Origin of the sequence: Prochlorococcus sp. MIT 1223 (assembly GCF_034092465.1) — a bacterium.
Classification (GTDB): domain Bacteria; phylum Cyanobacteriota; class Cyanobacteriia; order PCC-6307; family Cyanobiaceae; genus AG-402-N21.
On sequence record NZ_CP139303.1, the window covers coordinates 402,883 to 454,971 of the forward strand.

Genomic DNA, 52,089 nt, shown 5'->3' on the forward strand with positions numbered 1-52,089 from the left:
TATAACAGCATTATGTTCACGAGTTTTATGCATTCATAAAGGTGAATTGTTCTATGACGGCGAATTAGAAGATCTTGCAAATAAACTTTCACCTAATAGACAAATTATAGTTGAATTGAAAGAAAATATAAATCGAGCTAATTTGGAATATCTTGGCAATATTGAATACCATTCAGGGAGATATATTCATTTATCAGTTGAACGGAAAGATCTAAAATCTGTTGTAAATAAATTGCTTGAGAACTTCGAGGTAATAGATATTAAAATAAATGAGCCACCTATTGACGAGTTAATTGGTGGTTTATTTAGGAGTGGCAAAGTTTAATACATCATGAGATTAGGAGGCTTAAATTTACAAGTGAGTAAGGCGTTATTGTCAACGCAATACGCAAACATGCTGGAGTACAGAGTAGAGATAGCACTATGGGCACTATCAGGAGTACTGCCTTTCATTATGTTGACTTTATGGAATCAAACTGGAGCAAGCACTGATTTCGGATTTAGTTCTATAGATTTATCACGCTATTTCCTAAGCGCCTTTTTAGTAAGACAATTCTCTGTCGTTTGGGTAGTATTTTCATTTGAAGAAGATGCTCTATTAGGAAGACTATCTCCATATTTACTTCAACCTCTACATCCTCTTTGGAGATATGCCTCAGCACATTTAGCGGAACAATTTACCAGATTACCTTTTGCAGCTCTAATTACCTTGATTTTCTTCATTATTAACCCAAAGAGTTTTTGGGTTCCTTCCCTTAGTAGTTTTTTATTAGCCTGGCTATCAACATTGTTAGCATTTACTATTGCGTTTTTACTACAAAGTCTCATTGCTTCCTTTTGTTTTTGGAGTGAAAAAGCCAGTGCTTTTGAAAGGTTACTTTTTGTCCCGTATTTATTTCTATCAGGACTACTGGCGCCTTTGGCCTCTTTCCCTATAGAGATCTCAAAATTAGCTTTATGGACTCCTTTTCCTTACTTAATTAATTTTCCTGCAAAGATCTTATCAGGTATAAATGTAAATATCATAGAAGGATTTCTGGCCCAAATTTGCTGGATAATAATATTACTTCCACTAGTTATAATATTTTGGAGGCTAGGTGTAAGGCATTACACAGCAATGGGGGCTTAAATGAAACGTTATTTTAAAACATTATTTATATTCTGGAGCAACTCTATAGCAGTGCAATTGGAATATAAGATAAACTTTTTCATAGAGTTTGTATCAATGTTTGGAACATTATTAGGAAGTATATTTATATTATCTTTGTTTTTTATGAATAATAATCAACTAGGAGAGTGGACTTGGGAGTCAGCACTTGTTATTCAAGGAGTATACACATTCTTAGATGGTATAACTAATACATGGCTAAGACCTAATCTTACTGAGATAGTTAATCATGTTAGAGAAGGCACTTTAGATTTTGTACTTGTAAAGCCAATAGATAGTCAATTTTGGATATCTAATCGTACAATATCCCCTTCTGGTATACCAGAAATGTTACTTGGTATTATCATAATAGTTTGGTCAGTAACAAGAACTAGTAATAGTTTTAACCCTGGATTATTGCTACCTAGTATAATAATGGTATTAGCCGGTGTGGTTATACTTTATTCTCTATGGTTTCTTGTTGCTGCAACAAGTATTTGGTTCGTAAAAACATGGAATGCCACCGAAGTACTTAGAGCCGTATTATCAGCTGGTCGTTTTCCAGTAAGCGCATATCCCAATACTTTAAGGATAATATTTACATTAATAATTCCAATTAGTTTCTTAACTACTGTCCCAGCAAATACAATACTTGGATCTATACAACCGCTAACAATATTACTTGGTATATCTATTTCTATTATATTCTTTTTAATTAGCAGATATTTCTGGTTATTTGCTCTTAGATATTACACTTCAGCATCTAGCTAACTAATATAAAAATAAAAATATTGTGAATTCAAACTAGTTTTTTTATACATATTCAAGAAATTCTATTCCCTACTCACGATAACTTAATTTAATAGCTAAAGTAGTAATGAACACTTAAAGGCTTTTTTTTTCAAAGACTAAATAGAAATCTATAGATAGATGAAAGACTTCAATGCTACAAACAAAAAACCAATAATTGCAGTAACCATGGCCACAGGCCGTCAGGGAATGGGGGTTGTAAAGGAACTTTCACTAAGAAATGAATTCCAAGTCAGGGCAATTACGCGAGATGCTTCCAGTAAAAGAGCTATAGCATTATCTAAACTAGCAAATGTCGAAATAGTTGAGGGAGATCTGCTTGATAGCGCAAGTCTTTATAAATGCTTCGATAAAGTATATGGAATATTTGGAAATACAACTCCAACAAAAGGTTTAAAACCTCTCGTAAGAGAATATGAGATAGAGCAAGGAAAAGTACTCATTGACGTAGTAACTGATTTAAAGAAAAAGAATAATTTAAAACACTTTGTATTTAGTTCTATCTGCAAGGCAAAAGACCCTCTAAACAATGAACCCGCTCCTGGTCATTTCACTAGCAAATGGGATATAGAAGAATATCTTTCGCAGAATAAACTTAATGAAATTACAACAATAGTTAGGCCGGCAAGTTATTTTGAAAATTTTGACGGTGATCTACCCGGTCTAAAAATCACTGATACTAATTTCCCTGGGGTTGTAAGACCAGATAAGGTATGGCAAACCATTGCTGTGAATGATGTTGGTATTTGGAGTGGAGCAATATTTGCAAATCCAAAAAGATTTATAGGAAAATCATTTAACCTAGCTGGCGAAGAGTTAACAGGACGACAAATGGCAGAACTTGTTCAAAAAGTTAGAGGAAAAGGGAGCAAGAAAGTAAGATATCTTATGGCTCCTAGAATATTACTAAAACTATTTGTTAATGATATTGGAGTAATGGCAGACTGGATAGAGAGAGCTGGTTATGGAGCAGACATTAGCAACCTAAAAAGAATTGCTAATGAAGAAGGTATAGAGATGACATCACTTGCTAGCTGGCTTAAAGACAAGTAAAAACTTGTACTTATTAGTAATTCTTATTACTAATAAATCGCCTAAACAATAAGAACAACATAAGTACAAATACAAGTGTAGGTAAAATATAAATCGCCGCTGCGATACCTATAATAAATATAAAGCAAATAAAACTGATTAAGAAGAATATAGTTATCAAAGAGAGTAATTTTCTAAATCTCTTAGGCCAAGTCTGACCAGTCATTCGATCAAGTTTACTCTGTAAAAATTTTCTTTCTGCAGATAAATTAACTAATCTTTCTTGATGCCAGAGCAATGAATTGGTCGCTGACGTCTCAACAAATCTTTGCTGCAATCCTTGAAAAAAATTATTAGAACCAGAGAATAATGTCCTAACCCTAACTAGCTGAGCTTGGAAAATATTTTTACTAGTTTCAGCAATCTCATAGTCTAGAGTTTTAATCCTTGTAGAGAGAGAGTCAATGGAATTAGGTAAGCTTGTATATTTTTCAATCTTCTGAAGTGATCTAATGTTTTTTTTAAAGAACAACAAATAAAAATTCAACTCATATTTATATTACATACTAAAATAAAGAAATATCTAATAAAAAGAAGTCATAAATAACGAATAAAGGCTAATCTTAATAAAGATTTAACTAGAATCTAATATTAATCTCTATACCTTATGAAAAAGATTTTAATAGACAAAAGAAGATGGGCTTTAATTATGCACAAATAATTATGGCCTCAGCCTAGATAGGCTTACCCGTAATGAAAGCATGAACAGATGGAACTGTTCTATCAAGAATTACAGCCAAAACAACCATTAAATTTAGAGCAACCACCGCCCCACCAATAAATATGTTGCCCCCACGGGTCGTGTAATCCCATTTAGGTTCACTTTCAGACATTTCCTAAAAAACGAAGATCAATTTCACTGATTGGATTTAGAAGCATTCGTTCAAGACTAGGCTTCTAATAAAAGTGATTTATTAACTATATAAATTATTTCCTCTAAAAACACAAAATTCATTTTGAGAAATGAATTTTTTAATACGTTTATTCACGAAACCCCAAAAGGCGGGGACGACGTGCGAATATCTTTCGAATTTCTTAAGGTTTAATGGATAAGGGGTACTGGCTAAAACAAGCAAAAATTGCAGATACTGATGTATTCATTGAATATGTAAAGACTGTCGTTCCCTGGCTAAGATCTGTTGGAGGGACAATTATCGCAAAGGATGTTAACCAAAACTCAGATTTAAACGAATGGGATGGGGGGCAACTGGGCCTGATAATAGAATTTAATTCAAAAGAGGCTGCTCAAAAGGCTTTTGACTCTCCAGCATTTCAGAGTTACATAAAGGGTAAGGGACTACAAACAGACCTTAGTCTCTCAATTATTGGATGATTGACATTTATGGTTACAAACTCCCAAGTGAATATAAAAAGGTCAATTAAGACAAGATCTTAATTAAATTTTGGTTAAGAAAGGAAAACGGATTATGGTTTTGTTAATTAAAAGAGTTCATTATGAACACTGACAATCTGGTTGTCATCAACCTTGCAGCTATTCTCGTAGGTTCAACCTACAATTCAGAACAGAAAGTAATTAAGTGGGGTGGGGTAATTATTGCCGTAGCTTCAGTTGCCAGCACACTTCTAGGAAGCTAGAGATCCCAAAAAAGCCCTTTTCATAGGGCTTTTTTTAATACTTATTATTTGAGAAGGCAGTAGTAAAAAAACTTTAAATGATTTGAAGTTTCTCTAAAACCTTCTCACATTTTAAAAGCATCTAAAACTACTATTTTAAAATTGTTTGCTTTATCCAATTCAGAATTAGGAATAAGCAATTTAACCAAAATTTAATCCCTTATAGTTCAGCTTTTATAGCATTCATTTTACCAATGTTTTTCCTTTTTAAGAGTTCAAGAGGAACAGCTCTTTCAAAATTCTAAGAAGGTTTAATAATAACTTTTTAGTCTTGTATAAAAGCACATGAAAGGAGATAAATTTAAATACTCTTTAAATTAATAGACAATTCATAATTAATTAGATATTAATTAAAAGATATATAATTTTTTTCAGACCTAGATATGATTAAAGACTCTTCCAAGCTAATAAAAGGGCAAAAGCTTAAAGTTGACCTAGATTCGGTAGAAGATAGACTTTCAATTAAACTTATAAATGCTCTTCAAAAAGATTCGGTTGGTAGATTAGTGGGCTATAAAATGGTAGATGGCAACCAATTTGGCTTAGTAGTTGAACTAAATATAGGCATTACTCAATGGTTCTTCGAAAAAGAACTATCAGAAATAGATGAGCCCTGAAGTAGACCTGGAATTATCCTTAAAAATACATTTCTAAAGATACCTAATTTTCTAATTAAGATATCTAAGCAAAATCATCAAAGTCAGAACTGAAAAGAAGTGATTCAGGTATATAATGTTTTTGTCCGTCTGGACATTTATAAACTCTTTCAAAAATCCCATTATTCTCTACTACTTCCTCTACATAACATCCCATTGGAAGAAGATTGTTCTCATATTTTGTTGCTCTACTCATTAATTTATTACAGTTACTCTATTAGAACAAAAAGCTAATGGATTGCAATAAGTATTTAAACTCCTATTAAAAAAATTATTCAAATAAAGTTTTGGATTTTATTAGAATAGATATTTATATATATTAAACTTCTAAAGTGATTTAGTTTAACTATGTCCAATCTGTATCTTCTAAAAGGTCAGAGTATAAAGGTGAAACAACTTTATTGAGATTTTTAATTCCCCAATCTGTATCTTCTAATAGATCTGAATACTCATTAATCTTAATTAATTGAAAAAACTCCCTGGTGAATGGATGCATTGCATTCTTAATTAATAAATCAATACTAACCATAATTCAATATATGTCATGGTAAGTATTGATTTTCTAAACTTTGCTCATATTCAGAACTATTAACCTAGTAATTTAGTTCTTTCCTATCTATAGGGACTTCACTGTCAGTAGGACCGGTCCAAATAGCCCATATAAATAGAATAGTTACCGGAGATAAAAGTATTCCGACAAGAGGAGAAAAGTATTTCAACCATCTTAAATTTTTTAGCAAGATATAAAAGTAGTTTATATTACCAAATATTTTTAACAAGGATTATAATTTAAAGCAAGCATAATTGCTTATTAACTCACCTGAAGCAAGCATCTCCCACAAGTCGAATTTTTTTTAATTTTCCAGTTTCATTCTTTTCTAAAATATATTTTGGGTTTACAGCCATTACAGCTCTCATATCAACCTTATCTTCTTTTGCACTAATAATAATATCAAGTGCACAAGCCCAATTATCTCTTCTAGCAATACCTGGCCATGCAATCCATAATCCACCAAAAAGGCCAATACTCAGAAGGAAAAAGGTTCTAAACATAATGTGCCCGTTTCAAACAGTAACGATTGAATAATCTAGATTCTATAATGTATAAGTATATAAAATTTCATTTAAATACTAATTTTAGATTTAATTTTTTATAGAATTAATTTATAAGGCATAAACACATATCAATCAAAGTATTTTGTAAATAATTATTTGTATTAACGCTTTTTACTGAATAGTATTTTAATATTTGAATATATTCAAAGTGTAAAAGTAAATTGAAGATGCTTGCAGATGCAACAATAAATAATCCTATTTTCTTAACTTTAATGATTTTGATTGTTTGGTTTGCACCTGGAATAATTGCAAGACGTATAGCCGAAAAAAGGTTTATAGACTCAAAACTAGAAGAACAAGCCAAAAAAATATCAAAATTGTATCCTAAAAAAAATCTTAAGTTAGATAATCAGTAGCTACCGGATAACACAGGTTGCAGTACTGGAGAGCCAGTTCCACCACCATCTTGGTCATCGTCATCGTCAAACCCAGACGAGAGGGCAAGTATTCCTCCTAGTGACAAAACCAGCGAAAACCCTATAGCTAGAAGATCTGACTCCAAATTAAATTTAAAAATTCCAACGACAATACACTATTTCAGCTCAAGAAGCTAGTTCTAAGAGAATTTTCTTGAATATTTAATATTTTCCATAGATTAATAAAAGTCCTAGGGTCAATTGATCATTTGTTCAGGAAAATGTCCAATGACTCAAGACTCAAGACTCAAGTTTGATCATTTTTTTCTCACCCTTTATACATAAGCAAACAAGCCAAATTCTGTACAGCTATATCAAACAACTAAGAGATCATAAGTTAGTGAAGAAGTAAATTAGTTAATCTTATCGTGAAATATGTTCTTTATTGTTTTATAAAAAGAGGTAATAAAGCTAGCTATAGAAGCCTCTATTGAACTTTGAGCATAAGGAATTGAGCGTGTTAAGGAGATAGTTAAACCTCCTATAAGACCTAAATTCATAAAGAATTTCACAGGCTCAAATGGCGATAAATGCATTATCAAAGTTGTAGGTATAAGAAAAACCAAAAGAAAGGTAGATCCAATATTCTGCTTATCACTAAAAAGAATAAATCCCACCCCAAAAACCAAACAAAATATTGCAGAAATCAAAAGAAAAAGAGAAATAGACTGGTGTATACCCTTTTGGCTGATTAATCGAACAAAGAATGAAAAGTTAGATAATTTCGGAGGTATTGATATAGCAAATGCAGCTGCCAGGCAAAAACGTCCGACAAAATCAAAAACTCTTCGATATTCGAGGATCATTAGCAAAATTACGATATCTCGAATTAAGCAGAACTCACATACTCGCGCCAGACCCAACGTCATAATTAAAATCTTTTAACTAGCAGCGACAACGTGCTAGGCTTTTGTTAAGTTAGGCAAAGAAAGATGAAGAAAATTTTACCATGTGCTTTGGCCTTGCTCTCAGCAATTTTTGTTGCTGCGAACAGCTCGAGTATTGGAATGGCTTAGAAACTGATCAACTTGAAATTACATAAATTCACCTAATTAAAGAATATCTTTTTTCTAAGCCGCTTCGGAACTGATGCCCAGTTCGTAACCACAGTCAAAAAGCCTTTGGTAAGTAAAACCAGCCTCATAGCTACTAACAGGTTTTATTTTTCCCTCGTTTTTTTGGATATAGATGAAATTCCCATCAATCCTACTTTTAGTAAAAGTAAAAACATCACCAGATTTACTTAGAGTCCAAGATTTATTTGAATTTCTCTCTAAATCCCAAGGACAATTCCTTGGAGACCTCTCCCTTAATGCCATTTTCAAAATTGTATTTACACTTTTCATATAAACGGACGAGCTGTTTTCTGACAAGAGGTCCTACAAAAATTAATTCGATTTATATTTAAAGTCTATGGTCACTCAGCTTGAGTGGATAAATCAGAATTCGTTTCCTATTTCTGCTCAAAAATCTTGAGAACAGAATATAAGGTGACATATATCATCATGTTTAAAGAATTAAATATATCCATGATCTTCTGATCAGTTTCTATTGCGATACTTAACAATTAGCCTGCAAGAAATAAAAGTTTCTACCTTTATATCTATTGTGCCAAAAGTGTATTAAGATTTAAACTATTGAACATTTAGATATATTTGCTAAGAATAATATGGTTAATATATAAAGATGGTAATCGAAAACAACAGCAAAAAAGAAGAATTACTAAATATTGCACGAGATGTGATTTCAAAAGAATTAGCACTACTAAGAGATTATGGGATATCAGATGAAGAGATTTATAAATTTGTCAACTCAGTAACTTCTCATTATCATCCTGACGAAACAAAAAGACTACAAGACCTATCCGATAAACAAGATGCTCTGTGGAGAGAAGCTAATGATTTCTAAAATTTTTTTCATTAAACATGGCTAGAATTGCTATATCTATGAATAAACTGAGTCAATATGACTAATAAATTGATTTTTATTTATGACGGAGAATGCCCTTTTTGCAACAAATTCGCTGAATTGCTAGAGCTAAAAAGTAATTTGCCCGAAATCCAAATTAAGGATGCCAGAGATAAGCCATCAGAATTACCTAAAGACTATGATATAGATATAAAAGGTGCTTTACTTATTAAAGAGAATAAAATACTAACTGGTTATGAAGCTATAAATTTCATATGTTCTCAAATCAAAGCACCTTCAGATGCTTTATTAGAAGTTATAAAAATAATATTTAGATCTAAAAAAAGATCGAAGTTATTATTTCCTATTCTCTTATTGGCTAGGCGATTTACGTTGATGGTTAAAGGTGTATCTATTAAGTTATAAAGTAAGACTTGCTAATGTGAAATATCTATTATCTAAAATAATTTTGGTTAGTAGTAAATCCTGGTTAAAGACATTTATAATAAAATATTTCTAAAATTGTTCATTGTAAAAAGATATGGAAATTTATCTTAAGAACTAATTATTGCCGATTGATCATATTGACTTACTAATGGAATGATAAGATTTTTCGTAATTTAAAAGAAGAGTTCCTTTTTTATTAAATTCTTTTATGATTACATAGTTTTTCTTTTTTCATTTTGACCGTCACTATGATTTTATAATAGTTTTAGATATTAATACAAACCTTCTTTCCATATAGCATAATTGCTATGTTACTAGAGATATTCAGCCATAGCACTCCATTTCTAGCTGTTTTTCTTCTTTTCCTAGCAATAATGCTGGGTCTCAAAGCTAACAATCAAAAGGATTCTGAAAAATGAGATGGCCTCCAAACAAAGCCTGGACATCCAGCGAGCCCAGAGAAGGTTTTAGGCACTTTGAAGTAGATAGTTACGGCGGGAAAGGAGATGAGCGATGGGTAGAACTTATTGCGATTTTAGATGAGAGCATTCGATTTAAAGTTTCATGGACAGAGTTAAAAACATTCGCTAAATGGACCAGTGGATGGCTTCAATTACCAAAACAAGATGAAAACACATAAATATTCTTGGTATTTTATAATTTAATAAATTTTTATACTGATTAAATTCAAATGACATTTAATTTAAATAGTAATAATTAAAGTTATATTTCATTAAAATGTGCCTTTTTCAAGGTTGATAGAAAAAATAATTACTTTGTAAAATATTGATTAATACGTAAAAGTTTTTATAGGTAAACCTTATTTAGGAATTACAAGTTGATTACATTTAATGATGAAGTTTGAGTTATACCCATTAACTATCAACAAGAAAGAATTAATGTCCAACGATATAAGCTAAAAAATAAATATAGTCACTTCCTAAAATGAAGATATAGTCAACTATCTAGTTGCTACATTGACGAGTAAAAAGGACTCGAGATAAATACTATGAAATCGAATTAAGTGATTTGATCTAAAAGCAAATCACAGATAATTCAACGTTAATCTTTTACAGATTTAAATATAGTATTCTACATACATATAATATATTCCGCCACTAAAATATATTTAATAATTCTTTAGCTCTTCTGCCACAAAGCAAGTCCTCCTCCTCTACCTCTACCTGAAAGCCACGAATTAGTTATTGACATAGAGACAATTAAAAAGAATGGCTTATTCTTATCCTCAGGTATTGGAATAGAACGCTTAAATACATTTTTAGAAGATAAGTATAGCTCTATAGAATCAAAATAAAATATCAATCTAGGTTGATTACCAACTAATTTACCTTCTCCGCTGAACTTAAGCTGCAACAAACCAAATTTAATAGAGTTATTAATTAAGAATGAAGTTTGATCTTCAATATTTTTAGCCTTAGAAAGCTGAAGACAAGCAGAAAATTTCCTTAATAGCAAACTTGTGAAGAAATCTTCCTTGTCAGAGAGAGGTTTCCATACAGAAACAAATTTCCATACACCAATTAATGGCTCAAGAGTTACATTGCTTCCTTCTTTTCTTGCAACTTTTTCTAGCTCTAGAAGATCATTTAAATTTGGAAGGTTAGTTAATTCTAAGTAATTAGCACTATTTTTAGCCGAATAATTCGAGTTTTTACTGAGATTAATATAGACTAATACAGAAAATAAAGAAATTATTATTATTGTTAGTTCAATTAAACTATAGGTTGACTGTACCATTTGAAGAATTTTGTTTTCTAATACTTATTAATGATAAGTGCATAGTAAAAAAAAATCAGTAAACGGATAAATATTACTAAGTTAAGTCTTATATAAATTGAAATTGAAAATAAATAGAATAATAATAACTAATCAATAGTTTTAGAAACAATTAATATTAGAGTTAAACTTTTGCGTGTTCCACAAATAAAATAGTTTTATAAATAAATTTTCTCGTAATTGAGACCTAGTCATGAATTCAATATTAAAGCAAGAGCTCCTAGAACTCAAAGGGACCACAAATTACTGGCTGTCAATTGGATGGATACTTGCCATTATTATGGCCCTAGTTTCTATCGCTATTGTAATTGTAAGAAAATCAGTCATGGAAAACTCTACCCAGGAGGTAAAAGTCAAGCCATTAGAGACCAAAGGTAAAGGTTTTACTGAATTGTAAAAATTGGATAGCTAAAACGATAAATCAGTTACTGAAAAGAAAATTATATTTAATCAGCTAACCCAGTCACTATCTTCTAAAAGATCTGAATAGCCTTCAGCAATAAAAGGGTAGTGATGCTTATAGATATCTGTAATTTCATTAAAAACTTCGGTGTCATCCTGAATTCGAGAAAACCACTCTTTAAATAAAGGTGTCATAGAAAGTAAGAGGTTATTTAAAAAATAGTTACTAAACTGGATAAGGTTGTTAAATTAATAGCTATTTCTTTATATTCTGTACAAAAATACATACATATTTTAGGAGTTACGCTAAGCACCGATCAATAAAGAAATAAAAATAAAGCAACCAAGTAAGCAGTAGCAGCATAAACAGCCCTATCAGAGGAACAAGCGATAGGTAGAATAACTTAGTTGCTGATTTTCAACGAAGAACGAGAGGAACAATGTACTTACTTATCTTATGACTTTACTAGCTATATCAATGAGTGCTCTAACAGAAAACCTTTGCCTTGCTGATAAAGAATGATATTATTTTACTGATTGAAGAAACTAAATACTTGAATCAAACATTCCTACTTACTACATATAATCAAATGTAAAAAATAATTCTTGCTTAAATATGTTTAACTTATTAATATATAAATAAATATAGATCTAACTTTGGATAAAGATTCAACACAGGAAGAAATAGCTAGTGGCCTTGCTCAAAAAATGGCTGAGAACGCATCGGAACATGAGCTAAGAAGGTTATACGAAGAGACTATGTTTCAGCAGTTTATGACAATGAATAAAAAAGAATTGCAGTCTATGCTCTGGCATGGGTAACTTAATATTAGATAAGTCAATATTTATCAAACATATTTTCTATTTAAAAACCTAAATAACATTATACTTAGTAATATAATCATGTATTTGTAAGTGTAATTTCTATTTTTACCTCTACAAACAAACTGAGGCTTCAAATCTTTCCCATATCTGTCTTCTTATCTGCGCACAATCAGAACATTTACAAACCCAGGAATCACCTACGCCCCAAGCCTCTCCTACACCATTAGCTCTGCCACTACGAGTATGAAAGGTTTCTGGGAAAATCTTACTCAGCATTTCATTACTAATAGAATCAGCTAATTCCAAATTCTGATCATTTACTGTTTTATCAAGCAAAACGTAAGGTTCCCTCTATAATTGCAACTTAACAAGTTAACCATAAAATAGCCATATATATAGGAAAATAGATGTTTATTAATATAGTAATAGATCAGAGTAATTCGAGAAGATATGTCTTTCAGAGTCAATCATATAATGTGGATGAAGCATTAATTGGGGCTTTGCGAAAGCCCTATTATTTTGGGAATTTGCTACTATTGATTTTAGATAGTAGTCCTATAGTCAGGTATACATTGAATATTTTCCTCTCCAACCTAAATCTATAATAAAGATATTTAATATGCAAAAAATCAATTTTTTTACTGTAAGCATTAATTGTAGTATCTCTAATAGGAAAACTACTTATGGGTTAATTATTCTAATTTGATATAAAAGTTTAATTCTCATTTGAAATAACCTAGCAAAACCAATCTTTTAGATATATTATTAATTGATTAAATAATCTCTAATTTGCCTTTACTATTTTCAATAAAATGCTTTTAAGAAACTTTTAACATAAAAATCAATACTCTAGAAAAATCAATTTTTATATTATAAATAAAAATTATTTTACTTCATCGCTACAATTTATTAATAAAATACTGGCAAAGAAGCTATAAATGTTGCATCATATACGTAAGCATTGAAATTCAAATGAATGATCTCAAAGAAGACCTGCTAGACACTGTTGCAATTTTGAAAGGAAGGTTAAATAAATATCAGTACCTAAATTGGGTTTACAACTTAATAATACTAATACTTTTCCCCATATTCTATATTTTACTTGCCTTTGGTTTCGTAAAAATAATAATCTCTTTTATAGGCTCTTTTTACATTATCAATAAACTTAGGAAAGATTAGCTAATTTTACTTCTCTTTTAATTTGCTCCTACTAATTTTGTTTATTAATTTTGAGATCTTTAAACTTTGTTGCCATTGTAGGGTTGTTTTTTGTTAATTTTTTTACACTGACCTCTTGAAGCTTATTATTGGCAAGGCGAAGATTTCTATCTGCTCCAAGGAGTGCATCCTTTGTTTTCTGCAAATTATTAATTGATTTATCAATTTGATCAATTGCAGACTCAAATCGCCTTGTGGCAAGCTCATAATTTTTACCAAAACCCTTTTTAAATATATCTAAATCATTTTCAAAATTTGTTATATCTATATTCTGACTCTTAATAATTTCAAGTTCAGATTTGTACTCCAGTGACCTAAGTCCTGCATTTCTCAAAAGTGTAATTATTGGAAGAAAAAACTGCGGTCTCACAACATACATTTTCTTATAACGATAGGACATATCAACAATTCCAGAATTATATAGATCATTACTTGGCTCAAGAAGTGATACTAATATTCCGTATTCACAATCTTTTTCAACTCTATCCTTATGGAGCTCTTTCAAAAAATCCTCATTTTTCTTTTTTGTAGCCGTTAAATCAATCTCGTTTTTCATTTCAAACATTATTGATACTATTTCAACACCTGAATCATCAAAATCACGAAAGATGTAGTCCCCCTTACTTCCTGTACTTATGTCACTGTCTTTCTCAAAATATGCTTGTGGGAAAGCTGTTGCCCTAAAGCGATTAAACTCAGTTTCACAATGCTGTTCTAGTGTTTCTCCTACCATTTTGGTAGATAGTCGTATTTTCATATCCCTTAGTCTCTCAATTGCCATATCACGATCCTTTATCTGGCATTCATATTTCTCTGATATAGATTTCTCAGATAATTCTTTCTCAAGTTCTGCCTTTTGAAGATCATTTTTAAGTAAATCGCATTCCTTCTGAACCTCATTTACTGCTTCAGAAATTGCTATTTTATGAGCATAGTTATTTACTTGGGTTTCTCTTTCCTTATTTGCCATAAATTGTGTGAGTTGATTATTAATTTCATCCTTTTCCTTCTCCAAAAGACTCCTCACATTGTTAACTGCCAACGTCTTCTCGAGTTCAGCTGCCTGTAATTTTGATTTAAGTTGGTGAATTGCGGAATCCTTTTCACGAGAAGATTCTTGTATCTCAATTTTTATCTTTTGTTGCAGAAGCTCAATTTCGTTCTTTTTATCCTTCTCCGCTAAAAGAAGACGTTCTTTTAGTTGGTTCTGAAATTCATCATCTCTAACTTGCTTCAAAATATCTGAGTAACTAGTTTCATCAATCTTGAAAAGCTTCCCGCAGTTTGGACAATTAATCTCACTCATTATTATTGGATTATTAAATTAATCAAATGATAGCAGAAAGTTTGAATCCTTGTTTATAACCTTTAAAGAGGCAAATATAAGCAAGTAAATAATTTAAATAATTACATATATTTATAAATTCAGTCTAAAATTATCTCAATAGTTTTTTAGATCCTAGTTGAATCTCAAGTTCCATTTTCCTTACTTCTAACCGTGGTGCGCTTTTTATAAAAGCAATTCCCAGCCAAGCAGCACCTATTCCTAATAAAGCTGGAATCCCAATATTCATAAGTTGCGTGTTTCTATTCATTTATAGACCACATAATTTACTATTTATAGCAAATAACAACCATGAAATTACTTGAATATTAAAAAAAAATTGCTATTGTATTGATATTACATAAAATTCATGGAAATAATAGAGTCTCATAAGAAATTAATCCTATGGTACAAAAAAAAGCTAGGTTTGTCAGATTATGGAATGCTATGGTTAGTATTTTTTAAAGGTATTTTCGTTACTCTTTTAATTCAATATATATTCTACTAAATCACAAGATTATGAATTTTACTCTTGCTATATTCAATATATTTATCCAATCTATATTTTATTAACGATGGATAGGATTTGCTATAGGTATTATACAGTCAAAAAAATTAGTAACTATAAAATGATAATTGATAGTTACTAATTCATTATAAAACATTTAAATTATTATAAGTAGGCTATATGTGATGAAAGAATTAATACAGAATGATGGTGAATAAGAATAACTTTATAAAATCTTATCCCTAGAATATATTAATATATAGGCAGATTAAGTGGTTTTGATAAATTTAATTAGATATACATTTATAGTCTCAAATTATCAAGCGACAATTTAATTACAAAGTATTCCAACCTTGGCCATCGAAATCAAAATTAAATTGTGAAAACTTGGTACTGCTTTATCTAATGCCACTAAGAATATCAAAAATGACATTGAGGTCATTGATAAATATTGAAGCCAGTGAATGCCAGCACCATCAAGTCCGTTCTTATCAAACCCAGTACTAGTCATTTAGGAAACGCAAGGTCTGACACATTAGCGCATTAAAACTTTTTGTGTGTTTTCTAGATAAAAGAAAAATATAAACTCAGTTGATTAAGGAATATATCTTATTAGTGCTATAGGAAATGTTTGGAATTATGTAGAGATGGACTCAGTAACAACCTTAAGTAAGTCAATGATGCTGATGGATTGGGACCCTTACGTTATTTTCGTATATTTCCTTGCCTAGGTGCCTTATTCATATGGCCTCTTATCACAGCCTAAAAAAAAGTGATAAAGGGAGATGGGTGGTTTAAGTTAAATAAAGATATTGAGGAATTATGCGAAACCTTTTACTTGCTCTATGCCTAATCACATCAATTCTTCTGACTGGTTGGAGCAGCATAAGTGCAAACTCTGACCAGCTAGAAAGTCTCATCCAAGAGCCAACCTTATCCTCAGAGGAAGAGGAAAGTACACTTGAAATGATAGTTGGACCAACTCAAGCAGATAAACCTATAGAGAAGCTATTTGGGGAACAAAAAGAAATGAGCATGGAAGAAATATTTGGGAGCGAGCAGGTATTTCCTTTTGAGCCAGGATTTAGCTAACTAATTTCGAGATATTACCAAAGTATTAGTAGACGATCCTTTAACTAGAGTAAAAAATCAATTTTACATCTAAATTAGTAGTTAAACTTATATTAGTATATAAATAGTCAATATTAATTATTCACTTCTTCAATTTGCTCTCCAAGCCTTGAGCTTTCATATTGGTTGAGACCCCAGCAAAGCCAATGACAAAAAAGGCTATGTAGAATAAGGCCGCAGAGAGTATTATTAAAGAAATCAGAAGCAATGGATTCATTTGTGTTTTAATAATTAATGATAGAGTCTAGATTATTATAAGCTTAGGAAAAAGTACTAAGTTAATTTATTATAATAGACAAAAAAATAATAAAAAAGGGTTTCTAGAAAACTTATAAGTATAGATTTGTATGATAGGTTAGCAAGCTTTTCTAATAACAATCCTTAAAAAAATTTTTTGAGAGTTCTATCGATTAAATGGATCAGGACGTTTAAGATCAAACCATGAATAGAAATATAGTGATTGCTTTTAACTCTAAGGAAAGACAATTTAAAATTACTAAGAAATTTATTTGTTTTTTAAAGTTCCATATTCAGCTGTTAATATTTTAATTCTGGTTATAAAGAAAAGAATAGAAGATAAAGTTAAGAATTAATTATAGAGAAAGTAATAAATAATTTTAAAATAATAATAGAGCGTGGCAAATTTTAAATATAATTATATTTACTAATCATTTCCATAGTCCATTTTTAGATAAAAGATCTTGTATATTAGGCCATGCTGAAATCAATTCCTTAATTGTCTTACGATTGGGAGTATAGAAAACACATGAGAATGTACTTAAGATATAAACACAAAACCAAAGATTACTAACACGGAAAATAATTATAAAAGAAAAAATAAAGCTAACTAAAAAGAACAACAATAACGAACGGTTAATTATTTCAAGAGGTGACTTCCTAAGCCTTAAAAAATGTCTATTTAAGTATTTTCTCTCATATACTAACCTCTTCTCCTCGTCTCTCTCCTCCTGAATAAATCTTGCAGCTTCATCATCTAACTCATTATTTGAGTTTACAATGTCAGCTATTTGATCATTGGATATGTTTCCAAAAGGATCGTAAGCCTTTTTTCTGTCTAACATAAATATTCAGTACTAAAAAAGGTCTTTAATTAATTTAGACAGAAACTATCATAATTATATTGAATTATGATTATACCATAATGTTTTAAAATTTATTTATTTATAGAACATCATTGATTTATCAGCAGATTGTGCAGATTTAATGATTATCGAAACTTTTAAAAATATCATCTTAAAAAAGCAGAAGATAAGATAATCATTACATTAAATTGAAGATTTGCACCATCTCGTCAAGGTATTTATAATCAGCATACGTATATGCTAATAGACTTTCATGACAAAGAGAAATTCTTTTCTTAAGAAGATTTATAAAATTAACAAACATGGATATATTACAGGATCTTCTCTTATATTGATAGCAATTTGTCTAATCCCTGGAGCAATAAAAAGCGCCAGTGAGGTTTTTTGTATAGGTCAATCCTCTAATAAAATTTGGCTTTTAGAAAATAACCACTCAGAAGCCAATATGATAGCTGTACAACGTTGTAATGGTAGAAATTAATGGCATTTTTATCTCGTTTCTTTATTTATATTGAAAGGAACCTTTTTATTATTTAATTAAGTCTTTTACCTTATTGCTAATCTTCACGCCAATTATAAGAATATTACAAATTTCTCATAGTTTAAGTTATCTAAATTTAATATTTTATTTAGTCATGGTTTATTAAAATTATTTAATAATTTTTCATATAAAAGTCTTTTAAGAATTTAAAAGGTATGAAATACAAAGAGAACTTCTGAATCAAATGTCTTGATTAGCTAAAAGTTAATGACAAAAGCAAATTTATTTATTTTTATGTGAGATGCTTTTGTTCATACTATTTAGCCTGTCATGCAACTTTATCTAGTTGACGCACAATTCCCAAATATCGAAAATCAGATTGCTGCCTATAAGCAATTTATAAAGGTTTGGGAGAATGGTGAGATGGCAAAACAAGATAAATTTGATGGATTTGAAATGCTGTTTAGAGTTCATGCTCCCGCAGAAGGTCGGGTAGTTCTACTTTGTAAGGCAAATAGTGATAAAGAGCTATTTGCTCACTTTGCTCCTTGGCGTGCTCAGTTTGGAATCGATATGGAAATGACTCCAGTAATCAGTTGTCAGAATGTAGTTGACTACCACAAAGATCTTTTCTCGAAAATGGGAGAATTATGAAAAAAATAAAAAGAACATTTTTTACTTTTTGCCTTGTTCTTTTTATCTTTCTTCAGATTATTCCGGACAACGTACAAGCAGGTTATTTGCCTTTCGATGAAATCAATGAAGCGCAAAGTAAACTCAGTTATAAAAATACGAAGGAGAAAAACTTAGACGAAATTTTAGGTCCAGAAGATAATTTCCCATTTTTACCAGATAATCATCGAGACAGCTCTAATCCGATTGGCAGAATAGGAAAGATAACTGAAGTACCTTAATTGCTTATTTAAAATAACTAATAATTATGAAAATAATATATAAAAGTGAATTCATGGAAAAACATAAGCCCATTTTGCATTTTAGTTAGTTAAATTAATTATTAGCCAGTATAACTTTAATGTATTTATTAGGTCTTGGATTATTATTTTTAAGCTCTTGGTACCTTATTAAGCTTTATAGGGTTTTCAATAATGATCCAATAGCCAAGAAAGAGGTTAATCAAGCTTGGGAGGAGGCAAAGAAAGGAGCAAAAGGAAAGAATCCATTTGCTCCTGGAAGAATAAAAAATGCTATTAACTCTTATCAGTCAGATATGAGGCCAAAAGATTCAGAAAAAAATTTAGAAAAGGATTAAAGAATAAGAGAAAATAATAAATGAAAAGTATTCTTATACTATAGATAAATTTTTATAGTAGAATATTAATTATTTTTCTATTATACTATTCTATAAAATAGGTTAACCAGATTTATCAAATGAATCCTATCTTTACTCCTATGGGATCGTTAACTTTAGCTTTTGCAATAGTTTCTATATTCTGGATTGCAAAAAATATAGTAGAAGGAAGGAAGGCAGAGAATCAAATTAGAGAAGCTAAGATTAAAAAATTTAATAATTCTTCTATTTATGAACAAAAGAAGCGTTTGAACCAAATTCTAAATAAGTAGTCATTTTATATATCTTGACAAATTTTAGGCACGTATTCGAATGAATTGATTCAATTAAACCTACTAAATATTATACATAAGCCAATCATAAGCTGATAGATTTGTCTGATAATATTTTACTTTTATGCCAATATATTAACATTTACTATTTAATTTGTTACTAAAATCTATTCTAAATGGAACAATTTTACAAATAGAAAAAGTGAAATATAAAGCATAATTACTTATTATTAATAAGATATAGTTTCCAATAGTAAGAGCTTAAAAATTACTATGAAATATTATTTAGTTATATCGACACTACCTGTAGGAGCAAGGAAATTGACTATTGCTGGTATCAGAAAAAGAACTGTTATTAATCTAACTGCATGAAGAGCTGCAACTGCTGCGCCAACTCCAAATTCAGCCCCAACTAGGCTCATGCCTATCGTCCCTCCAGGAGCTGCACCTAATAGTGCTACGACTTTTTCTACTCCAAGGAATTTACTAATTAATAGACCAACGAGAATGCCTGTTATCAAGAGTGTAAATGTAATAACTAGTGCTGGTTTCCAGAGTAATTGCAATTCTCCAAGTGTTTCTCTATTGATCCCTGTCCCAATTACTGTTCCTATTCCTATTCCTAATATTGTTTTTGTTCCCAAGGGCCATGATGCAACCTCAATCTGGCCACTAACACTTAACAAACCAGCACCAATTATCGCTCCAAGAAGAGGTGCTGCAGGAATCCCAGTTAAAAGCATAAGAGAACCCAAAGAAGCACCCCCAAGGATGTAAAGCAGCAAATTCAAGAAGGAAGGCATGTAAATTCAATTTGGCTATATTTCAAGTCTCGCTTTTAAGATTGATTTATCAAGGCCATCATCAAGAAAGCTTGATTTGGAGAAAAGAAGGTGAGGCAAAATCCATTGAAAACTCTTGTAAAAATTATTTGCCTAAAGTTGCAAAGAATAATAGTTAAAAATATTCTAAGTAAAGTCTGATTACAGGAAATATTAATGACTGAAGAAAAAAACGAATCTCCAATCAACTGGATCAAAATCCTTTTTGGAACTACATTAGCTTTGTGTGCTCTTAGTCTTGCCTTAATTGCTATAAATTTACGTCCTCTAGCAATATGGGCAAATTATCAAAGCGCATGTATTGAGAAAGAAAGTAGTAAAGCTCCAATTGAATGGGCTGTCAGGAAATGCAATGGTCGTTCAAAAGTTTATCAAGTGAAGTAAAGAATATAAAAATTAAATAAAAGAAAAAAGTTTAACAACGTTTATTAACTGTATATATTAGATCTAAGCAATTTGCTAAATAATAGTGAAAATAATATTCGATTAAAAGGTAATACTATGGGAGAAGCCAAAAGAAGAAAAGAGCAAGGACTACCTGCTAGAAAGAAAAATTCAACTTCCTATTCGAACTCTAAAACTCTTTTGGCAAAATATCCTATTTTTACTTTCATACTTATAGGGCTTTTTCTTGTTTTCTTAATTTACGACTTAATCAAATACTATGGTTCATAGCTCTGCTTAATTTGCAATTCAGGGAAACAGCTAGTTAATTGTATTAAGTCCAAGATCTCTGAACGATCATACGAAGAAATATTTTTACCTAAAATTCCACTGCCCTCTTGCAATGCTTCGACCTCCATTTTTTCTCTAATCAATTTTTTCCGTTCTTTACTCGACATTGCCTTAAATCGTAATTTCCTTTCTTCAGGTGATTCTTGATTTTTCATTAGTATTGATTATCAGATTATTAATATTAAATATAGGCTAAATTTTGAAAAATTGTTCTATAAAAATAATGGAATTAAAAAATAATTATTAGACTTAAAAAAAGATGTAATTATAAACCCCAGTGAAACCTTCAATGCCGACACCCTCAAAAAACGTAGTTTTCCATATCTAGTGTTACGAAGTTACCAAGGCGAGAAGCATGGCGCTATATTCAGAGTGCATGCTTTTTTTGCTAGAAAAAAGAGTGAAAATTATCCGCCATTCGTTTCCATTAAAAGATGAAGCAAAATTGGTCTTCAAAATCTTTGGAAATATACCAACAATTCAAATGACAAGGTTATGAAAGACATGAACAGCTTAAATTACTTGAAAAATCCAAGGCAAAGTGGCAATAAAGTTTCTAATCCATTTGAAGCTGATATAAACATTTTCAAAATACCCCAAGGCTTAGAAAGTCCTGACAAAGCCAAAGAAACTTTACGTATGGAAAGAATCAGACTTTTAGAAGATAGTGTTGTGCAAGACGTAGTAAGCTCAAAAATCAACTAGAACTAATTTTTGTTTAAGTTGTCAAAATAAGATTATGATTAAATGCCTTTAAAGCAAATGGCAAAAGAAAAGGAAGAAAAAGGTTTTCTTAAAAAATTTGGAAAATGGGCTCCGATTATTGGTGTGGCTTGGGTCCTATTGAATATTATTGTCCCTCTAGCCTTATTACGGATTCCTTTTGTCCATAAATACCTAGTAGCGCTAACCGAAAAGCTTCCTTTTGCTATCCCTGGGGTTAGTTAGATGAGAGAAGAACTTATTTGCTTTTCCTTGCTTGGTATTTCAGCATTGCTTCTAAATGCTGGACTCTCCTCTCAAGCTCTTCCACTCTTTTGGATAATTCTTCCATCTGTTATAAAAATCTTTTCAGAGACTAATAAAAGATTGGGACACTATGAAATATCTTAAGGAAGCAGAAGTATTGGTCCAAAGGCTAAGAAGTTTCATTGTAGACTATAGATTCCGACTAATTTGGAAATTAAAAGAACAACAAGTTGCTATCCCTTATTAATGAAGGCATAGCTACAACAAAAGAGATCATATGATTTAAAAGTTATCGTATACAAAATTTGCAGCATTAATTGGACATCCTGTCCGAGTTCATAACTCTAGGTATAGCAATTGGACATCAAGCGATAATTGAAGACGAAATTAATGGTGATCAATTTCCTTTTAGATCTAGGTTGCAATGCGCAGAGATTATGATAATGAAGCCCGTAAAACTGCTGAAACAGCCTCCGATTAGTTATTCTAATTTCTGCCAAACCTCTTGAAGAGGGAACTGACACCAGAACCAGTACCTAGTACTTATTTACACATAAAGAGTATTTGCTCCAATTTCAAGATTGGAATTTCTCGCTAAGCATTAATAGTAGAACTGTTTATTGATTAATGAATGCTGATTTAAAACTAAAAGAAACCTTGCACATGGCTATTAATAATGCTGTATCAAGAATGGAAAAATTAAAAGAAGCGGCTGATAGGCGCTGCTTATTCCAGGAATACAAGGAATGGCTAGGAGAAAATATTAATGATGAAGTTTGGGCTATCCCGATAGAGGCTATTCAGAAAGATATTGGTAAATAAAACACTCAAATAAAATCTCCCCCCCAAAGCGGCATGATGGATGAAAGATACGCAAAAACACATCAATTGTCAGTAGAGAACCTAAAAGCCTTCCTACAAGAGATTCAAAAGAACAAGGAATTACTTAAATCGGTGAAGGAAGCTGCAACGGCTAATGAAATTGCTGAAATCGCTTCTAATGCTGGATTTGAATTCAGTGGGGAGGAATTGAAATCCGTATCGAATCAAAATGTTTCAGGAGTAAAAGTTAAGAAACAGGACACTTCTCCCTCCTATAGTTTTGGTGAAAGTGGAAATTAAGAACTCTCTAATTCTTGCTTTTCAATCTGATTAGAAACAAAAACTTCTGTATAGCTGCCATCATGAGAACAAAGATGTCCCCCAGAAGAGCTTGCCTTACAGCAGCAATAATGTCAGCAACACCTACTCTTCTTTTTATAATTAATTCAAACAGATTTCCAAATTATTCAGTCTTTATTGGATGCATTCTCATTAATTGGCCACTTATACGATGGCTAGATGATCGTCAGTGGTATAGAGAATGGAAGAGAGAGGAATAACTGCAAATCATAAATCCCTTTATAAATAGATTTTCTAGCTTTTCATAATCAAATTTAAGAAACAGCTAATCGAGAAATATACGAATCTCTATTACCTGCATTTATCCATCCCGTAGCGATTGTCTTGACATGTGTTGTATTTACTCTGCCTCGATGAATGTGCGATAAACCAGCCGGAAAGATAAGGAGTTTGCCGCGCTTCGCTTCTTCATGACACCCCTGCCAATAAAATTCTGTGCCTCCTTCCTCTATATCATTGCAATACAGAATCCAGGCTAATACTCTCTTTACAGGTTCAGTGGCTTCTTCACTTACAGTCCAATCGCAATGCCATTGCTTAAATCCTTCCCCTGGAGCATAACGTTGTAAATTAAAAATCGGATTAATAAACAGAGACTTCTCCGGACAGCATTCTCTAAAAAGGGGGCGTTCATCGAGATACTTTTCGAGCCCAGCATTAACACCTCTAATTATCACTTCAGAAATAGCGAATGATTCCGGATCAGTACGATCAATAGAAACAAGACTGATATCTGTAGAAACCTTTGCTGGTTCAGAACTATGGCCAAAAGCGATTCCATTACGATATAAATCCTTACGTCGATCAAAAAACGATATAACTCCATCAGCAACTGCTTCGAAACCTTTATTGCTATAACTAGCAATCAAATCCATAGGTTTGTTGCTCATCAGATGTTAATTATGTTCTTTTAACTTTAAATGTGCAAATTCAGGTGAATCATTTTTCCTTCATAGACTAAACAAGATGAAAAGAAATATAAAGAATAAATCTAGAATTCCTTTTCTAAAATCAAATATTTAGACTCTTCAGAACAAGGCTAAACGAAAGAATTAGAGCTATTTAGTAATCTCAAACTATTGATGAAAATCAAACTTTTTAGAATGAAATTGCTCAGTTTTAACAACAAGAGCAATTACCATCGCCATCATTGGTAGTAGATTCAAAGGCTTTTGCAATGTCTCTAAGCATTATTGCTACAAACTCTGGTGGACATTGAAGTTCATTGATATAACCAGCACATGTTTGGGCTATGTCCTGCATACCTGGAAGAATAATTTTATCCACTTGTTCTTGTGTTGGTTGCCACGTGATTTGACAGTTATCAGTCATTAGTAAAAGCATTTATCAATACATCATGGCAGAAGGTATAAAATATTATGAGACATATCAGGATTTTAATTAAATCCTTAATGAGCAAAAACCATAACAAAAGCCTTTAGTAAGATATGGAGACCTATATAACAGTCATATTGATACAATTGGAATTTGTACTTTTTAGATTACAATATTCTTGATGGTCGACTATGTTGTAGAATTATATTTAAGATTTTCAAATAAAATCAACTGAAGAAACCAAGTCTAATTTTCTAAATCAATCATTAAGCTACTATGAACTATAAGGGTATCTGGTTTGAATAATTTATTTGATATAATTCAATTCAAGAAAAACACCTATAGATATTTTATATCATTATTATTTATATGGGCTCTAGTTCTCATAATTGGGTTCATCTTAAGGGAGCAAGATTTTGAATACCTATGCCAGTCTTTTAAAACATGTAAGGTACAAATTGATGCGGCCCTAAGCTTAAGTGAAGGAAATCCTTTTAGGATGTTTGGATTTTGGAAATGGTTTACATATAATACAGAAACAATATATCTAAGTTTTCCAATATTTGCATATCTACCAACCACATTATTAATAAAATTTTTTGGCGCTGATTCAATTTATTTCTCAAGAGAAATACTTACTTATTCACAGATTGGAATAACTGGTACGCTTTTATATTTATTATTAAATACATCTCGAGCAAAAGATATACAAACTTCTTTAAGTACTACTGGTAGCCTTGGCATAGGACCAAGTATATTATTAATAACTAACCCAGCCATACTATCTATTCTAGTTGAACCAGTGTGGGACGAATTTTTCATTACAACGTCACTTTTGGGATTACTACTGATATACAATTCAAGATTTAAAATTCTAGGTGAAGGAATACTTACTTTTGCTTTTATAAATTATTTTCCAGGGGCCTTGGCATATATAGCGGCTAAATTTCTTTCTTTCCTTAGAAAGGGAAGATATCTTCTCTCTAGAAATATAACTCTTAAAGATATTTTTGTTTTTATATCTAGCAATTTGAAAACTCAACTCAAGACTACTTCGATTTTACGATCGGCCTATTTAGGAATAGGAATATATACAATATGGAGATTAATAACTTACTTTATACTTAATATGAATGAAATACCCGTTGGAGGAAGTTCCCTAATTACTAGAATTGGAATAGATCCTAATGATGACTTCTATGGTGGGGTAATAAATTTTGCACGAGTTCTTATACCCATACCAAACAAAGATTATTTTCAGAATTTTAATTCTGATCTATCGTCGGCTTGGAAACTGCTAAATCTTTTTACTATAATAATAGAATATCTAACTCTTACAAGTATAGGGATTTTATATGGGTTAAAGTTATTAAATAAGCGACCCAATGACAAGGCTACTTTTCTCAAAGATATTCCATTAAAAGTTCTTACCTTTTATGGGGTTATCAGTTTATTTCAAATGATATTACTACCTCAGATGGCAACTGTTCACTTTAGGACGACCGCAAGAATCCTATCTCCTTTTATTAGTATCTCTTTAGCAACATTTGTCTTAAACGTCACTAAAAGGTTTATATCAAATAAGAATAATGCTTACGCTGTTTATATTTCTATTCTATGGTTAATCACAATAGACCAGATTAGAATTTTCATGACTTTATATTTATAGTAAATTATGTATGTTTGACTATAAATTTTAGATATTTTTTATTCTTATAATTTTCCAATTACTGTATTAATAAATAGTTAGAGTTTATATTAAAGAAATAATACATTTGAAGAGAAAGCTTGATCTTAATAGCTTTATCTATCAGTTTTCGTAAAGTATGCCTATGATGGCTAACTGCTTTCCTAAAATCTCATAATTAGTAAATTCGATGACTTAGTAAATAATACTTCTTATTTCGATCAGTAAAAATATTGACTTTAGCTTTTTCAATATCAACAATATAGTAAGAAGTGGTATTTACATCCTCATAATAGAGATTAATTTAATATTGCTATGAATAACAACTAATTCAGTTCATATATATAGGTAAGAGTCAAATAAAAATGGATATCGAAGCGCAAATGTTTAAGAAGTACATTCTAATTCTATTTTGACTATTTTATATTACATATTTATATTAATGCTAATTTATTTACAAGTGACTATAAAAGACTGGGAGAGGCACTTAATTGAAAAGATAAAGCTATTTGTATCAATTCAAAGGATTATCAAACCAATATAGTTACTCTTTGAAAGATAGAGCTTTAATAAGATAAATATAAAAACTTATAATGGTTATAGGAATAAGTGTTTAATTTTTACCAAGAGAAGAATTAATGGCAAATCCATTTAAGAAGCAAGAGGCTTTACGAAATAAATAAAGAAAACAAAATCATTGTTAATATCATAAAAGTTAATTCCTCATTATGGACATAGAAAAAATTTCCTATGCCAAAACCGTTTATGGACAAGAAGAAATTAATGCGGTAATAAAATGCCTGAATGAATCAACTCAAATGGGAAGATATTCAAGAGAATTCGAAAAGAAGGTAGCAAAATTATTTAGCAAGAAAAACTGTGCATACGTAAACTCAGGCTCGTCGGCATTGTTTTTAGGTATAGAGGCACTAAATTTCCCAAAAGGCAGTGAAGTTATAACTCCAGCTTTGACATTCTCAACAACAGTAGGATGCTTAGTTAAGAATAATCTTATCCCAAGCTTTGTTGATGTAGAACCGTTAAGCTATTGCATTGATCCAAATAAGATTGAGGAGCTAATTAATAGCAATACAGTAGCCATATTAGCTCCAAATTTGTTGGGTAATATATGCGACTGGCCCAAGATTAGGGAAATTGCAAATAAACATAATTTAGTCGTAATAGAGGATAGTGCAGACACTATTGGCGCAAAAATAAATAATATCAAGACAGGAGAATATACCGATATGTCCATAACTAGTTTCTATGGATCTCATATAATAAATTGTGCTGGCAATGGGGGTGCACTATCTGTAAATGATGATTCAGTTTTTACAAGAGTTAAATTATTGCGATCATGGGGAAGAAGCTCATCATTATTTGATGAAAATAGTGAATCTATTGAAAATAGATTTAATGTTAATTTAGATGGAATTGAATATGATGCGAAGTTTGTTTTTGAAACTATTGGCTATAATCTAGAAGGCAGTGAAATAGGAGCAGCCTTTGGTTTAGAACAATTAAAAAAATTATCTACTAATATTCAGACAAGAAGGATAAACTTTGATAAACAGCAACGTTTCTTTTCTAGATATGATAGTTATTTCTCAACTCCAGAAGAACTTAAAGGTTCTGAAACAGGTTGGCTTGCATACCCATTACTTATAAAAGAAAAGGCTCCATTTTCGCGGAAGGAATTTCAAATATATCTAGAACAACAGCAAATACAAACAAGAGTGATTTTTACAGGGAATATATTAAGACAGCCCATGTGTAAGAATATTGTTAAGAGTCTAAATCAAAAAGGTTATAAGAACTCAGATAATATAATGAAGAATGGTGTCCTCTTGCCTCTGCATCACGGAATGTCTGAAAGTATGTTTAATAGATTACATCAAACAATAGAAGATTTTCTTAGCGTTAGAAAATAAAATCCAAATAATAAATTTATTTTATACATAAATTAAATAAGCTATAATAATGGTAAATTTAACCTTCCAATATCTTGAAGGCTGTAATCTTAGCTGGAGGCTTAGGAACAAGACTAAGTGAAGAAACTCACTTAAAGCCAAAGCCTATGATTGAAATAGGAGGGAGACCTATCCTTTGGCATATAATGAAAATATATAGTTTTCATGGAATTAATGATTTTATAATATGTTGTGGCTATAAAGGTTATCAAATTAAGCAATATTTTTCTAACTATTGGCTCCATATGAATGATATTACTTTTCATATGGATTTAGGGGATATTGAAGTTCATCAAAAAAAAGTTGAGCCATGGAAAGTAACACTAATCGATACAGGTGAATCAACTATGACTGGAGGAAGACTGAAAAGAATATCAAGCTTTCTAGAAGGTGATGATTTCTGCATGACTTATGGTGATGGTTTATCTGATGTCAATATTAGTAAATTAATTAAATTTCATTTAACACATAAATTATCAGCCACTATCACTTCTGTTCGCCCTCAAGCAAGGTTTGGAGCTTTAGAGGTTGGGAAAGATGGGATAGTCAATAGATTCAATGAAAAGCCTATAAGTGAAGGTGGAAGAATAAATGGCGGTTTTTTTGTTCTCAATCCTAGAGTTATAAATGAGATTGACTCTGATAATACAATTTGGGAACAAGATCCTCTTTGTCGGTTAGTAAAAAGCAAGCAACTTAAAGCATATAATCATGATGGTTTTTGGCATCCAATGGATACATTAAGAGATAAAATTTACCTAAACACTTTGTGGAATGATAATCAAGCTCCCTGGAAAGTATGGTGAATATTAATTTTGGTTTTTGGAAAGATAAAAGAGTCCTTATTACAGGCCATACTGGTTTTAAAGGAACTTGGTTGCTAATTTGGCTTATTCAACTACAAGCTGATGTTTACGGTATATCTATCTCTGACGGTCAAGATGGAAACTTATATAATTCTGTAAAAAACTCTATAAAAAATAAATTCATTAGTAGGCATATAGATATAAGAAATTCAGAGAAACTTTTTAAAGCTGTTAAAGAGATAAAGCCAGATGTGATAATTCATTTAGCTGCTCAAGCACTTGTAAAAGAAAGCTATAAAGATCCGATTTCAACATGGTCAACAAATGTTATGGGTACAATAAATTTACTAGAATCATTGCATAATTTAAACTCACAATGCTCTGTTGTATGTGTCACAACTGATAAGGTCTATGAAAATAAAAATTGGTGTTATGGATACAGAGAAAATGATTCTCTTGGTGGAATAGATCCCTACAGTGCTAGTAAAGCAGCTACAGAAATAGCTGTAAATAGCTGGAGAAATAGTTTCTGTGGCGAAAAGAATTATCAAAAATCTAATCTAGGAATAGCTACTGCTAGGGTTGGTAATGCTATAGGCGGTGGAGATTGGTCTAAAGACAGACTAGTTCCAGATTGTATAAGAGCACTAATTGAGAATGAGTCAATCAAAATAAGATATCCAAATGCAGTTAGACCATGGCAATTTGTACTTGAACCTTTAGTTGGATATCTTTTATTAGCAGAAAAACTTTCTGAGTCAACATTTACTTATTCGACTGAGTATAATTTCGGGCCGAATGATGAAAGTAATAAGACAGTTCTAGAAGTAGTTAAAAAAATAGCTTATCTTTGGGGTGGAGAATATCTGATCGAAAAAGAATTAAATAGTTATCATGAAGAAAATCTATTAAAATTAGATATCTATAAAGCAAAGAATTTATTAGGTTGGTATCCAAAGTGGGGATTTGATAAATCTATAAGTCAAACCATTAGTTGGTATCGAAATATAGCGTTAGGTTCAGAACCTTATCAAGAGTGCCTGCAAAATATAAAAATATTTGAAAGTAAGAATTAAGTTTCCTTATAATATCCTTATAATAACGCTAATGCTGATTATAAAACGCATATTACTATGAAACTATTTATAACAGGTGCAAATGGAAGTATAGGCAGCGAATTATGTAAACTAAGTCACTCAAAGAATATTTATAATAAAGTTTTTATTCGTAGAAATAGCCAATGTAATCACAATTACTATCAAGAGAAGGTTGTTCTTAATGATATATCAGATGTTAATGAAAATGAATTCAAGAATATTGATGTTTTGGTTCACTTGGCAGCTGTTGGAGTAGATCAATCAAAGTATTATGAACCCAAAGATGTTTTCAACTTTAACGTATTTAAATCGACAGAATTAATATTAAAGGCAATTAATTCAGGAATTAAAAAATTTATAATAATAGGTAGTTGTACCGAATATGGAAAGACTGCAGATATGTTAAAAGAAAATATTTCGGTAATGGATACATTATTACCAACAAGTATTTATTCGGCCAGCAAGGCTGCCTTTAGCTCTTCGTGCATAGGATTAGCCTATTCGTATGGAGTTTCAATCTATATACTTAGACCATTTAATGTTTATGGTGAGACTGAGGCAAGTAGCAGGCTATATACAAGTTTAATTAATAAGGCTGAATGTGGAGAGGATTTTCATATAACACAAGGGGATCAAATAAAGGATTTTTCTAGTTATTCTGAGACTGCTCAAAGAATTTTTGATGAAATATTAATTATAAATGAGTCTAAAGACAGAACAATAAAGATTAAAAATCTTGGCAGCGGGAATCAAATTTCTGTATATGAATTTGCTAAAAAAGTCTGGTTAGAGAAATCTGCAAAAGGAAAGATAATAAAAGGAGCACTACCGTATAGAAAAAATGAACCAATGAAATGCATACCAGACCTGAAATTAATATTCGAAGACATTGTATAAAATAGATTTAAAAAATATTATTATCAATTATAATATTTTAATTAATTATTAAATCCTTTTATTGAATAGAGTACAATATAAATATAACCTAATTTCAGACTTCTGATCAGGTATAGATCTCTACAAATGAAAATGGAAAAAACAATTAACATAGAGTTTGTTATTCCGACCTATAACGAAGAACTTAATATTGATGATTTATTTGAACTCTTATTCAGAATAAAGAAAATTATAAATACTAGTTATTTAACCAAAACATTATCTTGGGCAATATTGGTAGCTGATAATGGGAGCACTGACAATACTATAGAAAGATTAAATTCTTATAAGGACAAACTCGTTAACTTTAAGCTGCTATCCTTCCATAAAAATTATGGTTACGCCTTTTCCACTTCCTATTTGCTTCATAAGTCAACAGGAGATATATGCATCCTTATCCCTGCAGATGGACAAATACCTATTGATGTAATTATCAATGGAATAAAGCAATCTATAAATGATTTTAGGAATGTTTTATTTGTGAGGTCCCCAGATACACGATCTATGCATATTGGAATAAATATAGTAAATTTATTCAAAAGACTATTCTATTTTATAGTTAATAGATTCAACGATGATTCACCGATAGGATATTTCGGTATGGGAGTATATCTTGGACATTCACTTCTTCCTATTAGGCAAATGCCAAGAGGTTTTATACCTTTTCAGAATAGATCTATCTTACCTAAAATTTTAAGACAATATAATTTGTTGACATTTAAAGAGTTAGATAGGCGAAAAGGTAAAAGCGGATTTAATTTATCAAATTATATTTATGAAGCAATTTCAATAATTGCAAGATCTGAATATATCAGTAGATATGGGGTTCAATTAATAATCTCATTAATATTCTTGCTGTTGCTAATCGTAAGCTCAACAGTATTTCTAATAAAACTATTAATTCCAGCCGCTATTATTCCAGGATTTGCTACCATTATACTAGTTGTATTGACATCTACAATGTTAAATGTTTTAAGTATTTATTTATTTGCTATAAGAATAGAGAAGATTCTATTAATGCCTTCCAATAATGAGCCTATAATTAAAGATATATAGTATATAAGATTAAGATGTTTTATCTATAAGCATATAATAAATATATTAAAAGAGAATTATTTATATTAGTAAATACTATAAATAATTGATTATCTAAGCTGCAACTGAATCTCCGACTTTAGATGCAACCACTCTAAGGCGTTGTTCTAAATGTGGTCCATAGGACTCTATTCCCCAAATTTCTAACTGTGAACCTTCTGGTGCCATAGATGAGAAAAGTTCTTGAGGGAAAATAACTCTTTCTAAAAAAAATCCATCTGGTCCAATGCATTTCAAAACAACCATATTGGAAGTTATGTTTTGATAAGAGAAATCGACCATAAGCAAAATTAATCAAATAAATTAAAACAAACTATTTATAAAATATTTGTGATTTCTAATACCAAAATCAACTCTTTAATTCATAAGAAAAAAGATAGTTGTGAAACAAAGGATTTCCTGGGCTTCTTGTCTGAGGTGCGACTTGATCTTGTCGATCCTGTAAACAAGGCTGCCGCCAAGAGATATAACAATCTTATTGCACTAATAACCAAACTCCAAAAGATTTACGAAGGGAATCATCTTAAAAACAAGTAATGGTGTTGCTACCCTTGCTATCCTATTTTTTATTAAAGATTTATTAGTTGTTTTTTATTTTCTATTAATTAGTCGACCTAAATTTTGCCTTGAAATTCTTAAAGAACTTTTTCCAGTACTCAATAACAGAATCAGGAATGGGTTTGTTAATTGGCATGCTATAGCTTTCAAAAATTTACTGTTTTAATGAGTCACATCGCCATCCATGATGGTGATGTTGGTATCTGTTGAAGTAGCCCAGCGTAACTTGCTTAGTTCTTGATATTCGGAACTGTTATAACAATCAATAGCAGCCTGCTTTGATGGGAATTCAATAATAACTGCTAACTTTCCACCCTTTCCTTCGACAGTTTGGCCCTCCATATCTTTTGCGAAAACCGAACCACCTACTGATTCAACCCAGGGTTGGAAGGCTTCAACATATTCAGCAAAAGCTGGATTCGTAACTGTTGTAGTAACGAGCCAAAAACCCTTAGCCATCAAATAAAAATCAATTCAAATGATTTTTGCATACTCCATTAGGTTTTGATAGAAATATCAGAGAACTAAATGCTGATCTTTCTCAATGTCGAACGCAAGGCAACCGAGTAAAAGAGCACTTTGGAAAGAGGATGTACTGGTTGTGCGTCTACGGCAAATAAATGAAGGAGGTCAGTCCATTTTTATGTAATACCTGATTGAACTAGATCAGCTATAACGGACTAGTATTTATATAGCTTTATGCGACGTTTTTTACTTCTTGCACTAACAGCTGGAATTTCTATCCCAATAGTTGCTTGTAGTCCAAAGAAGCAAACATCCCTTGAACCTGTTGTAGTAAAAACCCTTATTAGTGCATCTGAATCGTGGAATGGAGATTCTTTTAGCTATCCAAAAGGGCAAGCAGAAATGAAACTTGAAAAAATAACTGCTCAACCAGGTTTTAAAACACCTCTTCATTTACATCCACAGCCTGGGATTATTTATCTACAAAGAGGAACTCTTTATTGTGAAACGAGTGACGGACAATCCCTGACGATAAGAGCTGGTGAAAGCTTCGCTTCATCCCAGGACACTGCTCATTATTGTCAAAACATTGGTAATGAAGAGATGGTGGTTTTTAGTGCCTCAGCAGGATCTAAAGGTAAGAAAACAACTGTCCCGACTGAATAAATAAATGCTTTCTGATTAAATAAAGAAGGTTGACTGCCGATTGCTATCGGAACCAGTGGCGCTCACTTAGATCAGTCCTTTTTTATGTGATCAACTTGAAATTCTAAATGACTATTCAATGGAGAAGAATCATATTCCTTAGTCATTTGCCATGATGTTCAAATGAACTTCGCTGATAACTGGGCAAGGGTTTTTGTTGTGATTACGTTTCTGACTTTTGGAGAAGCTCAGATCATTGGTGGAATCGTTCCCAATCTGATTGCTTTTAGCTTATTTCTTGGAGCGATTGGATATTTTGCTGCAACAGGAAAAATGGCTGAGATGTTCGGCTGGAAAAACAAGAAATAAAGCTATTACTAGCAAGTTAATACTCAGGAACTCCCACTGAGATCCCAGTCTCACTTTCCCATTAAAAAAGACAGGTTGGGAAACCTGTCTCTTACTGATCGGGGCGACAGGATTCGAACCTGCGACCTAGTGCTCCCAAATCACTTGGTCTCTCCTAAGTAATTGCTGGGCTCTCAGTCATAAAGCCAGTTATAGAAATAATTAGCCATCCAGCATTGTCCAGAAAAAGCCATCAAAACTTGATTCTTTCCCACGAGGTTCCCACAATAAAACCAATCAGCGACCAAGTGCTCCTTTGACTGACAAATGGAAACCGACTCAAGATCAACAGGCAGGTGTCATTTCTGGAGTCAATGAGTTTATTACTGATGAACTGAACGAATTGCAGGAAGCATTGGATTGTCCAGATGAATTTATTTATGACTTCTTAGAAGAAATTAGAAATCGTTGGTCACCTGATAGTTGCCACTCCAAAGCAAGGCAACACAAAAGGGATAATCCAGATGCCTATTAAAAAAGAAACTGAGCCTTGGGTTATTAATTTCAGGCAACTTCTCAAAGCCTCGTTGCATCCTGGTGCTCAATGGTTTGTATCCAATAGCCGAGGGCAAATGCGCTTGGAGATCAAAGAAGGCGGTGCAAAACAATCTAGAATCCTTCCCTTTGAATGGAATCAAAAGGCCGCTGCCTCTGCTCTACCTAGGCTTCAGCAAATTTATAAGAACTACATCAAGTCCAAAGGTCAAAAAACACTTGCTCAAGCTTGTGCTCTAACTGAAGTATCTAGTTCAAAGCATCAAGTGGATTGGGATGACTTAATAAGTCAATACAGAAAATTTGTTCCTAATGCCAGTGATAAGACTTGGACCAAAAGTTATTTACCTGTTTTAAGAAAAGCAGGTTCATTAATGAGACAAGCAAAAAGCAAACCACTTGATGGAGAGCATCTAATGATGAAAGCTCTTAATCAATGGCAACAAGGTAGTCGTTCACGACAAATCGCTCGACGTAGTCTTAAAGGCTTTCTTGATTGGGCTGTTCTAAGAGGGAATTTAATTGCCGCATATGCTCCACCAGCACATATCCCAGAGACAAGAACACCCAAGCAAATAGGGTATGCAATTTCAGATGAGCAGATTCTCTATTTACTTGAATCAATCCCCAAAGGAAGGCATCCAGCAGAAGTAGAAACTTATAACTCATGGAAATTTGCGATTCAGTTATGTACTGTTTATGGCTTAAGACCAGAAGAACTCAGGCATCTTTATGTTGAAGAAGGCCCTGAAGGTAAAGAGCTATGGACGTCTTATCAGAAAAGTAAAGGCGGTACAAAAGGAAATAGAACAGAACCCAGGAAATTACATCCTTTATTTGTACGAACTCCTAAAGGACCAATTGATTGGCAATTGTTAAACAGGTTTGAGATAGAAGAAAAGCTTCCACCTCTAGGTCAAGAAGGCAAAGGTGGAGAAGCCTTAGGTACTTTTCTAAAACGTCGCAAATATTGGAGTGATTTAAAAATATGGATCAAGAAAAAAAAGATTAAACAAGTTTTAAAGCCTTATACATTTAGACATCGCTATGCCAAAGAGTCTCATGCGGCTGGATTCCCAATAGCAAATATCTGCAAAGCAATGGGACATTCCATCGAAGTTCACTTAGGCAACTATGCGAGATTCACCCCTGATGGGACGGCTGATCTTTACGCCAAAAGAAATAAAGCTGCTAAGGCTGCATGTAAAACAAAGGTCTTTTAATTCTTATGCAAGTTAAAAGATGGATCTACTAATGAAGATAAGATAGACAAATGAAGAGCATCCCTATCAGCTGTCAAAGATGTGGAGCACCTATAAAGTGGAAAGAGAATGCTACTCAAACAACATGTGAGTTTTGTGGGCAACTTAATAGTTTAACTCCGGTTTTTGTAGAGAAGAGAAGTAAAGCAAATTTATTAGATAAAACTATAGTCCCAATAAAAAATGAACTAAAGAATAATATAAAAGCATTAATTAAAAAGCAAAACATCTTATCTGATAAACAGGTTGATAAAATAGGTAAGATAATAAGTACTAAAATCTTTAAAGTTACTCTAGTTGCTATACCTATTGCTTTAATTGCTAATTCAATTATTAATGATCCTGTTAGACCTTATAAAGATGAAATAGCACAGGGATGTAATAGAATAGCAACAAATCAAAATACCAGTTTTAATGCCCGAAAAGTATACGGTGATTGCAGGAAAGAGATTAAAGAAATTATTAGGTCCTTACATAAGATAACAAATGGAAATCCAATTAAAATTTCAGACAAATTAGATGATTTAAGCAAACACTTAGAAAACAAAAAAGGGAACTTAAGTTCTATATCTTATGACGAGACTAGGTATATAGACAAAGATATTTCGATTCGCTATAAGATTAGTGGTTATGATAGAACAGTGAGTTTATACATTGTTCCAGAGAGATTAATAAAAAAGATAGAAATATCAATAGAAACAGAAATTAAAAAGATCGATAATATAATAAAAACCAATCCAAACAATGACAAGGCTTATTTTAAAAGAGCTAGAAGACATTATATTCTACGTAACTATACAGAAGCATATAAAGATTTTGCAGAAGCTGTTCGTATTAAACCTCAGAATAAAGATTATTTATATTATGCGGGAAGTGCGAGCGCCAAATCTTATCGGGGAGACGACAATAAACCTTGTGAATACTGGCAGAGAGCAATTAATTTAGGGGATGAACGTTCTGCTAAGTTATACAAAGATTATTCATGGGTAGAAACAACATATTATAAAACTAAACATAAGGCACCTTTCAGCCATCTGCTCAAGCCTGAAGATAATTGGAAAATAATAAGTCGTCCAATCCAAACAAACAAGTCTTGCCCATATATAAGCTTTGAGAAAGTTTCAGAAAATAAGCCTACAAAGTCTTTCAAGGAATATTCTTCATTATTGATATATTTTGGAGTTTCGTTTATATCAATAGGAATAATAATAAGTTTTTATAATGTTTGGAGAAAGAGATAATGATTTAGAAGGTGCTTGTTTAGACTACAAAAAAGCTCTTCAGATCTATAGTTCCAAAAGTTTAAGCGATACTATGCAGTCACAGGTGAAGTATGTGAAAAGTAAAATTAGAATAAATTGTAGCAATATAAAAGAAGAATTATCACCATCCAAATCGATTGACAATCAGTCTAGCGAAGCAAAATTATAACCATTTGGATATCAATCATTTATTCAAGAGGTAAAAGAATATAAAATTGTTAGGGTATTAATTACTCCAAATAATGGGACAGCGGAAGTGATAAGAGTTAACGGAACAAAGTATAAAGTAAGACTAAAAAAAAATAAAAATCTATTGCAATTACTTACGCGTCAAAAGGTAGATATTGGAGTTCAACCTTCTTCCTCTAAATAACTGAGAAAGTAATTTCTTTACTTAGTTAACTCACATAGAATGGAGTGTTTCATGAGTAATAACGTTCAGCCATTTCTTTAAGCATCTTTCTGATGTGCTTATCTTGAGCATTGTTTTATTTACAAGCGAATGGATGGGTCCTTGCTAGGGCTTTCCAGTTCTTTAAACCACTTTTAAAAGAAGCAAAGAAGAATGGTGAATTAAGAAGTTGGCTAAAGTGGAAATTAAGTATTAACAGGGTGAAATGAAACGCTTACTACTTCCCTTAATCGCTGCTCTTGCTTTACCTACAGCGGCTAGTGCTGAGAGTTATAAACTACTTGTGAAGGTGGATGAATTTGGAAAGATCTCTACTTCTGTTCTGACAATGTCTAGCAAAGAAGCATGTGAAGCTGGAAAGAAGAGAGTACTGCAAAAGTCTCAATGGGAAGGATATAAAGCACCTAATTTTGGTGTGGCTGCAATTTGTATAAAGAGTGAATAAATGAAACGCTTACTACTTCCCCTACTCGCTGCTTTCGCATTACCTACCGCTGCTAGTGCTGAAAGTTATTGGTTGCTACTTACGCACTCAAAATACGAAACATTTGAAAAAATTGAAATGGGTTCTTTGGATCAATGTGAAGAAATGGGAGCTTTATTTGTTAGTAGTAAGCGTTTAAATATGCCTATAGCACCTGCATGGAAGCCAGGTTTTGAATGCTTTGAAGGCAAATGAAAAGATTTCTCTTAATATTTGCTTTGATTAGCTGTACTTCTTTTAGCCCTAAAGCCAAAGCTGATTTTGGCGACGCTGATTTCCCTGTTGGGATGTTTGACGATGGGCCAAAAAGTTATCACGATGCATGGTGTAGAAAAATTAAAAATAAATGTCGCATTCGATTTCAAGGACCTTCAATGTGGGTTGAAGGACAAGGAGGTATTCAAACTTCTCAGTATGTGAGATACAGGTATGACAAAGACGGTGAAGAGTATTACAACTACATCACTTATAAATCGGGTGATGGCCAAGAAAGAGAAGCTCTTTTCTTATTTACGAACTTCTATGCTCAAAGGAATTTTACAAAGGCTCTTCATCTTTGGAGGAAGCAAAACTCAAAACCGTTCCCCAACCTCCGTCTACCAGCAAGCCAAGGTCCACAAGATACACAAGGTAGAGACAAAGGAAATAACCCTTACGACAATCCAGCAATTACTGATTGGAATAAGAAAACCACTGATTAATGAAACGCTTACTACTTTCGCTAATCGCTGCTCTTGTATTACCAGCATGTACAACTGAAGTCGTATATGAAACTCGGGAGCTTGCTTGGAACGAATGCAGAAGTTGGATGAAGGAAGGAGGTGAGTTTTATATCCAAGAAGGAAGTGACTACAACATGGTTACTAGGTGGTTGCCTAGAAGATTCTGTTTCTACAACGAAGACAAGATGGAAATGGTTGGGCAAGAACTAATTCAAATAAAAGAAGGAGACAAGTTCTTAGCTGAGAATTTTCCTGATATAGGGGAAGGTATCGCCACTCCTGTTAATCAAAAAACTTTTAAATTTCAAAAACCTATTCCATAATAAAGAAGACACACTATGGTTGATCTGGAAGAAACCACTGTGGAGGGGCATAAGAAACGATGATTCCTAAAAATAATAAGAAAGATCGTGAGCGAGACGAGGAATATTATTCAAAATTGCGTGAAGTAATAGATCGAACAAGAATTGTTGACCCACCCCTAAAGCCAGATATTGATTCAAAAGGTCTTCTTGAAAGACTTAAAAAAAATCTTGGCACAATAAAAAAATTTCGTTTGATACTTTCACGTAACCCTGGTTTATTTGAGACAGAAGAAGACAGAGAAAAACGTCTTGCAGCTCAGAAACTTAAAGCAAAAAAAATAAGACGGTATCTATATGTAGCTTTGATAATTATTGGAGCTATTCTTGTGATCTTGATAGGTTAAATGATACCTGATAAATTGCCTAGATTAATACTTTCCTCACTTTTATTAGTCGTTGGACTGCAGACCTCAATGAATGCAATGCCTTGGGGAAATGATTTAATACTCAAATCAAAATTAGGCGAGAAATATATAATTAAGAAATCCACTCTTAAGTTTTACAAAAAAGGCTATGAAAACCTAGGTATGGCAATGAGAAGAGAGATAGGTGATAACAAATGGTTGGCAAAAGATTATCAAAAGAAGATTGATAATGAAGGAGAAAGAGATGAATGTATGGCAAGGGAGAGATGTTTAGGATATAAGTCCTATGATCCTGCTTGGACAAAGAATGTAAAAAAATATACTGAAAAGGCAGAAGAAGCAGAAGCTTTTTATAATAAAAATAAAAATTTCTTAAACCTTTATAGAGGCCCGAAAATCCATTTAATTAGCATTAATTACACCCCTATTTTTCAAGATATAAATGGAATAAAAACTATAAAAGAAGAGAAAAATGTAAGTTGCTTAAATCCAAGACTAAGTAGCAAAGCTAAAGAACTTTGGGAAGGAGTTATTGCTTATAGATCTTTAACTTCTTATGATAAATATAATGATCCTCCCTTGCACTCAGCAGTATGCAAAAAGTTCGCCAAGTTTTAATAGGTACTTCTGAAGGATTTTTGCTGTGGGTCATCCGAAGGCTCGAAATCTTCCTAGCGACAACCTCTCAAACTTGTAGACAATTAACTTACGCGTCCATATAGTTCATCTTTCTAGTGGGATTACTTGGTCGCCATTGGAGGATTCCTTGGAGGTGTACATCTAATGGACAGTGCCCTCTTGGATTTAGATCTAGATATGTTTTCCCTTCAATACTGACTTCGTAAGGCTTTAACCAACCATCACGTCTGACTTTATATAAAGTACTTCGACTGGAATATCCAAGGATGCGAGCAGTTTCTGAATAGGTGCAATAAGGCATGGACTTAATTTTGTAGACAGTCAGTGGCTTTCCTGACCATTACTCTTATACCCCTAAAACACCTTTTATTAACAAGAAGTGTCCATGCTTTTAGAACTAGAGCCTAGAAAAGGAAATTGCGTTAACCAAGGTTCTGTCTGACAGGTCTCATCATTCCTCCATCGTCATCATCATCTCCAAATCCAAAGAACAGCCATGTAATAGCAAACACTGCAATTGAGCCAGAAAGGGTAAGTACTTCTAATTCGTTCAAAACGTACCCAATGCAATTTCAAGAACACTAGCTGTTATTTCTAATTTTGCTTGGATAGATAAGTGGGATTTATAGGACCTATGAGAGTTCTGAAACTTACTGGCGATGAGTTGCTTGATTCGTTATCTTTTTAGAAATCAGTCCCACCTGTCTGAGCAATGACAAAAGAGGTCTACGAAGCAGTACTTGAAGCATCAAAGAATGGTGAGCTGTGGGGCGTAAACAGAGTTCGTTGTTAATTTTATTTGGTTCGTTATTTTCTGATGAGATAGAAACAAAAGATAAAGATTGCAACTCGGAAATTCCCTCTGTAAACAGATTTAGTAAGTAACCATCGTTTTTACTTAGAATTGCAAGAAAGTTTCTGCTTTCTGTAAAAGGAAGGGGCCTAAAATTTTTTGATGATAAGTTCCACTGCCAAAAAAGAATTAATAAGTCAAATAACTCGCCTATGTGAGAATTGGAAGAGGGATAAGAATTTAAGAGATGAGGCAAACGAAGCTGAAGCAGAGCCTTTAGCTAGAAATCTATTGCAAATACTAGGAATAACTCAGGAGAGAGTCTTCCCCCAATACAAATGCTCTAGCAATAAGAAAGTTGATTTAGCTGTCAAATTTCAACCATTAGGAGACTCAGATAAGTTCACAAAGCCAGATCTAATTGTTGAAATCAAAAGACCTTCCTGGATCTTTTCTGAAGGCGAAGAGAAATATTCTCAAACAGTTTCTCAATTACAGTCTTATCTTTCGGGAGAGAGGTGCAAATCCGTAAAGTATGGAATCATTTTTAATGGGTGCCAAATTCAACTTTTTAGAAAACATGGAATGCTTTCTTACCCAATTAGTTCAATATTGTCGTTGGACAAAGAGAATATAGATTTAACTATTGCCTACTTGGTGGAACATATAATGCAAGATAGTGATCTAAGAGGAACAATTCTTACTGTTTGGAACAATAAAGGAGGTGTTGGTAAAACAACCATTGCTCAGAGTCTGGCAATTCTATTAAGTGAGAAAATCTCTTTTGGTAAGAAAGAGAAGAATAAAATTCTTTTAATTGATTTTGACCATAACCAAGGAGATCTAACTGCAAATTGCAAAATGGAAAGAAGTGAAGGAGAGACAAAAAAACTTTTAGACGATGACTATCAAAATAATTTGTCTAATGAAGGGATCATTAGGTCGCTTAAGTCATTCACGAATATTCCCAAGAAAGGGAGAAAACCACGCTTCCCTTTTGATATAAAAGTCCTAAGAGCTGACTCAGCATTAAGCAGAGCAAGTATTAGCTATATGAAAAATTTTGATGCAAAGGATAGGTTGCCTTTAAGAAAACTAAGCCTAAACCTATCAAAGTCATTCGATTACATAATTATCGATGCGCCTCCTAATTATGAACAAAGTATATTTTCACAAGAAGCCGTAAGTGCAGCTGACTGTATCCTTCCAATTGCTCTATTCCAAAATAGTAATTCAATCAGAAATTATGCTAATGCCATCTTTGATTACTTAAAACCAGCTCAAATAAAACGTGCCGATGGTGGGCCTTTTAGTTTAGGAATTTGGTTTAATCGATGGAGAACAACTTGGACTTCAACACCAACTAGTTCTTCTGTCTCTAAGCAAATTAAAGATGCTGAGAAGGCAGAAGAACGTATGGAACTTAAACGCATCTTTTATAAACCCAATACTCGTCAGTTAAGAAAAATAGATGAGACTGCTGACATAGCAAGATCAATTATGGATGCCAAAGGTTTGCCAGGTGTTGTTCGCTATATGAGAGCAAGAAATACTTTTGACTCTTTAGTTAAAGAGTTCTCTGATTAATCATGTCCCAATCTTCAATTGATTTAATTCGGATTCCGGTTAAGGATATTTTCACAGAGAATGATCCTGATATTGATGTAATTAAAGTTCTTGGGCTTTCCAAAAAATACCTTAAGAGTAAAGACTCTTTAAATTTTGTGCCTATGACTGTTGTCGCTGAGAGAGGAGGTAATTATCGACTTATCCAGGGGCATGATATTTTCCATGCACTCGTTCAAGCAGGAAAAGAATGGGCGATAGCGCTAAGGATTAAAGAAGATACAGGGTCTAGCGACCAATGGAGATATGAACTTGATCTATCAACAACTCAATTAAATATATGTAACTTAGATGCCAATGAATTTGAGCGTGCATTGGATTATTTCCAGACAACGATCAAGAAATTCGCAAAATTAAAGGTAGACAAACTAGTGTCAGATTTTGCAAATGACCCAACAAGAAAATACTGGTCAACTCTAGAAATACTTGTTGAAGCTAAATGTGGTATCACAAAAGGAAATCTGCCCTTACTAGAAAAGTATCTTTATGCCTCTCCAGATCTCTCAGAATTAAAGCCAATAACACCTATCAACATTAATCGTTCCTCCGAAGAGGATATTTTAGATCAACTACAGCGATTAAAGATTGAACCCAAAGCAGGCAAATTAAGGAAAATCGATTCTGTTGCTACAGCCAGAGCAATCGTTGCAGATGATGATCGAATCTATTGGTCTTTAAGTAAGCATCTTGTAAAAGCCAAAACTGGTATAACTACTCCGTTATGGCCACTGATTAAAGCTGGATTTTTCTTTGAACCAGCGCCAACCCCCGTACCTAATAAATCTAAGTTTTTGTTGAACCAACAAACTCCTGCGAATTTAAGAATAGAAGCAAAATCAAGAAACCTTGACCCAACAGGGCTTCTTAAGCCTGCTCTAGTAGAGCTTTTAAGCTCTACTTAAGTCAATGCGTTTATGTATCAAATCTAAAGGCGCTATGACTAAGTAGGAAAAGTCGCGTACTCATATCTAGAACGACCATGATTAACAAGTACTTTCCTGCGTTGAATTAATCCTTCTGAATACATTTCTGCTAAATAACGCCTTACTACTTCCTCTTCACTTGCTGGAGACAGGCCCATAGCAATCGATCGAGGATGACAATAATCACTAGTCTCCTTTAGATAATCGCTAATTCTTTCTCTTAACTTCTTACGCTTAGTAGGTAATAAATTATTTTCACCTACCTTGACTAGTTCAAAAGAATAATCCTCATCACTTCCTTGTAATTCCCATAGCGTATTGATCCTGCAATTCCTCTTTCCCAGACAGATTAGGCGAAACTGATCCTGCTTTTGAGGAACTCTTACGAGACCCCATATATCACTAATGGCATTACCGATTGTAGAAAGCCCCGCTATATCATGCGCTGTAATTGTTTGCCTCTCTTTCTTATCGATCGGTTGATTTAAATGAGTAGTAATAATTGCGCTGACCTTTGCCTTTGCAAACATTGAGCGGATCTTATAAAGCTTCCTCGTAAATCCTGTATCTGTCACTTCACAATTATCAGAAGCAAGTCCTTTTGTTGCGCTATCAATGATGATTAATTGATAGATGTTCTCATCGATTTTTTGTTGTAAACAGGTCAAATCGAGAGTGTTTTCAAGCCATGCAACATCACATAAACCATCAGGCAAACCCATCAACCGCAATTTGATTTCAGTATCTTCTTGAGGTTCATCGCATTGAATCAGTAATACCTTTAGTTTTCTTGTTTGCAGTTCATTCAAAAAAAAGCTTCCCTTGCTAACCGCTTCAATCAAACGCAGCAATAAAGCCGTTTTCCCAGAACCTTTTTCAGCCGCCAAAAGCAAAACTGCTCCTAAAGCAAGAAACTGATCCACTACCCAGACCCTTTTTCCTACTGAGTCACCCCCTCTTAATGTTTTGATCTGAATTGAATTTGATTGAGCTGAAGTCAATCTTCTTCCTACTTTTTTCTCTTCTGCTATTAGCTGGCGATCTTGCTCTTCCTGCCATGCCTGTTCCTCTTCTTTGGAATCAGGTATAGGAACAGCGCCAAAATCTCGTAAGTCCATTACTCATACTCCCATCGATGAGAAATCCTCTATTTCAAATGCAGCCTTTTCTGGGGCTGCAACTATGCGGCGAGATTGTTCAATCCTCCATTGATTGATTGATTCAATAGACCAACCAATCGGACCAGATCTCCTACCAGTTAAATAAACCCAATGGGTTCCTACTTTTAATTCATCTGATGCCTTCAATTCCATCAGACGAGAACGTCCTATACCAAGAAGCTCAACAGCCTCCTCAGTAGAGACAAATTTTTTAGTTTGCATTAATGCGTGAGGATCTAAGACGCTTTGCCCGTACTAATTGCTTAAGCCTTTTGATAGTTGGTTCTTTTTTATAGAACACATGCCCTGTTCGATTCTCATACTCAAAAACTGCGTCATTGAATAAACGAGCTTCTTGAGCTTCATCTCTAACCCCTTGGTAATGACCTCGGCGATGAGAGTTGTCAGTAATAGGTTTTCGAACAGGAAATCCGATGTCTTGCCCATTAACTCGGGTAATTTTCTGGGCCTTATCTGAATACTGATCTCTAGGCATAAGAAGTTACGTCAAAGCAGGTTGCTTTGCCTTATGACCTGACCATCAGCATCCAAACTCCAAAACTGGGAGAAGGTTACGGACCGAACCTAAAAAGGACTCTTTAGGCGGCAGTTTTGCCTAGCTATCGAAGAGGAAACCAATCTTCAGAAAAATTGGGCTTATTTACTCCTGCTCGAATAGTTCGTCAAAACATCCAGGGGAAACCAGAACTATGTCTGATGCACTAATGATAGTGAACAAATCCAATCTGCAACAACAGAATCCATTCAAGTAGTGGGAAAAAATAGCTTAGCCATAGAAAACCCCAGCATTCATCCAAGAATTATTCCCACAAGGTTCCCACAAATGTTTTCCCATTAAAAAAGACAGGCTGGGAAGCCTGTCTCTGACTGATCGGGGCGACAGGATTCGAACCTGCGACCTAGTGCTCCCAAAGGACGAGGTCGTAAAAGGTGAGAATCATTAAAAAGCCTTGATATCAAAGGGCTAGAAGACGTGATGCAAATTGATTTGAGACTCAATATTGCAAGAAATTAGAACATATTTAAAGGGGTTCTAATCACTCAGCTACCCCTACAGCTACCCCCAGCGACCTAGTGCTTTGGGAGAACCAGACAGCCGAAAATGCAACTTCTTTTTGTTTATTTAGATTAAATAAATAAACATATCTAATTCACCTTGGTCGACATTCCAAAATGGCATCAATTTATGAGACCTCTTTTGCTGGTCCTTAAAGAGAGTGGGGAAATGTACCGCCACGATGCAATTGAAGCTGTCGTTAAAAAAGAACGTCTTACAGATGAACAGCTTGCAATTTTGCAAGAAAGCAATGGGAAATGTGTTGCGAAGGAACGAATTGGCTGGGCTTCTTCTTACTTGCGTGTCGCTGGTGCTCTTGTTGGCCCAAAACGTGGATATTTCGCCTTAGGACCTAATTCTACGCAGTTATTAAATCTTGAACGAGCAATAACTAAAAGTGATCTAAAAGGAATTCCTGAATACCAAAATCATCAGGCAAAGAATGCTAGGACACGTGCTCAAGGGCTAGAAGATTCTGATAGTGATGATTTAGAAGATGACACACCTCAAGACTTAATCGATAGAGGAATTAAAAGATTGAGATCGCAATTGGTTGATGATCTTCTTGAACAAATTAAAAGTATTTCGCCAGCAGCATTTGAAAATCTGATTTTGCAAGTTCTTGCAAAAATGGGATATGGAGGTGGCGACCCAAGGAGAATTCAAGGTGTGCCTAGAGGAAAAGATGGTGGAATTGATGGAACTATTGATGAGGATAAGCTTGGTCTTGATCAAATTTATATCCAAGCGAAAAGATATTCAGACAATTCAGTAGGACGTCCAACGATCCAAAGTTTTGTTGGGGCAATGAGTGGAGGTGGTTGTAAAAAAGGTGTTTTCGTTACTAGTAGTGTTTTTACTTCTGAGGCAAAAGAATTTGCTAATGGTCTTAAAGATGTTCGTCTAGTTCTAATCGATGGAGTTGGCTTAGCAAAGCTAATGATCGAGCATTGTGTAGGCGTTCAAGTAAAAGAGACAATCCAAGTTGCAAGGCTCGACCAAGACTTCTTTAATGGCGAAGATTAAATTAATACCTAATGAGGATCTTGATTTAGCGAAGATCCCTAACCCAGAAGATCAATCCTATGACTATCAAGAGGTGTGGGGGCTATTTGCTCTAGCAATGAATGGCTATGAAGTATGTGGCGATTTTGAAGCTTGCCATGAATTAATGAGGAAGGTTTTAAATGAGCCATTAAATGCATCTTTAACCGAACTTCGATGTACATTATTTGCCTTGCAACGTCACCATCGGTGGAATGAATATTTAGACCCTGAAGATGACAAAGTCGTTCAAATCCTCAAATTAATTAGGGACAAAGTAGAGAAAGGGGAATTGGAGTGAACTAGATGAGCTAGAAAGAGAAATAAGTATTCGAAATTTATGGCTTTTTTGCTTCTGATTGTCATTGCTTTGATAACAGCATGTTTAGCCTCATCAATTGCTGAAGATAAAGGTCATAGTGCTGCAGCATGGGGGCTATGTGGATTTTTGTTTGGTCCACTGGGATTAATTGCCGCGGCTGGACTATCAGACCGAAAACTTCGGAGATACATTAGACAAATTGGAGAAAAACAAGAGGCTATAAAAGCAGAGGTATTGCCAAAGACTTTAGAAGAGACAAGAAAAGAAAAAATTATTGGAACCTTTGTATTACTCAAAACGGCAGAGGAGGATGCTGTTTTGGAGAAGATTCTCAGCTTTCTTGGCTCTGATATTGCAGATAAAGTGGATCGATCAAAATCTTACTTAAACGAACCTCTTTTTGGAGGGACAGAGTTTGTAGTAAATGATTCAAAAGGTAATTGTCTTGCAATTGCATTTCGAAATGAAGGTTTGATGAATGAATATCAGTGGGAAGTCTCTTTGCAGTGACTTAGGTCAGTCCTTTTTATTTAGAGGTGGGGTGGTCGCTGGCAAACTCTGAAAACCCTTCTGAATAGACCTATTGCAATAATCTAGCTACCCCTAGGGCTACCCTTTCTCACCTTGAGATTCTAAAAAACCAGTCGGGGCGACAGGATTCGAACCTGCGACCTAGTGCTCCCAAAGCAATCGGTTGTACACATGAGACTGAAATAAAAATCCAATCTCTGACTAAAAATATCCTAGCTATTGTAATGAGTTTGAGACTAACAATTGAAATGAATATCTATTTGTTTTAACTTGTATTTACTCAGGAGATCCCGCTGAGATCCCGCTTTAAAGTCCTCATCCTTAATGAAAGCTCGTTCAGAAGCGCCAGATTGGGTTCAAAGCATGAGGATCTTCCTTCGGGGGGAGGTTGGAGCAAACTGGCAGGTGACAACGAAAGGCAGGAGAAGGGCTTGTCTTGGCGTGAGGTTTGATGATGGAACGAGAGTTTTCAAGAATCTTCCTGTCTTATGGGAACGGGCACAACAAGCAAAGATCCAAGAGTTGGTTCTTGAAGTACATGAATTAGTGGTCAAGAAAAAGATATGTGGATTAGATGAGGCAATTGATCGAATCAACAAAGCCAATACTGAAGTTCCTAGTGCTGCAGATAGAGCAAACCCAATGCTTCTTCTTGCAGCCTGGGAAAAATACGAACACTACAAGGTCAAACAAAAAGGTGATGTCACGCAAGCGAGCTGGAATAAAGAGTATGGAGGAAGACCTAATACAAAAATCAATCCACCAAGGCCAAACGACAAAGGGAAAACATATGTAAGGTTTAAGCAGATAGTGAAAACAGCGACAAATGCTAATGAGTTATTGATTCAAATCGGTGACTACGAAGACAAGAATAAAAAGCCCGAACCAATTAAGCCCTTAGAAGCTGGCAGTCGCAGCAGGCAAATCAGAGTTCAACATGTTGCAGCTTTCCTAAGATGGGGAACTTCTAAAAAATCAGGCTATTTACTAAATCCAGAGAATTGGTCTGCACCACCAAGAAATGCAATCGATGATTATGTAGGAGTCAAGTCTGCCAAGAAGAAGAAAGAGACGTCTAATCCAACAGTTGCAATAGAAGATGATGATCTAATGGCGCTATTAGGCTCACTGCCAATAGACATCGATAAGGATGAAAAAAAGCATCGATTACGAGACAGAGCAATGGAGTGGGACTTTGCTTTAAAACTCTCTATTTGCTATGGATTAAGGCCTGAAGAAGTACGTCATGAACATCTAACGATCAAAAAGAATGACAAAGAATATTTATTTTGTACTTACTGCAAAAAGTCTGGAGGAGGAATAACTAAGCCAAGAAGACTTTGGCCGCTCCATCCCGAATGGGAAGAAAAATGGCATTTATTGGAACGTGTTAAGAAGAGAGATCCTTTACCAAGAATGAAAGCTGGAGCAGGTGATGCATTTAGAAATTACCTACGATTTAATGAAGTCTGGAAAAAATTGAAATCAGATATAGGAGTGGTGCCATATAGCTTTAGACATTCTTATAGCAAGCGAGCGCATCAAATTTATAAGTTAAGTGATACAGAAGTTGCAGCATTTATGGGTCATAGCGTTCCTGTGCATAATTCCACCTATGCTCAGTGGAGCAATGAAGCCATGCTTGAAAGTTCGATGGAACGTGCCATCAAATTTAGAGATTTAACGAGTAAGTAGGTAATGGAAAAGGAAAAAACTATATTCCCTAAAGAAAAGTTTGTTATTGGAGATCCTTATCAAAGAAAAGATATGGATGAAAAGATTGGTGAAACAAAGATAAATAATCGAAGTGGGTCTGGCGTCTTCTCTTTTAAAAATACCGTAGTTTTATTGGTGACTTTAGAACAAGATCTTACTGAAGAAGAGAACAGCTATGAAGACTTCTTTGAATATCCTGAGTTTGTATGGTCAAGTCAAAAGAAAGGGCCATACAGCAAGCCAACTACACCTGTAATGAAAGGGATGCTGGAAAGTGGAGCAGAACTTTTCGTAAGGCAAAAAGCAAAAAATGCGAGTAAAACAAATCCATATCTTTATTGCGGTTCAGTCGATGCTTTATCGCATGGGAGGCCTCAAGGAGAAGAAAGTCCTTTTAAAGTTAAATTCCAATTATTAGCGGATATTCAAGGGATTAATAGTGAAGTAGATAATTTAATAACCTGGAAACCGATTAATTATAAAAACACCAAAGCTTCTTATATTATTTCTTCATTGGATAAGAAAAAGAAGAAAAATAAAAAGAGCTCAAGCACGTCTCAAGGCTATCAAGCAGATAAAGAAATAAGGAATGCCGTTGAAGATTACGCTATGAAGCTCGCTATTTCACACTATGAATCCAAAGGGCTAAAAGTAAAAGATGTCTCAAAGGAAAAGATTGGCTATGACCTCTCTTGTGACTCAAAGACCTTTAGTTTTGGAGTTGAAGTTAAAGGTACTCGAAGCGCTGGTTCTAAAGTCATTGTCACTGAAGGTGAGCTGAGAAAAGCAAAGGAAGCGAAAGTAGAGCTATTTGTCGTATCAATGATTGAAGTTAAATATCAACTTGAGAAGAAAAATATAGTTTGTTCCTCTGGCCATTGGAGCGTAATTTCACCATGGAAGCCTTTAGCAGAATCACTCAAACCTAAAACGTATGACTATGAACTACCAACTGTTGAGTGGAATGAAATTTAAAGAACTGCGATGATCTATTTAAAGAATAACTATTTTCATTAATTGATTCTTCTAGAATATTACTTTAGTGAGTCACAGACTGGATTTCTTGACTTATAGAAAGAGCTGTATATACTTGTAGACATATTCTGAAGGGGTATCAACTCACCTCTCAGTCTTACCCAAAGCAATTGACCAAGCCGTGCTTGGTGGCACAACTTTTGCAGAGGCTAACCAAGCCGTGCTTGGGGATTGTGAGTTGAATCAACGCCAGCCGTCCGTGACGTAGTTGAAGATCAAATAATTCTTTTAAAGCTTCAAAAATGTCTACATCTAAAGGTGTCGAATGGCTCTCCACTTCTCGTGCTGCTCAAGCTCTTGGCGTACACCCGATCACCCTCAAAAGAAGGCGTGATGAGGGATACCTCAAGAATGGAATTCACTTTAGAAAAACAGGAGAATCCAAAAACTCCCAATACATTTGGAATTTCAAGAAATGCCTTGAGGTCTTTGACTTCTGGAAAGCTCCCAGTCAAAAAATCAAGGAGGAAGCGTAATGTCAGATCTTATAAAATCAATTCCTGATGGATGGGAAATTGAAAAAGAAGGAACTAAAAGATCTTGCCGATTATCATCAGGTGATTTAGTCAACCTTCTTCTAGACGTTTTTTCTAAGAAACTAAAATGGAATAATTTAACTCTTGAACCAGAATATGAAAATGCATTATTAGATAATAATATCCAAGATTATTTTCATATTTTCTTAAATCAAAAAGGCTGGGCGATCGGGAAAGCTGATGCTCAAGATGCCTTAATTTTTGCTGCCAAACAGAATTGTTATAACCCTATATGGGAATGGTTAGAGGGAATCGAAAACGACTCAAACTTCTATCAAGTCAACATCAACACTATTGCCACCGACTTCCTCGGAACCAATGATTCCCTGTACGACAAGATGCTAAAAGCCTTCTTAATAGGAGCAGTATCTAGAGCAGCAGAAAGAGGTTGTAAATTCGACAACATGCTGGTACTTAAAGGTCCACAAGGGATTTTTAAAAGTTCTTTTTTTAAAGCTTTACTTCCAAATCCAAATTGGTTTTGTGATACCTGGGAACCCAACAGAAAAGATCTTTTTATGCATCTACAAACATGCTTTATCTATGAGCTTGCAGAGCTTGAGACATTAACGACTAAAAAGGCTGTAGGAGAAGTAAAAGGATTACTATCAAGTTCAATCGACACCTTCAGACCACCTTATGGTCGCAATGTTATTAAGGCCCCACGACCAAGTGTGATGGTTGGGACAGTGAATGAAGATTGTTTTCTCAATGACTCAACTGGTAGCAGAAGATTCTGGGTTGTTCCTTTACCTCAACTGGAAGGTCAAAAGATCGATATTCAAAAAGTAAAAGAAGAGCGTGAAACTATATGGAAGGCTGCAATTCTTGCTTGGAGGGCTGGAGAGAAACCCTATCTCACTGACGACGATCAAACAGAATCAAATAGCAAAAATAAACTCTTTGTTCAAGAAAACATCTTCCATGAACCTCTGAGGATCTGGACCAATAGTCAATCCAAGGATAGATTCTTTACAACAGACGAGGCAATT

General features: G+C 33.3%; 79 protein-coding genes (2 of these 79 cut by a window edge). 52 read left to right on the forward strand and 27 right to left on the reverse strand.

Translation table 11 applies throughout. The features are described 5' to 3' along the window. The 4 genes from SOI85_RS02080 to SOI85_RS02095 form a co-directional block, all read left to right on the forward strand. Positions 1-325, forward strand: the final stretch of a protein-coding gene (locus tag SOI85_RS02080; protein WP_320664576.1) for an ATP-binding cassette domain-containing protein. 665 nt of this gene lie to the left of the window's left edge; the window shows 325 of its 990 coding nt (coding positions 666-990); its start codon lies beyond the left edge, outside the window; the stop codon is at positions 323-325. A 6-nt stretch (positions 326-331) separates the two neighbouring features. Then, complete coding sequence (locus SOI85_RS02085; RefSeq protein WP_320664577.1) at positions 332-1,129, forward strand: ABC transporter permease; 798 nt, start codon at positions 332-334, stop codon at positions 1,127-1,129. After that, positions 1,130-1,918, forward strand: a complete 789-nt coding sequence (locus SOI85_RS02090; RefSeq protein ID WP_320664578.1) for an ABC transporter permease — start codon at positions 1,130-1,132, stop codon at positions 1,916-1,918. Positions 1,919-2,077: 159 nt separating this feature from the next. Further along, positions 2,078-3,010 (forward strand): NmrA/HSCARG family protein, encoded by a 933-nt coding sequence (locus SOI85_RS02095; RefSeq protein ID WP_320664579.1) that lies wholly within the window; start codon positions 2,078-2,080, stop codon positions 3,008-3,010. A gap of 13 nt (positions 3,011-3,023) precedes the next feature. Here the strand turns inward: SOI85_RS02095 and SOI85_RS02100 are convergent, their stop codons facing one another. Together SOI85_RS02100 and SOI85_RS02105 are read right to left on the reverse strand one after the other, a co-directional pair. Then, positions 3,024-3,524, reverse strand: a complete 501-nt coding sequence (locus SOI85_RS02100) for a Sema domain-containing protein (RefSeq protein ID WP_320664580.1) — start codon at positions 3,522-3,524, stop codon at positions 3,024-3,026. Between the two features lie 199 nt (positions 3,525-3,723). Beyond that, positions 3,724-3,882, reverse strand: a complete 159-nt coding sequence (locus SOI85_RS02105; protein WP_320664581.1) for a hypothetical protein — start codon at positions 3,880-3,882, stop codon at positions 3,724-3,726. 212 nt (positions 3,883-4,094) lie between these two features. Between SOI85_RS02105 and SOI85_RS02110 the strand changes: the two genes are divergently transcribed. The 3 genes from SOI85_RS02110 (at position 4,095) to SOI85_RS02120 (ending at position 5,301) form a co-directional block, all read left to right on the forward strand. Beyond that, the gene (locus tag SOI85_RS02110; RefSeq protein WP_320664582.1) at positions 4,095-4,382 is read left to right on the forward strand and encodes a DUF1330 domain-containing protein; all 288 of its coding nucleotides are present in this window, start codon (positions 4,095-4,097) and stop codon (positions 4,380-4,382) included. 122 nt (positions 4,383-4,504) lie between these two features. Then, positions 4,505-4,645 carry a hypothetical protein gene (locus tag SOI85_RS02115; RefSeq protein ID WP_320664583.1) on the forward strand — a complete coding sequence of 47 codons (141 nt, stop codon included), beginning with the start codon at positions 4,505-4,507 and terminating at the stop codon, positions 4,643-4,645. A 422-nt stretch (positions 4,646-5,067) separates the two neighbouring features. Continuing rightward, on the forward strand, positions 5,068-5,301 hold the full coding sequence (locus tag SOI85_RS02120; RefSeq protein ID WP_320664584.1) for a DUF2862 domain-containing protein: 234 nt from the start codon (positions 5,068-5,070) through the stop codon (positions 5,299-5,301). A 64-nt stretch (positions 5,302-5,365) separates the two neighbouring features. Here the strand turns inward: SOI85_RS02120 and SOI85_RS02125 are convergent, their stop codons facing one another. The 4 genes from SOI85_RS02125 to SOI85_RS02140 all read right to left on the reverse strand — a co-directional run bounded on the left by SOI85_RS02125 (position 5,366) and on the right by SOI85_RS02140 (position 6,393). Continuing rightward, complete coding sequence (locus SOI85_RS02125) at positions 5,366-5,536, reverse strand: hypothetical protein (protein ID WP_320664585.1); 171 nt, start codon at positions 5,534-5,536, stop codon at positions 5,366-5,368. A gap of 150 nt (positions 5,537-5,686) precedes the next feature. Beyond that, positions 5,687-5,869 (reverse strand): hypothetical protein, encoded by a 183-nt coding sequence (locus SOI85_RS02130; RefSeq protein WP_320664586.1) that lies wholly within the window; start codon positions 5,867-5,869, stop codon positions 5,687-5,689. Positions 5,870-5,933: 64 nt separating this feature from the next. Continuing rightward, complete coding sequence (locus SOI85_RS02135; RefSeq protein ID WP_320664587.1) at positions 5,934-6,059, reverse strand: hypothetical protein; 126 nt, start codon at positions 6,057-6,059, stop codon at positions 5,934-5,936. 97 nt (positions 6,060-6,156) lie between these two features. Then, a complete protein-coding gene (locus SOI85_RS02140; RefSeq protein WP_320664588.1) occupies positions 6,157-6,393 on the reverse strand; it encodes a hypothetical protein in 237 nt (78 codons plus the stop codon). Positions 6,394-6,623: 230 nt separating this feature from the next. On the opposite strand from SOI85_RS02140, the gene SOI85_RS02145 reads away from it, so the two are divergent. Then, entirely contained in the window at positions 6,624-6,812 is a 189-nt protein-coding gene (locus tag SOI85_RS02145; RefSeq protein ID WP_320664589.1) for a hypothetical protein, read from the forward strand. On the opposite strand, the gene SOI85_RS02150 is transcribed toward SOI85_RS02145, so the two are convergent. The 3 genes from SOI85_RS02150 to SOI85_RS02160 form a co-directional block, all read right to left on the reverse strand. Beyond that, positions 6,806-6,958 (reverse strand): hypothetical protein, encoded by a 153-nt coding sequence (locus SOI85_RS02150; RefSeq protein ID WP_320664590.1) that lies wholly within the window; start codon positions 6,956-6,958, stop codon positions 6,806-6,808. The two genes, SOI85_RS02145 and SOI85_RS02150, sit on opposite strands and share 7 nt — an antisense overlap. A gap of 267 nt (positions 6,959-7,225) precedes the next feature. Next, entirely contained in the window at positions 7,226-7,741 is a 516-nt protein-coding gene (locus SOI85_RS02155; protein WP_320664591.1) for a DoxX family membrane protein, read from the reverse strand. Positions 7,742-7,942: 201 nt separating this feature from the next. Next, complete coding sequence (locus SOI85_RS02160) at positions 7,943-8,245, reverse strand: hypothetical protein (protein WP_320664592.1); 303 nt, start codon at positions 8,243-8,245, stop codon at positions 7,943-7,945. 313 nt (positions 8,246-8,558) lie between these two features. Between SOI85_RS02160 and SOI85_RS02165 the strand changes: the two genes are divergently transcribed. The 3 genes from SOI85_RS02165 to SOI85_RS02175 all read left to right on the forward strand — a co-directional run bounded on the left by SOI85_RS02165 (position 8,559) and on the right by SOI85_RS02175 (position 9,867). Next, on the forward strand, positions 8,559-8,780 hold the full coding sequence (locus SOI85_RS02165; RefSeq protein ID WP_320664593.1) for a hypothetical protein: 222 nt from the start codon (positions 8,559-8,561) through the stop codon (positions 8,778-8,780). A gap of 57 nt (positions 8,781-8,837) precedes the next feature. Beyond that, the gene (locus SOI85_RS02170) at positions 8,838-9,206 is read left to right on the forward strand and encodes a DCC1-like thiol-disulfide oxidoreductase family protein (RefSeq protein ID WP_320664594.1); all 369 of its coding nucleotides are present in this window, start codon (positions 8,838-8,840) and stop codon (positions 9,204-9,206) included. Between the two features lie 436 nt (positions 9,207-9,642). Further along, positions 9,643-9,867 carry a TIGR02450 family Trp-rich protein gene (locus SOI85_RS02175; protein WP_320664595.1) on the forward strand — a complete coding sequence of 75 codons (225 nt, stop codon included), beginning with the start codon at positions 9,643-9,645 and terminating at the stop codon, positions 9,865-9,867. A gap of 500 nt (positions 9,868-10,367) precedes the next feature. On the opposite strand, the gene SOI85_RS02180 is transcribed toward SOI85_RS02175, so the two are convergent. After that, positions 10,368-10,985, reverse strand: a complete 618-nt coding sequence (locus tag SOI85_RS02180) for a hypothetical protein (protein ID WP_320664596.1) — start codon at positions 10,983-10,985, stop codon at positions 10,368-10,370. A gap of 232 nt (positions 10,986-11,217) precedes the next feature. Here SOI85_RS02180 and SOI85_RS02185 point away from each other — a divergent pair, with 232 nt between their 5' ends. Continuing rightward, complete coding sequence (locus SOI85_RS02185; RefSeq protein ID WP_320664597.1) at positions 11,218-11,421, forward strand: hypothetical protein; 204 nt, start codon at positions 11,218-11,220, stop codon at positions 11,419-11,421. A gap of 53 nt (positions 11,422-11,474) precedes the next feature. Here SOI85_RS02185 and SOI85_RS02190 read toward each other — a convergent pair whose 3' ends face one another. From SOI85_RS02190 to SOI85_RS02210, 5 genes are all read right to left on the reverse strand, one after another. Then, on the reverse strand, positions 11,475-11,621 hold the full coding sequence (locus SOI85_RS02190) for a hypothetical protein (protein ID WP_320664598.1): 147 nt from the start codon (positions 11,619-11,621) through the stop codon (positions 11,475-11,477). Positions 11,622-12,362: 741 nt separating this feature from the next. Then, complete coding sequence (locus SOI85_RS02195; RefSeq protein ID WP_320664599.1) at positions 12,363-12,587, reverse strand: hypothetical protein; 225 nt, start codon at positions 12,585-12,587, stop codon at positions 12,363-12,365. Positions 12,588-13,461: 874 nt separating this feature from the next. After that, the gene (locus tag SOI85_RS02200; protein WP_320664600.1) at positions 13,462-14,775 is read right to left on the reverse strand and encodes a DUF2130 domain-containing protein; all 1,314 of its coding nucleotides are present in this window, start codon (positions 14,773-14,775) and stop codon (positions 13,462-13,464) included. A gap of 130 nt (positions 14,776-14,905) precedes the next feature. After that, positions 14,906-15,064, reverse strand: a complete 159-nt coding sequence (locus SOI85_RS02205; RefSeq protein ID WP_320664601.1) for a hypothetical protein — start codon at positions 15,062-15,064, stop codon at positions 14,906-14,908. A gap of 568 nt (positions 15,065-15,632) precedes the next feature. Further along, positions 15,633-15,812: a hypothetical protein gene (locus SOI85_RS02210; RefSeq protein ID WP_320664602.1), complete on the reverse strand. Its 180-nt coding sequence runs from the start codon at positions 15,810-15,812 to the stop codon at positions 15,633-15,635. A 311-nt stretch (positions 15,813-16,123) separates the two neighbouring features. Here SOI85_RS02210 and SOI85_RS02215 point away from each other — a divergent pair, with 311 nt between their 5' ends. Further along, complete coding sequence (locus tag SOI85_RS02215; RefSeq protein WP_320664603.1) at positions 16,124-16,393, forward strand: hypothetical protein; 270 nt, start codon at positions 16,124-16,126, stop codon at positions 16,391-16,393. Positions 16,394-17,100: 707 nt separating this feature from the next. Here the strand turns inward: SOI85_RS02215 and SOI85_RS02220 are convergent. Next, positions 17,101-17,514, reverse strand: a complete 414-nt coding sequence (locus SOI85_RS02220) for a DUP family protein (RefSeq protein WP_320664604.1) — start codon at positions 17,512-17,514, stop codon at positions 17,101-17,103. 274 nt (positions 17,515-17,788) lie between these two features. Between SOI85_RS02220 and SOI85_RS02225 the strand changes: the two genes are divergently transcribed. The 5 genes from SOI85_RS02225 to SOI85_RS02245 all read left to right on the forward strand — a co-directional run bounded on the left by SOI85_RS02225 (position 17,789) and on the right by SOI85_RS02245 (position 19,597). Next, positions 17,789-18,016, forward strand: coding sequence for a hypothetical protein (locus SOI85_RS02225; RefSeq protein ID WP_320664605.1), 228 nt, complete (start codon positions 17,789-17,791; stop codon positions 18,014-18,016). A 330-nt stretch (positions 18,017-18,346) separates the two neighbouring features. After that, the gene (locus SOI85_RS02230; protein WP_320664606.1) at positions 18,347-18,670 is read left to right on the forward strand and encodes a DUF3303 domain-containing protein; all 324 of its coding nucleotides are present in this window, start codon (positions 18,347-18,349) and stop codon (positions 18,668-18,670) included. Further along, on the forward strand, positions 18,667-18,930 hold the full coding sequence (locus tag SOI85_RS02235; protein WP_320664607.1) for a hypothetical protein: 264 nt from the start codon (positions 18,667-18,669) through the stop codon (positions 18,928-18,930). Before SOI85_RS02230 ends, SOI85_RS02235 begins: the two co-directional genes overlap by 4 nt. A gap of 119 nt (positions 18,931-19,049) precedes the next feature. Continuing rightward, positions 19,050-19,286 (forward strand): hypothetical protein, encoded by a 237-nt coding sequence (locus SOI85_RS02240; protein WP_320664608.1) that lies wholly within the window; start codon positions 19,050-19,052, stop codon positions 19,284-19,286. Between the two features lie 119 nt (positions 19,287-19,405). After that, positions 19,406-19,597, forward strand: coding sequence for a hypothetical protein (locus tag SOI85_RS02245; protein ID WP_320664609.1), 192 nt, complete (start codon positions 19,406-19,408; stop codon positions 19,595-19,597). 281 nt (positions 19,598-19,878) lie between these two features. Here the strand turns inward: SOI85_RS02245 and SOI85_RS02250 are convergent, their stop codons facing one another. After that, a complete protein-coding gene (locus tag SOI85_RS02250; RefSeq protein WP_320664610.1) occupies positions 19,879-20,400 on the reverse strand; it encodes an AbrB family transcriptional regulator in 522 nt (173 codons plus the stop codon). A 195-nt stretch (positions 20,401-20,595) separates the two neighbouring features. Between SOI85_RS02250 and SOI85_RS02255 the strand changes: the two genes are divergently transcribed. Further along, complete coding sequence (locus tag SOI85_RS02255; RefSeq protein ID WP_320664611.1) at positions 20,596-20,823, forward strand: hypothetical protein; 228 nt, start codon at positions 20,596-20,598, stop codon at positions 20,821-20,823. Between the two features lie 278 nt (positions 20,824-21,101). Here SOI85_RS02255 and SOI85_RS02260 read toward each other — a convergent pair whose 3' ends face one another. After that, positions 21,102-21,329 carry a hypothetical protein gene (locus tag SOI85_RS02260; RefSeq protein WP_320664612.1) on the reverse strand — a complete coding sequence of 76 codons (228 nt, stop codon included), beginning with the start codon at positions 21,327-21,329 and terminating at the stop codon, positions 21,102-21,104. 349 nt (positions 21,330-21,678) lie between these two features. On the opposite strand from SOI85_RS02260, the gene SOI85_RS02265 reads away from it, so the two are divergent. The 6 genes from SOI85_RS02265 (at position 21,679) to SOI85_RS02290 (ending at position 23,525) form a co-directional block, all read left to right on the forward strand. After that, positions 21,679-21,879 carry a hypothetical protein gene (locus SOI85_RS02265; protein ID WP_320664613.1) on the forward strand — a complete coding sequence of 67 codons (201 nt, stop codon included), beginning with the start codon at positions 21,679-21,681 and terminating at the stop codon, positions 21,877-21,879. A gap of 42 nt (positions 21,880-21,921) precedes the next feature. Then, the gene (locus SOI85_RS02270) at positions 21,922-22,122 is read left to right on the forward strand and encodes a Signal peptidase I (protein WP_320664614.1); all 201 of its coding nucleotides are present in this window, start codon (positions 21,922-21,924) and stop codon (positions 22,120-22,122) included. Beyond that, entirely contained in the window at positions 22,123-22,287 is a 165-nt protein-coding gene (locus SOI85_RS02275; RefSeq protein WP_320664615.1) for a hypothetical protein, read from the forward strand. Between the two features lie 483 nt (positions 22,288-22,770). Further along, positions 22,771-22,965 carry a hypothetical protein gene (locus SOI85_RS02280; protein WP_320664616.1) on the forward strand — a complete coding sequence of 65 codons (195 nt, stop codon included), beginning with the start codon at positions 22,771-22,773 and terminating at the stop codon, positions 22,963-22,965. Between the two features lie 33 nt (positions 22,966-22,998). After that, positions 22,999-23,265: a Nif11-like leader peptide family natural product precursor gene (locus SOI85_RS02285; protein WP_320664617.1), complete on the forward strand. Its 267-nt coding sequence runs from the start codon at positions 22,999-23,001 to the stop codon at positions 23,263-23,265. Positions 23,266-23,339: 74 nt separating this feature from the next. Beyond that, a complete protein-coding gene (locus tag SOI85_RS02290) occupies positions 23,340-23,525 on the forward strand; it encodes a hypothetical protein (protein ID WP_320664618.1) in 186 nt (61 codons plus the stop codon). A 54-nt stretch (positions 23,526-23,579) separates the two neighbouring features. Here the strand turns inward: SOI85_RS02290 and SOI85_RS02295 are convergent, their stop codons facing one another. Both SOI85_RS02295 and SOI85_RS02300 read right to left on the reverse strand, forming a co-directional pair. Then, positions 23,580-24,200, reverse strand: coding sequence for a 2OG-Fe(II) oxygenase (locus SOI85_RS02295; RefSeq protein WP_320665098.1), 621 nt, complete (start codon positions 24,198-24,200; stop codon positions 23,580-23,582). Between the two features lie 244 nt (positions 24,201-24,444). Beyond that, entirely contained in the window at positions 24,445-24,657 is a 213-nt protein-coding gene (locus SOI85_RS02300; RefSeq protein WP_320664619.1) for a hypothetical protein, read from the reverse strand. A gap of 502 nt (positions 24,658-25,159) precedes the next feature. On the opposite strand from SOI85_RS02300, the gene SOI85_RS02305 reads away from it, so the two are divergent. The 6 genes from SOI85_RS02305 (at position 25,160) to SOI85_RS02330 (ending at position 32,212) form a co-directional block, all read left to right on the forward strand. Next, positions 25,160-26,329 carry a hypothetical protein gene (locus tag SOI85_RS02305; RefSeq protein WP_320664620.1) on the forward strand — a complete coding sequence of 390 codons (1,170 nt, stop codon included), beginning with the start codon at positions 25,160-25,162 and terminating at the stop codon, positions 26,327-26,329. A 746-nt stretch (positions 26,330-27,075) separates the two neighbouring features. Continuing rightward, the gene (locus SOI85_RS02310; RefSeq protein WP_320664621.1) at positions 27,076-28,278 is read left to right on the forward strand and encodes a DegT/DnrJ/EryC1/StrS family aminotransferase; all 1,203 of its coding nucleotides are present in this window, start codon (positions 27,076-27,078) and stop codon (positions 28,276-28,278) included. Between the two features lie 74 nt (positions 28,279-28,352). After that, positions 28,353-29,123 (forward strand): glucose-1-phosphate cytidylyltransferase, encoded by a 771-nt coding sequence (gene rfbF / locus SOI85_RS02315; protein ID WP_320664622.1) that lies wholly within the window; start codon positions 28,353-28,355, stop codon positions 29,121-29,123. Continuing rightward, a complete protein-coding gene (rfbG, locus tag SOI85_RS02320) occupies positions 29,117-30,199 on the forward strand; it encodes a CDP-glucose 4,6-dehydratase (RefSeq protein ID WP_320664623.1) in 1,083 nt (360 codons plus the stop codon). The genes rfbF and rfbG overlap by 7 nt, the downstream gene beginning before the upstream one ends. Before the next feature lie 57 nt (positions 30,200-30,256). After that, positions 30,257-31,117: an NAD-dependent epimerase/dehydratase family protein gene (locus tag SOI85_RS02325; RefSeq protein ID WP_320664624.1), complete on the forward strand. Its 861-nt coding sequence runs from the start codon at positions 30,257-30,259 to the stop codon at positions 31,115-31,117. A 132-nt stretch (positions 31,118-31,249) separates the two neighbouring features. Continuing rightward, the gene (locus SOI85_RS02330) at positions 31,250-32,212 is read left to right on the forward strand and encodes a glycosyltransferase (protein ID WP_320664625.1); all 963 of its coding nucleotides are present in this window, start codon (positions 31,250-31,252) and stop codon (positions 32,210-32,212) included. A gap of 93 nt (positions 32,213-32,305) precedes the next feature. Here SOI85_RS02330 and SOI85_RS02335 read toward each other — a convergent pair whose 3' ends face one another. After that, entirely contained in the window at positions 32,306-32,533 is a 228-nt protein-coding gene (locus tag SOI85_RS02335) for a DUF1830 domain-containing protein (RefSeq protein ID WP_320664626.1), read from the reverse strand. Between the two features lie 48 nt (positions 32,534-32,581). On the opposite strand from SOI85_RS02335, the gene SOI85_RS02340 reads away from it, so the two are divergent. Then, a complete protein-coding gene (locus SOI85_RS02340) occupies positions 32,582-32,788 on the forward strand; it encodes a hypothetical protein (protein WP_320664627.1) in 207 nt (68 codons plus the stop codon). A gap of 183 nt (positions 32,789-32,971) precedes the next feature. Here the strand turns inward: SOI85_RS02340 and SOI85_RS02345 are convergent, their stop codons facing one another. Beyond that, complete coding sequence (locus SOI85_RS02345) at positions 32,972-33,268, reverse strand: DUF1330 domain-containing protein (protein ID WP_320664628.1); 297 nt, start codon at positions 33,266-33,268, stop codon at positions 32,972-32,974. 240 nt (positions 33,269-33,508) lie between these two features. Here SOI85_RS02345 and SOI85_RS02350 point away from each other — a divergent pair, with 240 nt between their 5' ends. The 11 genes from SOI85_RS02350 to SOI85_RS02400 all read left to right on the forward strand — a co-directional run bounded on the left by SOI85_RS02350 (position 33,509) and on the right by SOI85_RS02400 (position 40,312). Then, positions 33,509-33,940, forward strand: coding sequence for a cupin domain-containing protein (locus SOI85_RS02350; protein WP_320664629.1), 432 nt, complete (start codon positions 33,509-33,511; stop codon positions 33,938-33,940). Between the two features lie 162 nt (positions 33,941-34,102). Beyond that, on the forward strand, positions 34,103-34,288 hold the full coding sequence (locus tag SOI85_RS02355) for a hypothetical protein (protein WP_320664630.1): 186 nt from the start codon (positions 34,103-34,105) through the stop codon (positions 34,286-34,288). 295 nt (positions 34,289-34,583) lie between these two features. After that, on the forward strand, positions 34,584-34,802 hold the full coding sequence (locus SOI85_RS02360; protein ID WP_320664631.1) for a hypothetical protein: 219 nt from the start codon (positions 34,584-34,586) through the stop codon (positions 34,800-34,802). Further along, on the forward strand, positions 34,792-36,045 hold the full coding sequence (locus tag SOI85_RS02365; RefSeq protein ID WP_320664632.1) for a site-specific integrase: 1,254 nt from the start codon (positions 34,792-34,794) through the stop codon (positions 36,043-36,045). Before SOI85_RS02360 ends, SOI85_RS02365 begins: the two co-directional genes overlap by 11 nt. A 50-nt stretch (positions 36,046-36,095) precedes the next feature. Further along, on the forward strand, positions 36,096-37,325 hold the full coding sequence (locus SOI85_RS02370; RefSeq protein WP_320664633.1) for a hypothetical protein: 1,230 nt from the start codon (positions 36,096-36,098) through the stop codon (positions 37,323-37,325). A 638-nt stretch (positions 37,326-37,963) separates the two neighbouring features. Continuing rightward, positions 37,964-38,203 carry a hypothetical protein gene (locus tag SOI85_RS02375; protein ID WP_320664634.1) on the forward strand — a complete coding sequence of 80 codons (240 nt, stop codon included), beginning with the start codon at positions 37,964-37,966 and terminating at the stop codon, positions 38,201-38,203. Continuing rightward, positions 38,204-38,437: a hypothetical protein gene (locus tag SOI85_RS02380; RefSeq protein WP_320664635.1), complete on the forward strand. Its 234-nt coding sequence runs from the start codon at positions 38,204-38,206 to the stop codon at positions 38,435-38,437. Then, on the forward strand, positions 38,434-38,943 hold the full coding sequence (locus SOI85_RS02385; RefSeq protein WP_320664636.1) for a hypothetical protein: 510 nt from the start codon (positions 38,434-38,436) through the stop codon (positions 38,941-38,943). Before SOI85_RS02380 ends, SOI85_RS02385 begins: the two co-directional genes overlap by 4 nt. Continuing rightward, positions 38,943-39,287, forward strand: coding sequence for a hypothetical protein (locus SOI85_RS02390; protein ID WP_320664637.1), 345 nt, complete (start codon positions 38,943-38,945; stop codon positions 39,285-39,287). The genes SOI85_RS02385 and SOI85_RS02390 overlap by 1 nt, the downstream gene beginning before the upstream one ends. Positions 39,288-39,346: 59 nt before the next feature. After that, entirely contained in the window at positions 39,347-39,673 is a 327-nt protein-coding gene (locus tag SOI85_RS02395; protein ID WP_320664638.1) for a hypothetical protein, read from the forward strand. Next, complete coding sequence (locus tag SOI85_RS02400; RefSeq protein WP_320664639.1) at positions 39,674-40,312, forward strand: hypothetical protein; 639 nt, start codon at positions 39,674-39,676, stop codon at positions 40,310-40,312. Between the two features lie 88 nt (positions 40,313-40,400). On the opposite strand, the gene SOI85_RS02405 is transcribed toward SOI85_RS02400, so the two are convergent. Then, positions 40,401-40,634, reverse strand: coding sequence for a hypothetical protein (locus SOI85_RS02405; protein ID WP_320664640.1), 234 nt, complete (start codon positions 40,632-40,634; stop codon positions 40,401-40,403). A 121-nt stretch (positions 40,635-40,755) separates the two neighbouring features. Beyond that, entirely contained in the window at positions 40,756-40,887 is a 132-nt protein-coding gene (locus SOI85_RS02410) for a hypothetical protein (RefSeq protein WP_320664641.1), read from the reverse strand. A gap of 401 nt (positions 40,888-41,288) precedes the next feature. Here SOI85_RS02410 and SOI85_RS02415 point away from each other — a divergent pair, with 401 nt between their 5' ends. Together SOI85_RS02415 and SOI85_RS02420 are read left to right on the forward strand one after the other, a co-directional pair. Next, positions 41,289-42,713, forward strand: a complete 1,425-nt coding sequence (locus tag SOI85_RS02415; protein ID WP_320664642.1) for an AAA family ATPase — start codon at positions 41,289-41,291, stop codon at positions 42,711-42,713. 2 nt (positions 42,714-42,715) lie between these two features. Further along, the gene (locus tag SOI85_RS02420) at positions 42,716-43,654 is read left to right on the forward strand and encodes a hypothetical protein (RefSeq protein WP_320664643.1); all 939 of its coding nucleotides are present in this window, start codon (positions 42,716-42,718) and stop codon (positions 43,652-43,654) included. Positions 43,655-43,692: 38 nt separating this feature from the next. Here the strand turns inward: SOI85_RS02420 and SOI85_RS02425 are convergent, their stop codons facing one another. From SOI85_RS02425 to SOI85_RS02435, 3 genes are read right to left on the reverse strand one after another with little or no spacing between them, the layout of a single operon-like run. Continuing rightward, entirely contained in the window at positions 43,693-44,793 is a 1,101-nt protein-coding gene (locus tag SOI85_RS02425) for an AAA family ATPase (RefSeq protein ID WP_320664644.1), read from the reverse strand. Between the two features lie 3 nt (positions 44,794-44,796). Beyond that, positions 44,797-45,057 (reverse strand): hypothetical protein, encoded by a 261-nt coding sequence (locus SOI85_RS02430; RefSeq protein ID WP_320664645.1) that lies wholly within the window; start codon positions 45,055-45,057, stop codon positions 44,797-44,799. Then, complete coding sequence (locus SOI85_RS02435) at positions 45,047-45,331, reverse strand: hypothetical protein (RefSeq protein ID WP_320664646.1); 285 nt, start codon at positions 45,329-45,331, stop codon at positions 45,047-45,049. Before SOI85_RS02435 ends, SOI85_RS02430 begins: the two co-directional genes overlap by 11 nt. A 681-nt stretch (positions 45,332-46,012) precedes the next feature. On the opposite strand from SOI85_RS02435, the gene SOI85_RS02440 reads away from it, so the two are divergent. The 7 genes from SOI85_RS02440 to SOI85_RS02470 all read left to right on the forward strand — a co-directional run. Next, entirely contained in the window at positions 46,013-46,939 is a 927-nt protein-coding gene (locus SOI85_RS02440) for a restriction endonuclease (protein WP_320664647.1), read from the forward strand. Beyond that, positions 46,926-47,258, forward strand: coding sequence for a hypothetical protein (locus tag SOI85_RS02445; RefSeq protein ID WP_320664648.1), 333 nt, complete (start codon positions 46,926-46,928; stop codon positions 47,256-47,258). Before SOI85_RS02440 ends, SOI85_RS02445 begins: the two co-directional genes overlap by 14 nt. Positions 47,259-47,297: 39 nt before the next feature. Next, positions 47,298-47,789 (forward strand): hypothetical protein, encoded by a 492-nt coding sequence (locus tag SOI85_RS02450; RefSeq protein WP_320664649.1) that lies wholly within the window; start codon positions 47,298-47,300, stop codon positions 47,787-47,789. A gap of 345 nt (positions 47,790-48,134) precedes the next feature. Beyond that, positions 48,135-49,505, forward strand: coding sequence for a hypothetical protein (locus SOI85_RS02455; protein ID WP_320664650.1), 1,371 nt, complete (start codon positions 48,135-48,137; stop codon positions 49,503-49,505). Between the two features lie 3 nt (positions 49,506-49,508). Beyond that, complete coding sequence (locus tag SOI85_RS02460; RefSeq protein WP_320664651.1) at positions 49,509-50,501, forward strand: protein NO VEIN domain-containing protein; 993 nt, start codon at positions 49,509-49,511, stop codon at positions 50,499-50,501. Positions 50,502-50,803: 302 nt separating this feature from the next. Beyond that, on the forward strand, positions 50,804-51,037 hold the full coding sequence (locus tag SOI85_RS02465) for a hypothetical protein (protein WP_320664652.1): 234 nt from the start codon (positions 50,804-50,806) through the stop codon (positions 51,035-51,037). Then, positions 51,037-52,089, forward strand: the 5' portion of a protein-coding gene (locus SOI85_RS02470) for a virulence-associated E family protein (RefSeq protein ID WP_320664653.1). Its footprint extends 144 nt past the window's final position; the window shows 1,053 of its 1,197 coding nt (coding positions 1-1,053); its start codon is at positions 51,037-51,039; the stop codon falls past the right edge of the window. Before SOI85_RS02465 ends, SOI85_RS02470 begins: the two co-directional genes overlap by 1 nt.

What these genes read in the sequence shown, in the direction of transcription:
- SOI85_RS02085 (WP_320664577.1), top strand. Translation starts at nt 332, where the DNA reads ATGAGATTAGGAGGCTTAAATTTACAAGTGAGTAAGGCGTTATTGTCA.
- SOI85_RS02090 (WP_320664578.1), top strand. Translation starts at nt 1,130, where the DNA reads ATGAAACGTTATTTTAAAACATTATTTATATTCTGGAGCAACTCTATA.
- SOI85_RS02095 (WP_320664579.1), top strand. Translation starts at nt 2,078, where the DNA reads ATGAAAGACTTCAATGCTACAAACAAAAAACCAATAATTGCAGTAACC.
- SOI85_RS02105 (WP_320664581.1), bottom strand. Translation starts at nt 3,882, where the DNA reads ATGTCTGAAAGTGAACCTAAATGGGATTACACGACCCGTGGGGGCAAC.
- SOI85_RS02110 (WP_320664582.1), top strand. Translation starts at nt 4,095, where the DNA reads ATGGATAAGGGGTACTGGCTAAAACAAGCAAAAATTGCAGATACTGAT.
- SOI85_RS02115 (WP_320664583.1), top strand. Translation starts at nt 4,505, where the DNA reads ATGAACACTGACAATCTGGTTGTCATCAACCTTGCAGCTATTCTCGTA.
- SOI85_RS02120 (WP_320664584.1), top strand. Translation starts at nt 5,068, where the DNA reads ATGATTAAAGACTCTTCCAAGCTAATAAAAGGGCAAAAGCTTAAAGTT.
- SOI85_RS02125 (WP_320664585.1), bottom strand. Translation starts at nt 5,536, where the DNA reads ATGAGTAGAGCAACAAAATATGAGAACAATCTTCTTCCAATGGGATGT.
- SOI85_RS02130 (WP_320664586.1), bottom strand. Translation starts at nt 5,869, where the DNA reads ATGGTTAGTATTGATTTATTAATTAAGAATGCAATGCATCCATTCACC.
- SOI85_RS02140 (WP_320664588.1), bottom strand. Translation starts at nt 6,393, where the DNA reads ATGTTTAGAACCTTTTTCCTTCTGAGTATTGGCCTTTTTGGTGGATTA.
- SOI85_RS02145 (WP_320664589.1), top strand. Translation starts at nt 6,624, where the DNA reads ATGCTTGCAGATGCAACAATAAATAATCCTATTTTCTTAACTTTAATG.
- SOI85_RS02155 (WP_320664591.1), bottom strand. Translation starts at nt 7,741, where the DNA reads ATGACGTTGGGTCTGGCGCGAGTATGTGAGTTCTGCTTAATTCGAGAT.
- SOI85_RS02165 (WP_320664593.1), top strand. Translation starts at nt 8,559, where the DNA reads ATGGTAATCGAAAACAACAGCAAAAAAGAAGAATTACTAAATATTGCA.
- SOI85_RS02170 (WP_320664594.1), top strand. Translation starts at nt 8,838, where the DNA reads ATGACTAATAAATTGATTTTTATTTATGACGGAGAATGCCCTTTTTGC.
- SOI85_RS02175 (WP_320664595.1), top strand. Translation starts at nt 9,643, where the DNA reads ATGAGATGGCCTCCAAACAAAGCCTGGACATCCAGCGAGCCCAGAGAA.
- SOI85_RS02180 (WP_320664596.1), bottom strand. Translation starts at nt 10,985, where the DNA reads ATGGTACAGTCAACCTATAGTTTAATTGAACTAACAATAATAATAATT.
- SOI85_RS02185 (WP_320664597.1), top strand. Translation starts at nt 11,218, where the DNA reads ATGAATTCAATATTAAAGCAAGAGCTCCTAGAACTCAAAGGGACCACA.
- SOI85_RS02190 (WP_320664598.1), bottom strand. Translation starts at nt 11,621, where the DNA reads ATGACACCTTTATTTAAAGAGTGGTTTTCTCGAATTCAGGATGACACC.
- SOI85_RS02200 (WP_320664600.1), bottom strand. Translation starts at nt 14,775, where the DNA reads ATGAGTGAGATTAATTGTCCAAACTGCGGGAAGCTTTTCAAGATTGAT.
- SOI85_RS02205 (WP_320664601.1), bottom strand. Translation starts at nt 15,064, where the DNA reads ATGAATAGAAACACGCAACTTATGAATATTGGGATTCCAGCTTTATTA.
- SOI85_RS02210 (WP_320664602.1), bottom strand. Translation starts at nt 15,812, where the DNA reads ATGACTAGTACTGGGTTTGATAAGAACGGACTTGATGGTGCTGGCATT.
- SOI85_RS02215 (WP_320664603.1), top strand. Translation starts at nt 16,124, where the DNA reads ATGCGAAACCTTTTACTTGCTCTATGCCTAATCACATCAATTCTTCTG.
- SOI85_RS02220 (WP_320664604.1), bottom strand. Translation starts at nt 17,514, where the DNA reads ATGTTAGACAGAAAAAAGGCTTACGATCCTTTTGGAAACATATCCAAT.
- SOI85_RS02225 (WP_320664605.1), top strand. Translation starts at nt 17,789, where the DNA reads ATGACAAAGAGAAATTCTTTTCTTAAGAAGATTTATAAAATTAACAAA.
- SOI85_RS02230 (WP_320664606.1), top strand. Translation starts at nt 18,347, where the DNA reads ATGCAACTTTATCTAGTTGACGCACAATTCCCAAATATCGAAAATCAG.
- SOI85_RS02235 (WP_320664607.1), top strand. Translation starts at nt 18,667, where the DNA reads ATGAAAAAAATAAAAAGAACATTTTTTACTTTTTGCCTTGTTCTTTTT.
- SOI85_RS02240 (WP_320664608.1), top strand. Translation starts at nt 19,050, where the DNA reads ATGTATTTATTAGGTCTTGGATTATTATTTTTAAGCTCTTGGTACCTT.
- SOI85_RS02245 (WP_320664609.1), top strand. Translation starts at nt 19,406, where the DNA reads ATGAATCCTATCTTTACTCCTATGGGATCGTTAACTTTAGCTTTTGCA.
- SOI85_RS02250 (WP_320664610.1), bottom strand. Translation starts at nt 20,400, where the DNA reads ATGCCTTCCTTCTTGAATTTGCTGCTTTACATCCTTGGGGGTGCTTCT.
- SOI85_RS02255 (WP_320664611.1), top strand. Translation starts at nt 20,596, where the DNA reads ATGACTGAAGAAAAAAACGAATCTCCAATCAACTGGATCAAAATCCTT.
- SOI85_RS02260 (WP_320664612.1), bottom strand. Translation starts at nt 21,329, where the DNA reads ATGAAAAATCAAGAATCACCTGAAGAAAGGAAATTACGATTTAAGGCA.
- SOI85_RS02265 (WP_320664613.1), top strand. Translation starts at nt 21,679, where the DNA reads ATGAACAGCTTAAATTACTTGAAAAATCCAAGGCAAAGTGGCAATAAA.
- SOI85_RS02270 (WP_320664614.1), top strand. Translation starts at nt 21,922, where the DNA reads ATGCCTTTAAAGCAAATGGCAAAAGAAAAGGAAGAAAAAGGTTTTCTT.
- SOI85_RS02275 (WP_320664615.1), top strand. Translation starts at nt 22,123, where the DNA reads ATGAGAGAAGAACTTATTTGCTTTTCCTTGCTTGGTATTTCAGCATTG.
- SOI85_RS02280 (WP_320664616.1), top strand. Translation starts at nt 22,771, where the DNA reads ATGAATGCTGATTTAAAACTAAAAGAAACCTTGCACATGGCTATTAAT.
- SOI85_RS02285 (WP_320664617.1), top strand. Translation starts at nt 22,999, where the DNA reads ATGATGGATGAAAGATACGCAAAAACACATCAATTGTCAGTAGAGAAC.
- SOI85_RS02290 (WP_320664618.1), top strand. Translation starts at nt 23,340, where the DNA reads ATGTCCCCCAGAAGAGCTTGCCTTACAGCAGCAATAATGTCAGCAACA.
- SOI85_RS02295 (WP_320665098.1), bottom strand. Translation starts at nt 24,200, where the DNA reads ATGGATTTGATTGCTAGTTATAGCAATAAAGGTTTCGAAGCAGTTGCT.
- SOI85_RS02300 (WP_320664619.1), bottom strand. Translation starts at nt 24,657, where the DNA reads ATGACTGATAACTGTCAAATCACGTGGCAACCAACACAAGAACAAGTG.
- SOI85_RS02305 (WP_320664620.1), top strand. Translation starts at nt 25,160, where the DNA reads ATGTTTGGATTTTGGAAATGGTTTACATATAATACAGAAACAATATAT.
- SOI85_RS02310 (WP_320664621.1), top strand. Translation starts at nt 27,076, where the DNA reads ATGGACATAGAAAAAATTTCCTATGCCAAAACCGTTTATGGACAAGAA.
- rfbG (WP_320664623.1), top strand. Translation starts at nt 29,117, where the DNA reads ATGGTGAATATTAATTTTGGTTTTTGGAAAGATAAAAGAGTCCTTATT.
- SOI85_RS02325 (WP_320664624.1), top strand. Translation starts at nt 30,257, where the DNA reads ATGAAACTATTTATAACAGGTGCAAATGGAAGTATAGGCAGCGAATTA.
- SOI85_RS02330 (WP_320664625.1), top strand. Translation starts at nt 31,250, where the DNA reads ATGGAAAAAACAATTAACATAGAGTTTGTTATTCCGACCTATAACGAA.
- SOI85_RS02335 (WP_320664626.1), bottom strand. Translation starts at nt 32,533, where the DNA reads ATGGTCGATTTCTCTTATCAAAACATAACTTCCAATATGGTTGTTTTG.
- SOI85_RS02345 (WP_320664628.1), bottom strand. Translation starts at nt 33,268, where the DNA reads ATGGCTAAGGGTTTTTGGCTCGTTACTACAACAGTTACGAATCCAGCT.
- SOI85_RS02350 (WP_320664629.1), top strand. Translation starts at nt 33,509, where the DNA reads ATGCGACGTTTTTTACTTCTTGCACTAACAGCTGGAATTTCTATCCCA.
- SOI85_RS02355 (WP_320664630.1), top strand. Translation starts at nt 34,103, where the DNA reads ATGAACTTCGCTGATAACTGGGCAAGGGTTTTTGTTGTGATTACGTTT.
- SOI85_RS02365 (WP_320664632.1), top strand. Translation starts at nt 34,792, where the DNA reads ATGCCTATTAAAAAAGAAACTGAGCCTTGGGTTATTAATTTCAGGCAA.
- SOI85_RS02370 (WP_320664633.1), top strand. Translation starts at nt 36,096, where the DNA reads ATGAAGAGCATCCCTATCAGCTGTCAAAGATGTGGAGCACCTATAAAG.
- SOI85_RS02375 (WP_320664634.1), top strand. Translation starts at nt 37,964, where the DNA reads ATGAAACGCTTACTACTTCCCTTAATCGCTGCTCTTGCTTTACCTACA.
- SOI85_RS02380 (WP_320664635.1), top strand. Translation starts at nt 38,204, where the DNA reads ATGAAACGCTTACTACTTCCCCTACTCGCTGCTTTCGCATTACCTACC.
- SOI85_RS02385 (WP_320664636.1), top strand. Translation starts at nt 38,434, where the DNA reads ATGAAAAGATTTCTCTTAATATTTGCTTTGATTAGCTGTACTTCTTTT.
- SOI85_RS02390 (WP_320664637.1), top strand. Translation starts at nt 38,943, where the DNA reads ATGAAACGCTTACTACTTTCGCTAATCGCTGCTCTTGTATTACCAGCA.
- SOI85_RS02395 (WP_320664638.1), top strand. Translation starts at nt 39,347, where the DNA reads ATGATTCCTAAAAATAATAAGAAAGATCGTGAGCGAGACGAGGAATAT.
- SOI85_RS02400 (WP_320664639.1), top strand. Translation starts at nt 39,674, where the DNA reads ATGATACCTGATAAATTGCCTAGATTAATACTTTCCTCACTTTTATTA.
- SOI85_RS02405 (WP_320664640.1), bottom strand. Translation starts at nt 40,634, where the DNA reads ATGCCTTATTGCACCTATTCAGAAACTGCTCGCATCCTTGGATATTCC.
- SOI85_RS02415 (WP_320664642.1), top strand. Translation starts at nt 41,289, where the DNA reads ATGATAAGTTCCACTGCCAAAAAAGAATTAATAAGTCAAATAACTCGC.
- SOI85_RS02420 (WP_320664643.1), top strand. Translation starts at nt 42,716, where the DNA reads ATGTCCCAATCTTCAATTGATTTAATTCGGATTCCGGTTAAGGATATT.
- SOI85_RS02425 (WP_320664644.1), bottom strand. Translation starts at nt 44,793, where the DNA reads ATGGACTTACGAGATTTTGGCGCTGTTCCTATACCTGATTCCAAAGAA.
- SOI85_RS02430 (WP_320664645.1), bottom strand. Translation starts at nt 45,057, where the DNA reads ATGCAAACTAAAAAATTTGTCTCTACTGAGGAGGCTGTTGAGCTTCTT.
- SOI85_RS02435 (WP_320664646.1), bottom strand. Translation starts at nt 45,331, where the DNA reads ATGCCTAGAGATCAGTATTCAGATAAGGCCCAGAAAATTACCCGAGTT.
- SOI85_RS02445 (WP_320664648.1), top strand. Translation starts at nt 46,926, where the DNA reads ATGGCGAAGATTAAATTAATACCTAATGAGGATCTTGATTTAGCGAAG.
- SOI85_RS02450 (WP_320664649.1), top strand. Translation starts at nt 47,298, where the DNA reads ATGGCTTTTTTGCTTCTGATTGTCATTGCTTTGATAACAGCATGTTTA.
- SOI85_RS02455 (WP_320664650.1), top strand. Translation starts at nt 48,135, where the DNA reads ATGAAAGCTCGTTCAGAAGCGCCAGATTGGGTTCAAAGCATGAGGATC.
- SOI85_RS02460 (WP_320664651.1), top strand. Translation starts at nt 49,509, where the DNA reads ATGGAAAAGGAAAAAACTATATTCCCTAAAGAAAAGTTTGTTATTGGA.
- SOI85_RS02465 (WP_320664652.1), top strand. Translation starts at nt 50,804, where the DNA reads ATGTCTACATCTAAAGGTGTCGAATGGCTCTCCACTTCTCGTGCTGCT.